The following is a 55,001-nucleotide window of genomic DNA, read 5'->3' as shown; positions in this document are numbered from 1 at the left end:
GGTCGGGTGCGAGCCCGACCACCAGGCCGGCCGCGGCCAGGCACAGGACGGCGGGCAGCAGCAGGGCGCGCACGACGCCGACCTCGACGGCGAGGGTGGGCATCGTCGCGGCGGCGACGGCCACGCCCAAGGGCTGCGCGGTCTGGCGGACCCCCATCGCCAGCCCGCGCTGCTCGCGGGGGAACCAGCCCATGACGAGCCGGCCGCTCGCCGCGTTGACGCTGGCGCCGCCGACGCCGGCCACCGCGAGGACGGCGGCCAGCGGGCCGAGTCCCGGGTCGGCGAGGACCCCGACCGTGGTGACCGCTCCCGCCAGTGCCAAGCCCGACGTCATGACGACGCGCTCGCCGTGGCGGTCGGCGAGGGCGCCCCACGCCACGAGGGCGACGAGCAGCCCGGCCACCGGGGCCGACACCAGCGCACCGGCGCGGGCGAGGGACAGACCGTACTGGTCGCGCAGCGCCGGGACGAGGAACGGCACGCCGTAGACGAGCGAGCTGGCCGCGGTCTGGGCCAGCACGCCGACGGCGAGCACCCGCCAACGCGTGCGGCTCGTCGTCACGGCGTCTCGCTCCTCAGGACCGGCATCTCGTCACCTGGACGTTACGCCGTCGGGCGGTCGGCGGTGGGCGCCGGTCGCCGGCTGAGACGCGCGTCACCGGTCGCCTGTCGGGCGCCGCGACTAGGCTGGTGCCACAACCCCTCGAGGAGGTCGGCATGCCCGGTCAGGAGCAGCAGCGTCCGCAGCGTCGCGAGGACGAGCCGGACGACGCGCCCGCACCCGTGCCCACCGGGGCCGCCACCAAGGAGGGCCTGGACGACGACATCGACTCGGTGCTGGACGAGATCGACGACGTCCTCGAGTCCAACGCCGAGGACTTCGTGCGCAGCTTCGTACAGAAGGGGGGCCAATGAATGGCCCCGGGCGGGCAGCCGACGTCTGACGAGAACAAGGTCTGCCCCCGTTGCGGACTGTCCCGACCTCTCTCGGCCTTCGGGTCCAACCGGTCCCGACCAGACGGGCTCGCCCAGTACTGCCGGACGTGCTTCCGCGAGATCGGCATGGAGAGCTATCGACGACGGCGGGCGGCGCGCGGGCTGCCGGTGCGGGAGCGGCGTACCGGGCCGCCGGGCACCGCGTGGTGCCCGGACTGCGAGGCGTTCCGGGACGTTGCCGACTTCCCGCGCAACCGGTCGACGTCGTCGGGGTACGCGGCCTACTGCAAGCCGCACCAGTACGAACGCACGCGTCAGTCCCGAGACCGGGCGGGCGGCAGCCGCGGCTACCACCTCAAGCGGCGGTACGGGTTGACCGCCGAGGACGTCGAGTCCATGCGCGCCGAGCAGCGCGGGCTGTGCGCCATCTGCCGGCGCGTGCTCGGGCCCGGCGCGCACGTCGACCACGACCACCGCACCGGTGCCGTGCGCGGCCTGCTGTGCTTCACCTGCAACGTCGGGCTCGGGAACTTCAAGGACGACCCCGGCCGGCTCGAGCAGGCCGCCCGGTACCTGCGCGAGGTCCGGTTGCCAGAGCTGGTGTTCGAGGTCTCGCCCGAGGCCTGGCAGCGCCCGTTCTGCCAGGTAGGGTCGCGACCGTGAGCCCCGCCCTGGACGATCCCTCCGGACGGCTGCCCCGCGCGTTCCTCGCGTCCGGGTCGTCGTCCTTCGCCGACTTCCTGCAGGCCCAGGCGCCCGCACTGCTGCCGGGCGGCCGAGCGCTGCCCCCGGGCACCGTCCCCGACGCCCCCCACGGCACCACGATCGTCACTGTCGAGTTCGAGGGCGGCGTCGTCATGGGCGGCGACCGCCGGGCGACGATGGGCAGCATGATCGCCAACCGCGAGATCGAGAAGGTCTTCGCCGCCGACGAGTACTCCTGCGTCGGCATCGCGGGCAGCGCGGGGCTGGCGATCGAGCTGGTCAAGCTCTTCCAGGTCGAGCTCGAGCACTACGAGAAGATCGAGGGCACGCTGCTGTCCCTGGAGGGCAAGGCCAACCGGCTGGCCACCATGCTGCGCGGCAACCTCGGGCTGGCCATCCAGGGGCTCGCGGTCGTCCCGCTGTTCGCCGGGTACGACGTCGACGACGCCGTGGGCCGCATCTACAGCTACGACGTCACCGGGGGCTGCTACCTCGAGCACCACCACCACTCGGTGGGCTCGGGATCGCTGTTCGCGCGCGGCGCCCTGAAGAAGCTGTGGCGACCCGGCCTCGACGCCGACCAGGCGGTCTCGATGGCCGTCGAGGCGCTGTTCGACGCCGCCGACGACGACTCCGCCACCGGCGGGCCCGACCTCAACCGCCGCATCTGGCCCGTCGTCGGCGTGGTCGACTCCGAGGGCTACCGCCGAATCGACGACGACACGCTGGCCGCCGTCGTGGCCGCGGTCGTCGAGAGCCGACGGGGCGACCCGGGCGGCGCGCTGCGCCGCTCGTCCGGCGACACCGCGGGGGAGGGGAGCCAGTCGTGAGCATGCCGTTCTACGTCTCGCCCGAGCAGCTGATGAAGGACCGCGCCGACTACGCGCGCAAGGGCATCGCGCGCGGCCGCTCGGCCGTGGTGCTCGGCTACGAGGGCGGCATCGCCTTCGTCGCCGAGAACACCTCGCGCGCCCTGCACAAGGTCAGCGAGATCTACGACCGCGTCGCCTTCGCCGCCGTCGGGAAGTACAACGAGTTCGAGAACCTGCGCGTGGCCGGCGTCCGGTACGCCGACCTGCGCGGCTACTCCTACGACCGCAGCGACGTCACCGCGCGCGGCCTGGCCAACGCCTACGCCCAGACGCTCGGCACGGTGTTCACCCAGGAGTCCAAGCCCTACGAGGTCGAGATCGTCGTCGCCGAGGTCGGCCGCGTGCCCGACGACGACCAGATCTACCGGATCACCTACGACGGGTCGGTGGCCGACGAACGGGGATTCGTCGCGATGGGCGGCCAGCCCGAGGCCATCACCACGGCGCTCGAGGAGCGCTGGCGGCCCGACCTCTCTCTCGGCGAGGCGCTCGGACTGGCCGTCGAGCTGCTCGGCCAGGACCCGGCCGGCGGCGACGCGCGCACCCTCGGCCCAGACCTGCTGGAGGTCGCGGTGCTCGACCGGCACCGCGAGCGGCGGCTGTTCCGGCGGCTGTCGGGCACGCTGCTCGAGCGGCTGCTGAGCCCCAGCGACCCGACCAGCGACGTGCCGCACGAGGACGACCGCCGGCCCGGCAGCCACGAGCTGCTCACCGGCGACACCCCGGGCACCGACACCCCCGGCCCGGCCGAGCCGCAGGACTAGGCGGCGTCGAGCAGCGCCTGCTCCTCCGCGGGCGACAGGCCGGCCGAGCGCGGTGACCGGTCGAGCCCGAGCTCGCGCTCCCAGCGCAGCGCGTCACCGACCAGGTCGGCGAGCGGCCGGCTGGTCAGTCCTGCGGCGTGCGCCTCTGACGCGTCGCGCGCGCTGAACCCGCGCCAGCCGGGGTCGACGATCCACAGCGGCAGCGAGCGCGGCCCCATGTACTCCTCGACGCCCTGCTCGAGCAGCCACGACGACGGCACCAGCTCGACCGGCCCGTCGTACCCCGACGCCACCCGGCTGGCCTCGAGCACCTGCGAGAGCGGACGCCGGTCCCCGGCCGCGTTGAACGTGCCGACCAGCCCGTCGGACCCGCCCTGCACCAGCCACCGGGCGAGGTCCTGGACGTCGACGGTCTGGGTCGGCAGGTCCGGCTCGTCCGGCACGAGCACCGCGCGCGAGCCCGCCCACGCGGGGTGCCCCTCGGCCGCGGCGGCGAACCGGGCCGCCCAGTAGCCGAACCGGTCGCTGGGGTCGCCGTACCCGGCGATCAGGCCCGAGCGGGCCACGAGCAGACGGTCGGCGACGACGTCCTGGCAGGCCAGCTCGCAGGCCACCTTGGCCTCGCCGTACTGCTCGCGCCCGGCCTCGTCGCCCTCGTGCGCCGGCAGCAGCGGCGCGCTCTCGTCGGCCTCGGGCGTGGAGTGGTCGGCGTACACCGAGCAGGACGAGACGTAGGTCCAGTGCGCCGCCCGTTCGCCCAGGGCCGCCAGCGCCGAGCGCACGTACCCGGGCTGCCACGACACGTCGACGACGGCGTCCCAGTCGCGCTCGCGGACCGCGTCGTAGGCCCCGGGGGCGCCGCGGTCGGCGGTCACCAGCTCGACGCCGTCGGCCGGCGCGCCCGACGTCCCGCGCGCCAGGCACGTCACCTCGACCCCTCGCGCCAGGGCCTGCCGCGCCACCTCACGACCGAGCCACGCCGTCCCGCCGAGCACCAGGAGGTTCGTCATGGCGGTCAGCAGACCAGTCGTCGTCCGGGCCTGTCACGCGTGGTTCGCCCGCAGCGCAACGGTTCAGCCGTCGGCGGACGCCGGCCGACTCCCACGTCGGCGCCGCGTCCCGGCGCCCGCCCCCGGGCCGACGTAGGGTGGTGGCAGCACCTCGAGCAGGCAGGAGCGTCATGGACCGTCGGATCTTCGGGATCGAGAACGAGTACGGCGTCACGTGCTCGTTCGAGGGCCAGCGCCGGTTGAGCCCCGACGAGGTGGCCCGCTACCTGTTCCGCCGCGTCGTGTCGTGGGGCCGGTCCAGCAACGTCTTCCTGCGCAACGGCGCCCGCCTCTACCTGGACGTCGGCTCGCACCCCGAGTACGCGACGCCCGAGTGCGACGACCTGCGCCAGGCCGTGGTGCACGACAAGGCGGGCGAGCGGATCCTCGAGGGCCTGGTCGCCGACGCCCAGCACCGGCTGCACGACGAGGGGATCTCGGGCGAGGTCTACCTGTTCAAGAACAACACCGACTCGGCGGGCAACTCCTACGGCTGCCACGAGAACTTCCTGGTCTCGCGGCACGGCGACTTCCAGCGGCTCTCCGACGTCCTGATCCCGTTCCTGGTGACCCGGCAGATCATCTGCGGCGCCGGCAAGGTGCTGCAGACGCCGCGCGGGGCGGTCTACTGCGTCAGCCAGCGCGCCGACCACATCTGGGAGGGCGTCTCGAGCGCCACCACCCGCTCGCGCCCGATCATCAACACGCGGGACGAGCCGCACGCGGACGCCGAGCACCACCGCCGCCTGCACGTGATCGTCGGCGACTCCAACATGAGCGAGACCACGACCCTGCTCAAGCTCGGCTCCGCCGACGTCGTGCTGCAGATGATCGAGGCCGGCGTGGTCATGCGCGACCTCACCCTCGAGAACCCGATCCGCGCCATCCGCGAGATCAGCCACGACATGACCGGACGACGCAAGGTGCGGCTGGCCAACGGGCGCGAGCTGTCGGCGCTCGAGATCCAGACCGAGTACCTCGACCGGGCGCAGGACTTCGTCGACCGCCGCGGTGCCACGACGCCGGCGCACAAGACCGTGCTCGACCTGTGGCGGCGCACCCTCACGGCGGTCGACACCGGAGACCTGTCGCTCGTCGACCGCGAGATCGACTGGGTGATCAAGCACCGGCTGATCGAGCGGTACCGCGCCAAGCACGGCCTCGAGCTCTCGCACCCGCGGGTGGCGCAGCTCGACCTCGCCTACCACGACATCCACCGCCGCCGCGGGCTGTACTACCTGCTCGAGCGGGCCGGCCAGGTCGACCGGGTGGCCGGTGACGTCGAGATCTTCGAGGCCAAGTCGGTGCCGCCGCAGACCACCAGGGCCAAGCTGCGCGGCGACTTCGTGCGGCGGGCCCAGGAGCAGCGCCGCGACTTCACGGTCGACTGGGTGCACCTCAAGCTCAACGACCAGGCCCAGCGCACGGTGCTGTGCAAGGACCCCTTCGCCAGCGTCGACGAGCGGGTCGAGCGGCTCATCGCCAGCATGTGAGCGACCCCGCGGGGTCGGGGGCGTCCAGGAACGCGGGTTAGGGTGACCCGTCCCCACCTCGACCCGAAGGACGTCTGAAGTGCGTGCAGTCCTGCCCCGTCTCGCGGCCGCCCTCGTGCTGCCGGTCCTGCTGGTCGCCGGGTGCGCCAGCGCCGACCCGAAGCCGAGCTCGTCGACGTCCAAGGTCGACGGCGCCCCCGCCGCGCTGAAGTCGGTGAAGGTCACCGGCGACGCGGGCAAGAAGCCCACCGTCACGCTGGGCCAGACCCCGACCGTCCTCGCCCGCACGGGCACGGTCGTCGTCAAGGCCGGCGACGGCGCCACGATCACCCAGGGCCAGCGGGTCGCGGTCGACTACGTGCTCGTCAACGCCAAGGACGGCAAGGAGGCCGACACCTCCTACGGCCGCCAGCCGGCGAACTTCCTGGCCGACCCGACCAAGCTGATGCCCGGCCTGGCCAACAGCCTCATCGGCCAGAAGATCGGCAGCCGCGTGCTGGCCGGCGTCGCCCCGCGCGACGGCTTCGGCGAGCAGGGCAACACCGAGCTCGGCTTCGGCAAGGACGACGCGCTGATCTTCGTCCTCGACATCAAGTCGGCGTCGACCCCGCTGAAGAAGGCGACCGGCGACGCCGTGGCTCCCAAGGCCGGCCTGCCCACCGTCAAGGACAACGGCGACGCCGCCCCCACCATCACGGTGCCGAAGACCGCCGCGCCGAAGACGACCGTCGTTCAGCCGCTCATCAAGGGCAAGGGCGCCGCGGTCAAGGCCGGCCAGACCATCTCGGCCGCGTACGTCGGCGAGATCTACGCCACCGGCAAGGTCTTCGACTCCTCGTACCAGACCGGTGCGCTGCTCGAGCGCCCCGTCGGCGCCGGCCAGCTGATCAAGGGCTTCGACAAGGGCCTGGTCGGCCAGACCGTCGGCAGCCGCGTGCTGCTCGTCGTCCCGCCGGCCGACGGCTACGGCAAGGCCGGCAACAGCCAGGCCGGCATCAAGGGCACCGACACGCTCGTCTTCGTCGTCGACATCCTCGACGCCTACTGACCGACGGGCTCGCACCACCACGCACCCCGACCACCCTCCCAGGAGGCCCGCATGGCGTTCGACCGCAGCAAGCCCGAGATCGACTTCCCCGGTGACACCCCGCCCGCCGAGCTGGTGGTCGAGGACCAGATCGAGGGCGACGGCGCCGAGGCCACCGCGGGCAGCACGGTGCTCGCGCACTACGTCGGCGTCGCGCACTCGACCGGCGAGGAGTTCGACGCCTCCTGGAACCGCGGCGAGCCGCTGCGCTTCCGGCTCGGCGTCGGCCAGGTCATCCAGGGCTGGGACCAGGGCCTGCAGGGCATGAAGGTCGGCGGACGGCGCAAGATCGTCATCCCGCCGCACCTGGGCTACGGCGACCGTGGCGCCGGCGGTGCCATCAAGGGCGGCGAGACGCTGATCTTCGTCGTCGACCTGGTCGACGTCAGCTGACGAGCAGGCGGCCGGCGTGCACGCCGGCCGCCGCGGCGGCGACGAAGGCCGCCTCGTCCTCGGCCAGGCCGCGACCCATCGTGCTCAGCCGCACCGGGCAGCCGCGCAGCGCGTCGACGAGGCCGTCGACGGACACCTCCACCAGCCGGTGGCGCCCGGCCGGCTCGGTGATCGTCCCCGCCTGCTCGCGCACGCGGGCGCCCAGGTCGCCGTCCAGCAGCGGCATGACGACGTCCGCGGGCGAGAGCGCCACGCGTCCGTAGGCGGTCAGGCTGTGGTGCGAGACGCCGAGGTGCCGCTCGCGCGGGTCGGCCTGCGAGACCCGCAAGCTGGCGACGGCGCGCCCGCCGAGCACCGCCGCGGCGTTGACGGCCTCGCCCGCGCTGACGCCCGAGAAGCCCCACCGGGTGCCCGTGCCGAGGTTCCCCGGTCCTTGCGCGACGACCACGACGTCCGCCCCGAGCACCAGCCGCGCGGCGAGCAGCCCGGTGTGGACGGTGACGGCCTCGAGGTCGCCGCCGAACGCCTGGCCGACCGTGACGCACCCCGCGAGCCAGCCCGCCGTCCGCAGCTCGTCGACGGTGCGAGAGAACCACGCGGGCAGCGCCCCGCCGTCCGTCATGACGTACGCGACCCGTGCGTCCGGCCGCACCGTGCGCACGCCGGCCACGACGGCGGGCAGCGCGGAGTGCAGGTCGGCCACGACGACCGGCGTCCCCGCCAGGTCGTCGGCCTCGCGCAGCAGCTCGTGGTGCGGCGACCCCTGCTCGTCGACGCCGAGCACCATGGCCTGCAGCGGGGTGTACCGCGCCTTCACCAGGTGCCCGTCGCCCGGCTGCGGCGCGGGCAGCCGGTCCGGGAGGGCGGCCACGAGCGCGAAGCCACCCGTGCCGAGCCCCCGCTCGAGCGCGCCGGTGGTGAGCAGCACCCGGTCGCCCGCCGCCGGCTCGCCCACCAGGGCGGGGAAGGCCAGTGCGCGCACCGGCGTTGCGCCCTCGACGAGCACCTGCAGCTCGACCGTGCCGGACCAGCGGCGCACCACCTCGGCGACGGTCCCGGAGCGCCACGCGACCCGGGCCGAGGTGCCGCCGGCGGCGGGTCGGTCGATCGGCTGCTCGGTCGGCGCGTCGCTCACGTGCCGAGGGTAGCCAGGCGGACGACGTCCGGTAGGTTCCGCACCGGGGAGGAGAGGTCATGTCCAGCGCGAAGACCGAGCGGCTGCTCAACCTGGTGATCTGCCTGCTGAGCACCCGCCGTCCGCTCACGAAGGCCCAGATCCGCCAGGCCGTGCCGCAGTACGCCGAGAACACCTCGACCGAGGCCTTCGAGCGGATGTTCGAGCGCGACAAGGACGAGCTGCGCGAGCTCGGGATCCCGCTGGTCACCAGCAACGAGGACGCGCTGTTCGAGGACGAGGTCGGCTACCGCGTCGACCGCGACGCCTACGCCCTGCCGCAGGTGGTCTTCGAGCCGGACGAGCTGGCGGTGCTCGGCCTGGCCTCACGGGTGTGGCAGCAGGCCAGCCTGGCCGGCCCCGCCACCCGCGCTCTGACCAAGCTCACCGCCCTCGGCGCCCCGCAGGACGACGGCTCGCTGATCGGCCTCGAACCGCGGATCCGCACCGCCGAGCCGGCGTTCGACCCGCTGTGGGCCGCCGTGCGCGACCGCGTGCCCGTGCAGTTCACCTACCGCACGGCCGGCACCGGCGAGGTCGCCGTCCGGCACGTCGAGCCCTGGGGCGTCACCAGCCGCAAGGGCCGCTGGTACCTCACCGGCCACGACCGCGACCGCGGGGCCGCACGCGTCTACCGGCTCTCGCGCGTCGAGGGCGACGTCGTGCGGATCGGCCGGCCGGGGGAGTACGAGGTGCCCGCCGACCACGTCCCGCGCGTCATGGTGGGTGAGAGCGTGCCCGACCGGCCGGCCGAGGTCGCGACGTTGCGCGCCCGCACCGGCGCGGCGCACTCGCTGCGCCGCCGGGCGACGGCCGTGAGGCCGGACGGCGAGGGCTGGGACCTGCTGGACGTCGAGTTCGGGGACGTCGAGGTGCTGGCCGAGGAGCTGGTCGGCCTGGGCGCCGCCGTGGTCGCGCGGTCGCCGCACGGGCTGCGCGAGAGCGTGGTGCGCCGGCTGACCGCGGTCGCCGACGATGCGGTGGTGGTCCGGTGAGCGAGAGCGCGACCGAGCGGCTGTCGCGGCTGCTCGCCATGGTGCCGTGGCTGCTGTCGCACCAGGGCGTGCCGCTGGCCGACGCCGCCACCGAGTTCGGCGTCGACGAGCGCCAGCTGGTCAAGGACCTCGAGCTGCTCTTCGTCTGCGGGCTTCCCGGGCACCTGCCCGACGACCTGATCGAGGCCGACTGGGAGGACGGGTTCGTCTACGTCGGCAACGCCGACGCGATCTCGCGCCCGCTGCGGCTGGGCGTCGACGAGGCGCTGGCGCTGATCGTCGGGCTGCGCACGCTCCTCGACGTCCCGGGACTGGGCGACCGCGACGCCGTCAGCCGCGCGCTGGCCAAGCTCGAGGCGGCGTCCGGCACGGCGGGGGAGCCGGCCGGGTCGGTGCAGGTCTCGCTGGGCCGGATCTTCGACCCGGCCGTGCTCGAGACCGTCGAGGACGCGCTGCGCCGCCGGCGCCGGCTGCACCTGTCCTACCTCGTGCCGCACCGCGACGAGACCACCGAGCGGGACGTCGACTCGATGCGCGTGCTGCACGTCGACGGCCTCTGGTACCTCGAGGGCTGGTGCCACCGCGCCGAGGGCGTTCGCCTGTTCCGGCTCGACCGGGTCGTCGGCGCCACGGTGCTCGACGTCGACGGCACCCCGCCGGCGACCGCGCAGGGCCGCGACCTCGGCGGCGAGCTGTTCGAGCCCGGGCCCGACGACCACGTCGTCACGCTCGACCTGCGCCCCGCCGCCCGCTGGGTCGTCGACTACTACCCGGTCGAGGACGTCGTCGAGGACGGCACCGGCGGGCTGCGGGTCACGGTGCGCACGGGCGACCTCGCCTGGCTGCGCCAGCTCGTGCTGCGCCTGGGCGGCACCGGCCGCGTCGTCGACCCGCCCGGCCTGGCGGACGACGTCCGGGCGGCCGCGCGCGAGGCCCTCGCGGGGTACGCCGCAGACGGCGGTTAAGTTCGCGCCGGTCGCTGCCGATCCAGGTGGGGAAGGCATCGCAGGGAACGCATCCAGCCCCTGCGGCGCACCGGTCCGAGGCCTCGCGAGAGGGCTCGATCCCCGTCGAAGGAGGCGGTGAACCATGGCGACGATCAAGGCGTCCTGCCCGTGCTGCGGGGACGTGGAGCTCACCGCGGCCCAGGTCCGGCTCGTGGTGTGCACCGTGGCCGACTGGTCCTACTACTCCTTCACGTGCGACCAGTGCAGCGACGAGGTCCGCAAGCCCGCGGGTGCCGAGGTCGTCAGCCTGCTGCGCACCGGCGGCGTCAAGGTCGAGCGCTGGACCGTCCCGGCCGAGGCCCTCGAGGAGCACGACGGCCCGGCCATCGCCTACGACGACGTCCTGGACTTCGCGCTCTGGCTCGAGCAGGCCGAGAACCCGGTGGCCGCGCTCACCGCGCTGCGCCCCGGCGTCCGCACCCGCGCCTGACCCGCCCGACCTCTCGACCCGCCCCGCCGCGCTGCACCCCGTAGGGTGCGACCTGTGTGGTGGTGGATCCTCGTCTGGGCGCTCCTGCTCGTGGGAGCAGCGATGGCGCTCGCCCTCGTCGGCTGGCACGTGGTCAAGAAGGGCATCGCCCTCGGCCGCCAGCTCGGCACGAGCGCCGAGCAGGTCTCCCGGCTGCTCGAGCCGATCCAGGCCCCGTACCGCCCGGCCGCGTCCGTGCTGTCCGACCCCTCGACGCTGCCCGACACCGCTGGGCCGTCCCGGTCGCGTCCCGGCGCGGGCGTCGGACGACGGCGCCGGTGACGCGTAGACTGGCGGGCAACCGCTACCCGGAGGGCACACCAGCATGAGGAACCTGTTCGAGCACCCGCTGTTCATCGTCATCCTGCTCGTGCTCGTGGCCGTCCTCTTCGGCGGCAAGCGCCTGCCCGAGGCAGCGCGCGGGCTGGGCCGCTCGATGCGCATCTTCAAGTCCGAGATCAAGCAGATGCAGGACGACGACGACACCTCCGAGCGCGCCTCCACCGAGCGCCCGGCGCCGGTCGAGGGCCGGGTCGTCGACCAGCCCAAGGACGTCCCCGGTCCGGCCGCGGCCTCGGAGCAGCGCGACACGCGCGCCTAGCAGCGCCCCTCGATGAGCACCGGCGACCTCCCCGCCGCCGCACCGACCGAGCGTCGCGGACGACGCGACCCCGAGGGACGCATGTCCCTGCGAGAGCACCTGGTCGAGCTGCGCCGCCGCGTCGTGCGCAGCGCGCTGGCCGTCGTGGTCGGCGGCGTCGTGGGCTGGTTCTTGTCCGAGCGGTTCTACGAGGCGCTGCTGAAGCCGATCACCGACAGCGCCGCGGCCAACGGCGTGCCGACGACGATCAACTACGCCGACCCGTTCTCGGCGTTCAACCAGCGGCTGCAGGTGGCCGTGATCATCGGCGTGGTGATCGCCTCGCCGGTGTGGCTGTACCAGTTCTGGGCGTTCATCACCCCGGGCCTGACCCGCAAGGAGCGGCGCTACTCGTTCGGCTTCGTCGGTGCCGCGCTGCCGCTCTTCCTCGGCGGCGGCACGCTGGCCTGGTTCGTCCTGCCCAAGGCGCTGGAGTTCCTCAACTCTTTCGTCCCCGAGGGCGGCTCGAACTTCATCACGGCGAACCTGTACTTCTCGTTCGTCACCCGCATCGTGCTGGCCTTCGGGATCGCCTTCGTCATCCCCGTCGTCCTGGTGGCGCTCAACATGGCCCACCTGCTCTCGGGCCGCACCATGCTGCGCCAGTGGCGGATCACGGTCTTCGTCTGCTTCCTGTTCGCCGCCGTCGCCACGCCGACGCCCGAGGTCACCTCGATGCTGCTGCTCGCGGGCTCGATGTGCCTGCTGTTCGCGATCGCCATCGGGATCTGCCTGCTGCTCGACCGCCGGCGCGCGCGCTCGAGCACCGAGCCCGACTACGCGGCCCTGGACGACGACCAGGCCAGCGAGCTGTGACCGCGAAGCGCTAGCGTCCACCCCCGTGAGCAGCACTCCAGGCACCGGCCCGCGCCGGGTCGCGATCGCCGTCAACCCCAGCGCCGGCAAGGGCCGCGCCGCCGCGCTCGGCGTCGCCACCGGCGAGCGGCTGGTGCAGGCCGGCTACGACGTCCTCGACGTGACCAGCGAGACGGCCCGCGAGGCCGCCGACCGCGCGACGTCCGCGGTCGCCAGCGGCATCGACGCGCTGGTCGTGGTCGGCGGCGACGGCATGGTCAACATCGGCGTCAACGCGTGCGCCGGCACGGGCACGCCGCTCGGCGTCGTGGCGGCCGGCACGGGCAACGACATCGCCGCCTCGCTCGGCCTGCCGGTGCGCGACATCCCGGCCGCCGTCGACGTCATCACCGCCGGCACCGTTCGACGCATCGACGCCGTCCGCCGCGTCGACTGGACCGGCGAGGGCCCGCAGTGGTTCGCGGGCGTCCTTTGCGGCGGGTTCGACGCCGTGGTCAACGAGCGGGCGAACGGCTGGGCCTGGCCGCGCGGCAAGATGCGCTACAACCTCGCGATCGCGCGCGAGCTGCCCGTCTTCAAGCCGCTGAAGTACGAGCTCGAGCTGGACGGCGAGTCCTGGGTCACCGAGGCGATGCTCGTCGCGCTGGGCAACGGCACGCGGTACGGCGGTGGCATGCACATCACGCCCGACGCGCGCTACGACGACGGGCTGCTCGACGTCCTGGTGGTCGGCCCGATGTCGGTGCCCCGGCTGCTCACCGTCTTCCCCAAGGTGTTCAGCGGGGCGCACATCACGCACCCGGCCGTGACGGTCAAGCGGGCTCGCCGGGTGCGGCTGCAGACCGACGACATCGTCGCCTACGCCGACGGCGAGCGGTTCGGCCCGCTGCCGCTCGAGGTCGAGGTCGTGCCGAGCAGCCTGAGCGTGCTCGTCCCCGCCGACGTAGCCTGAGCCCGTGCCCAGCCCCGCCGAGCAGTACGCGGCTGCCCGCCGCCGCCAGGCCGACGACCGCAGCGAGCTGGGCGGCTTCCGCGACCGGCTGGGGTTCCAGCTCGACGACTTCCAGGTGCGGGCGTGCCGGGCGCTCGAGGCCGGTCGCGGCGTGCTGGTGGCTGCTCCCACCGGCGCCGGCAAGACCGTCGTGGGCGAGTTCGCGGTGCACCTCGCCCTGGCCGCGGGACGCAAGGCCTTCTACACCACGCCGATCAAGGCGCTGTCGAACCAGAAGTACGCCGAGCTCGTCGCGGTGCACGGCAGCGACCGCGTCGGGCTGCTGACCGGCGACACCACGGTCAACGGCGAGGCGGACGTCGTCGTCATGACGACCGAGGTGCTGCGCAACATGCTCTACGCGCGCTCCTCGACGCTGGCCGGCCTCGGGTTCGTGGTCATGGACGAGGTGCACTACCTGGCCGACCGGTTCCGCGGGGCGGTGTGGGAGGAGGTCATCATCCACCTGCCGGACGACGTCCGGCTCGTGTCGCTGTCGGCCACCGTGAGCAACGCCGAGGAGTTCGGCGCCTGGCTCGACACCGTGCGGGGCGACACCGAGGTGGTCGTCGAGGAGCATCGCCCGGTGCCGCTGTACCAGCACGTCCTCGTCGGGCACCGGATGCACGACCTGTTCGTCGACGGCGGCGGCGGTGACAGCAAGGTCAACCCCGACCTGCTGCAGCTGGCGCGCGACGAGCAGCGCCGCGAGCGCAGCGACCCGCGCGGGCGCGGCGGGCGCGGCCGGTCGTCGTCCCGGCACGCCCCCCGCGGTCGCGGCCCGGCGCACGGCGTGCCCCGGCGGGCGGACGTCGTCGAGCAGCTCGACCGGGCCGGCCTGCTGCCGGCGATCACCTTCATCTTCAGCCGCGCCGGCTGCGACGCGGCCGTGCAGCAGTGCCTGGCGGCCGGCGTCCGGCTCACGACGCCCGAGGAGGGCGACCGGATCCGGGCGTTCGCCGAGGAGCACACGCGCGACATCGGCCCGGCCGACCTCGACGTCCTGGGCTACTGGGAGTGGCTGGACGGGCTGACCCGCGGGGTGGCGGCCCACCACGCGGGGCTGCTGCCGAGCTTCAAGGAGGTCGTCGAGCAGCTGTTCGCCGCCGGCCTGGTGCGCTGCGTGTTCGCCACCGAGACCCTGGCGCTGGGCATCAACATGCCGGCGCGCACCGTCGTCCTGGAGAAGCTGGTCAAGTGGAACGGCGAGACGCACGCCGACGTCACGCCGGGGGAGTTCACCCAGCTGACCGGCCGGGCCGGACGGCGCGGCATCGACGTCGAGGGGCACGCGGTCGTGCTGTGGCACCCGGGTCTCGACCCGCGCTCGGTGGCCGGCCTCGCCTCGACCCGCACCTACCCGCTGCGCTCGAGCTTCAGCCCGACGTACAACATGGCCGTCAACCTCGTCGCGCAGGTCGGCCGCGAGCGGGCGCGCGAGGTGCTCGAGACGTCGTTCGCGCAGTTCCAGGCCGACCGCGCCGTCGTGGGGCTGGCCAAGCAGGTGCGCACCCACGAGGAAGCCTTGGACGGCTACGCCGAGGCGATGACCTGCCACCTCGGCGAGTTCTCCGAGTACGCCGCGCTGCGCCGCGCCATCTCCGACCGCGAGGCCGAGCTGTCGCGCGCCCGGCAGAGCGGGCGCCGGGCCGAGACCGTGCAGAGCCTGGAGCGGGTGCGTATCGGCGACGTGCTGCGGGTGCCGGGCGGACGCCGCGCCGGCTACGTCGTGGTCGTGGAGCCCGACCGCGCGATCGGCCTCGACGGCCCCAAGCCGCACGTGCTCGGCGAGGACCGCCAGGTGCGCCGGCTCACCCTCGCCGACCTCACCGGCCCGGTCGACCACGTCACGAACGTCCGGCTGCCCAAGAACTTCAACGCGCGCAACCCGCAGTCGCGCCGCGACCTCGCCTCGACCCTGCGCCAGGCGGTCCCGCACGACCCGCCCGGACGTCGGCGCCGCGGGGGAGCGGGCGGCGACCCCGGCGACGACCAGCGGCTGGTCGAGCTGCGCCGGCAGATGCGCGCCCACCCCTGCCACGCGTGCCCCGAGCGCGAGGACCACGCCCGGTGGGGCGAGCGCTGGACCAGGCTGCGGCGCGAGACCGACGGGCTGGTGAAGCGGATCGACAGCCGCACCAGCTCGGTCGCCCGCACCTTCGACCGGGTGTGCGGCGTGCTGGCCGAGCTCGGCTACCTCGACGAGCGGTCGCGGGTCACCGCGGCGGGCGAGCGGCTGCGCCGGCTGTACTCCGAGCACGACCTGCTGGTGGCCGAGTGCTTGCGCTCGGGCGCGTGGCAGGGCCTGGACGGCGCCGGGCTGGCGGCCGTGCTCTCGGCGCTGGTGCACGAGACCCGGCGAGACGACGGCGGGCTCGCGCACCTGCCGGGCGGACCGGTCGGCCGCGCGCTCGACGCGACGGCGCGCGAGTGGGCGCGGCTCGAGGCGGTCGAGCGCGACCACCGGCTGGCGACCCTGCGCGAGCCCGACCCCGGCCTGGCCTCGGCCATGCGCCGCTGGGCCGGCGGGCAGGCCCTCGACACCGTGCTGCGCGACAGCGACCTCGCCGCCGGCGACTTCGTGCGCCGCTGCAAGCAGCTGGTCGACCTGCTGGGCCAGGTGCTCGGCGCGACCGAGGACGTCGACGTCCGCCGGGCCGCGCGCCAGGCCGTCGACGGCGTGCTGCGCGGCGTCGTCGGCCACTCGATCCCCGGCTGACCGTCGTTCCGCACCGCACCAGGAACATGCGCAACGGCGGGGCGACGCGCCCGACCGTGCTCGGCGAGAGAGCCGAGTCGCCGTCGTGCCCGTTCGTGGGCACCCCGCGGCGAGCAGGTCAGGTGCCGGTCCAGCCCGTGGCGTGCAGGACGCGCTCGACGCTGCTCTCGACGCCCCAGGTGCGGGCCAGGGTCAGCAGCGCCTCGGGGTCGGCGGGCTCGCTCGGCAGGCGGTCGTCGACGTCCGCGATCGGGATGTCGCGCACCACGTCGACGACGGTCCCGGCGACCGCGAGGTAGTCGGCCGCACCGCGCAGCTTGGTGGCGCTGCCGCCCAGGACGTCGGTGTCGTCGTCCGCGAGCGCCTTCAGCAGGCCGTCGTAGTCGCCGGCGCGGTTCATCAGGGCGGCGGCGGTCTTCTCGCCGATGCCGGGGACGCCGGGCAGGCCGTCGCTGGGGTCGCCGCGCAGGGCCGCCATGCCGGCGTACTGGCGGCCGCCGCGGATGCCGTACTTCTCATGCAGGCGGGCCTCGTCGACGACGTCGAGGTTCCGCACGCCGCCCTTGGCGGTGTAGAGGACCCGGACGGCGCGGTCGTCGTCGACGAGCTGGAACAGGTCGCGGTCGCCGGTGACGACGTCCACGGCCCGGCCCGCGGACGCCGCGCGCTCGGCGAGGGTGCCGATGACGTCGTCGGCCTCGAAGCCGGCGTGCCCGACACGGGCGATGCCGAGCGCGGCGAGCAGGTCGACGATGACCGGGACCTGGGGCAGCAGCAGGTCGGGCGCCTCCTCGACGTCGACCTGGCCGGCCGGGCGCGGCGCGGCCACGCGGTGCGCCTTGTACGACGGGATCGCGTCGACGCGGAACTGCGGGCGCCAGTCGTCGTCCCAGCAGGCCACCAGGTGCGTGGGCTGCTGGCCGGTGACCAGCGTGGCGATCATGTCGAGGAACCCGCGCACGGCGTTGACGGGGGTGCCGTCCGGCGCGGTGATCGAGTCCGGGACGCCGTAGAAGGCGCGGAAGTAGAGGGACGCGGAGTCCAGGAGCATGAGCCGGTCGCGAGCCATGGCGGTCATGCTCGCACGTCGCGCGCGGTAGATTTGGTCGGACGTCCTAGTACCTGGCAGCGACGAGGCTGCACCGAGCACCCCGGAGACCCGCGTGACCGCCGTCGAGCGAGACCTGCCCACCGACGAGGCGCACGACCTGCTCGCGCTGGTGCGCGAGATCGCGGACGAGCGGCTCGCCCCGCAGGTCGACGACCACGAGGAGAAGGGCACCTTCCCGCGCGAGGTCTTCCGCGAGCTGGGCCAGGCCGGTCTGCTCTCGCTGCCCTACGACGAGCAGCACGGCGGCGGCGGGCAGCCGTACGCCGTCTACCTGCAGGTGCTGGAGGAGCTGTCGGCGGCGTGGGGCGCGGTCGGCCTCGGCGCCAGCGTGCACACGCTGTCGTGCTACCCGCTCGCGCAGTTCGGCACCGACGAGCAGCGCGACCGCTGGCTGCCCGGCATGCTCTCGGGCGACCAGCTCGGGGCCTACTGCCTGTCCGAGCCGACGTCCGGGTCGGACGCCGCGGCGCTGCGCACCAAGGCGGTGAAGACCGACGACGGCTCGGCCTACGAGGTCACGGGCACCAAGGCGTGGATCACCCACGGCGGCGTCGCGGACTTCTACGACCTCATGGTGCGCACCAGCGACGACGGCCCGCGCGGCATCTCGTGCCTGCTCGCGGACGCCGCCACGCCGGGCCTGTCGGCCGCACCGCCCGAGCGCAAGATGGGCTACCGGTCGTCGCAGACCGCGCAGGTGCTGCTGGACGGCGCGCACGTGGACGCCGACCGGCTGGTCGGGACCGAGGGCCAGGGCTTCACCATCGCGCTCTCGGCGCTGGACTCGGGCCGGCTGGGCATCGCGGCGTGCGCCGTGGGCATCGCGCAGGCGGCCTTCGAGGCCGCGACCGCCTACGCCAAGGAGCGCCAGCAGTTCGGCCAGCGCATCATCGACTTCCAGGGCTTGTCGTTCATGCTCGCCGACATGGCGACGCAGATCAGCGCCGCCCGCGAGCTGTACCTCGCGGCCGCGCGCCGCCGCGACGCGGGCCAGCCGTTCTCGGTGCAGGCCGCGATGGCCAAGCTGTTCGCCACGGACACCTGCATGAAGGTGACGACGGACGCCGTCCAGGTGCTCGGCGGAGCCGGCTACGTGCGCGACTTCCCGGTCGAGCGCTGGTTCCGCGAGGCCAAGGTGCTGCAGATCGTCGAGGGCACCAACCAGGTGCAGCGCCTGGTCATCGGGCGGCACCTGGCCAAGCACTGACCCGCTACGCTCCCGCCGTGGAGGACACGGATCGCGAGATCGTCCGGCTGCTGTCGGGAGACGGCCGGATGAGCTACACCGACCTGGCCCGGGCGACCGGCCTGTCGACGTCGGCCGTGCACCAGCGGGTGCGCCGGCTCGAGCAGCGCGGCGTCATCACGGGGTACGCGGTGCAGCTGTCGCCGGACGCGATCGGGCTGCCGCTGACGGCGTTCATCTCGGTGACCCCGCTGGACCCGGCGGCGCCGGACGACGCGCCGGACAAGCTCGCGGACCTGCCCGAGATCGAGGCCTGCCACTCGGTCGCGGGGGAGGAGTCCTACATCCTGAAGGTGCGGGTCGCCTCGCCGGGCGACCTGGAGGACCTGCTGGCCCGCATCCGCGCGGCCGCGCACGTGCGCACGCGCACGACCGTCGTCCTGTCGACGCCGTACGAGGCCCGGCCCCCCGCCGTCTAGGGGCAGGGGGCCGGGTCCGCGTCGAGCTCGGGGCCCGCGCTCAGGCGTGGACGGCGTGGCTGGCGACGTCCTCGGCCTGGGCGGCCGCGGCGGTGCGGCTGGCCTCGGCCTGGGCGACGGCCTCGGCGTGCGCGGAGTCGCTGTCGCCGTGCTCGCGCCACCACGCCTGGCCGGCCTCGGGCAGCGTGTAGATCGGGTCGTAGTAGACGTACTCGCGGCTGAGCGCCTCGACGTCCTCGGACTCGATCGACGTGCGGTAGTTCTTCGTCCAGTACGAGATGCCGCGGTCGGTGTCGTAGGTGTGCACCTGGTGCACCCAGCGCTTGCCGACGAAGGGCACGTCGCACACGATGCGCGGCGTCGCGAAGCCCGGCAGGTAGCCCATCATCGAGTGCTGCAGGTGCTGCGCCTCGGCCAGCGACATCCGCCAGTGCTCGCTGAACGGGATCATGTCGCACATGTAGAAGTAGTACGGCGTGATGCTGGCCTCGTCCTGCAGGGCGAAGCACAGGTCGAGCAGCTGGGACGTCGTGTCGTTGACCCCGCGCATCAGCACGCCCTGGTTGCGGACGTCGCGGACGCCGGCCTGCAGCATCGCGCGCGAGGCCGCCGCGACCGCCGGGGTGACCGACTGCGCGTTGTTGACGTGGGTGTGGATCGCCAGGCTGACGCCGCGCTCGCGGGCGGTGGTGGCCACGCGCCCGACGCCCTCGACGACGTCCTCGGCCAGCCAGTGCTGCGGCAGGCCCATCAGCGCCTTGGTGGCGAGCCGGATGTCGCGGATGTTGTCGATCTCGAGCAGGCGCACCAGGAAGGCCTCGAGGTTCTTCCACGGCATGTTGGCGACGTCGCCGCCGCTGACGACCACGTCGCGCACGGACGGCGTGCGGCGCAGGTAGTCGATCATCGCGTCGTAGCGGTCGACCGGCTTGAGGTCGAACTTCAGCTTCGGGACGACGGGCGTGGAGTTGCCGACGAGGTCCATGCGGGTGCAGTGCCCGCAGTACTGCGGGCAGGTCGGCAGCAGCTCGGCCAGGACCTTGGTGGGGTAGCGGTGGGTCAGACCCTCGGCCACCCACATGTCGTGCTCGTGCAGCGAGTCGCGCGTGGCGAAGGGGTGGCTCGGCCAGTCGGTGCGGCGGTCGCTGAACACGGGCAGCATGTAGCGGCGCACCGGGTCGGCGTAGAACGCCTCGGTGAACGCCGCGCCGGCGGCGGGCATCACGCCGTCGTCGAACACGCCGGTGGCGGGCACCATGGTGTTGAGCATCTGCGGCGGCACCAGCATCGACATCGTCGCCCGCTCGGCCTGGTCGTGCTCGAGGTCGGCGTAGAACCGGTCCTCCAGCAGGTCGCCCATGACGCCGCGCAGCTGGCGCACGTTCTTGACGCAGTTGGTGCGCTGCCACTGGGCGCTGGCCCACTGCTCGGCCGTGACGTCGCGCCAGCCCGCGAAACGGGTCCAGTCCGGCTCGACGAGCTCGCGGCGGCGGTAGGCGTAGGGCTGCTCGATCTTCTCGCTCACACCTGGCACGATACGGGAAGATGTCCCGCGACACGAACATCTTGCCGTAACTTCGTCCGCACGATCCGTCGTCCAGAGGAGAACCAGCGTGTCCCAGGCCACCCCCGGCACCCCGGCGTCGCCCGTCGGGCTGCACCGCGTGCTCGAGCCGGCCGGCGTCCTGCCTCAGGCCGCGCGGCGCCTCGACGCCCGCCGCGAGCTGTGGCCGGACGAGGTGCGGATCAGCGTCGAGACGCTGAACCTGGACGCGGCCTCCTACCGCCAGCTCGAGGGCGCGCACACCGGCGCCGACGGCGTGGTCGACGGCGCGGGCGTGCGCGAGGAGGTGCTGTCGATCGTCGCCGAGCGCGGCAAGATGCAGAACCCGGTGACCGGCTCGGGCGGCATGCTCATCGGCACCGTCGACGAGGTCGGCCCGGACAGCCCGCTGGGCCTGGCCGTCGGCGACCGCGTCGCCACGCTCGTGTCGCTCTCGCTCACCCCGCTGCACCTGGACGACGGCCTGGCCCGCTGGGACGGCCTGGGCGAGCAGGTGCCGGCGAGCGGGTACGCCGTGCTGTTCGGCCGGTCCATCGCGGCGCGGCTGCCGGACGACCTCGACCCGGCGCTGTCGCTGATGGTCATGGACGTCTGCGGCGCGCCCGCCCTGGTGGCCCGCGTGGTCGGCCAGTACGTCGAGCGCGGTCTCGCCCCGACCGTCGCGGTCGTCGGGGGAGCGGGCAAGTCGGGCTCCCTGGCCCTGGCCGCCGCCCGCGACGCCGGCGCCGCGGCCAGCGTGGGCGTCGTGCCGCCGGAGGCCGCGCGCGAGCGGCTGCTCGCGGCGGGCGTGGCCGACCACGTGGCGCTGGCCGACGCGCGCGACCCGGTGGCGCTGAGCACCGCCGTGGTGCAGGCGCTCGGCCGGTCCGCCGACGTCACGGTGGTCTGCGTCGACGTCCCGGGCTGCGAGCACGGCGCCGTGCTGGCCACGGCCGAGGGCGGCACCGTCGTCTTCTTCTCGATGGCCACGTCGTTCAGCGCGGCGGCGCTCGGCGCCGAGGGCCTGGCCGCCGACGTGACGATGCTGGTCGGCAACGGCTACGTGCCGGGCCACGCGGCCTACGCCCTGGACCTCCTGCGCCGCGACGCCGGCGTGCGGGCGCTGTTCGACCAGCGCCTGCAGGCCGAGCGCGGCTGAGCGGCGGACACTGGACCCCGTGACCACTCCCTCCCCGGACCCCGACCGCGCCCGCACCGTGCTGCTGCGCGGCGGCGACGTCTACACGCCGGCCGACCCGTTCGCCACGGCGATGCTGGTCGTCGGCGGCACCGTCGCGTGGGTCGGCTCGGACGACGCGGCCGCCGGTCACGCCGGGTCGGCCGACGAGGTCGTCGACCTCGGCGGCGCGCTGGTGACCCCGGCCTTCGTCGACGCGCACGCGCACGTCACCGAGACCGGCCTGGCGCTCGCCGGCCTCGACCTGCACGACGCGACGTCGCTGGCCGACGTCCTGCGCCGGGTCGAGGACGCAGCCCGGCGCGGCGGCGGGCGCCCCGTGCTGGGCACGGGCTGGGACGAGCGCGGCTGGCCCGAGGGCCGCGCCCCGACCCGCGCCGAGCTCGACCGCGCGGCGTACGGCGGCTCGGTCTACCTGGCCCGGGTCGACGTCCACTCGGCCGTGGTGTCGAGCAGCCTCGCGGCCACCGCGGGCCTGCGCGACCTCGACGGCTGGGACGACGACGGGCGGGTCGAGCGGGCCGCCCACCACGCGGCGCGCGACGCCACCCGGGCCGGGCTGGACTCCGGCGCCCGGCGCGAGCTCCAGCGCACCGCGCTGCAGGCCGCCGCGGCGGCGGGGGTCGGCTCGCTGCACGAGATGTCGGCGCCGCACATCGGCACCGACGAGGACCTGCGCGCCCTGGTGCAGCTGGCCGCCGAGGGCGACCTGCCCCAGGTGCTCGCCTACCGCGGCGAGCTGGTCGGCTCCGAGGACGACGCCCGCCGCGTGCTCGAGCGGCTCGACCTGCCCGACGGCGCGCTGCGCGGCCTGGCCGGTGACCTGTGCGCCGACGGCTCGATCGGCTCGCGCACCGCCAGCCTGCGCGCCCCGTACACCGACCGGCCCGACCACCGCGGCCACGCCTACCTCGACGTCGAGCAGGTGCGCGACCACCTCGTGGCCTGCACGCGGGCCGGCCTGCAGGGCGGGTTCCACGTCATCGGCGACGCGGCGCTGGACGTCGTCGTCGCCGGGCTGCGGGCCGCCGCCGACGTCGTGGGGGAGCCTGCCCTGCGCCGTGCCCGGCACCGGCTCGAGCACGTCGAGATGCCGGACGACGACGCGGTGGCCACGCTGCAGCAGCTGGGCGTGCACGCCAGCGTGCAGCCGGCGTTCGACGCGTGGTGGGGCGGCGCGGACGGCCTCTACCGCGAGCGCCTCGGCACCGAGCGAGCCGCCCGGATGAACCCGTTTGCGGCGATGGCCGCGGCCGGGGTGCCCCTGGCGCTCGGCTCGGACTCGCCGGTCACGCCGTTCGACCCCTGGGGCGCGGTGCGCGCCTGCGCCTTCCACCACGAGCCGCAGCAGCGCACGAGCGCGCGGGCCGCGTTCCTCGCGCACACCCGGGGTGCGTGGCGGGCCGCCGGCCACGACGAACGCGGCGTCCTGGCTCCCGGCAGCGACGCGACGTACGCCGTGTGGCGCGCCGGCGAGCTCGTCGTCCAGGCACCGGACGACCGGATCCAGGCCTGGAGCACCGACCCGCGCTCGGGCACGCAGGGCCTGCCCGACCTGACCCCCGGCCACGACCTGCCGCAGTGCCTGCGCACGGTCGTGCTCGGCCGCACCGTGCACGACCTCGAAGGAGCCCTCTCGTGAGCACCCGTCCCGTCCTCGAGCTCGACCCGCAGGTGGTGCGCACCGCGCGCCGGCTGGCCAAGAAGGCCGGTGCCCCCGTGGTGAAGCTCGCGCGCACGCACACGACGGTGTCGGTCGAGCGCGCCCTGCTGCGCCTGACCGGGCTGGCGGGCGCGGACGCCGAGCGGGTGCCCTGGGTCAACCACCTCGTCGACGCGGTGCGGGCCGACGTCGGCCTCGAGCACGGCGTGGCCCTGCCGGTGTGGGACGCGCTGCTGCACGACCAGGCGCCCGACCTGCTCACCCTGGCCCAGAAGGCCAGCACCGGCGCCGTGAGCTTCCGGCTGCCCGAGGGCCGCGACGCCACCCGCGCGTCCACGGCGGCCCGGCGGGCGGCCGGTGCCGGCGTCCGGGCGATCGACAAGCGGCGGGTCGAGCGCGACCGGCTGATCAAGCGCCTGGGCGACGCGCCGCGGCGCCCGTGGATCTACCTGATCGTGGCCACCGGCGACATCTACGAGGACATCCCGCAGGCCCAGGCGGCGGCGCGCGAGGGCGCCGACATCATCGCGGTCATCCGCTCGACCGGGCAGAGCCTGCTCGACTACGTGCCCGAGGGCGCGACGCGCGAGGGCTACGCCGGCACCTACGCCACTCAGGAGAACTTCCGGCTGATGCGCGCCGCGCTCGACGACGTCGGCAAGGAGCTCGGCCGCTACGTGCGCCTGACCAACTACGCGTCCGGTCTGTGCATGCCCGAGATCGCGACCCTGGCCGGGCTCGAGCGCCTCGACATGATGCTCAACGACTCGATGTACGGGATCCTCTTCCGCGACATCAACCCGATCCGCACGTTCGTCGACCAGCGCTTCAGCCGCCAGGTGCACGCGCGCGCCGGCATCATCATCAACACCGGCGAGGACAACTACCTCACCACCGCCGACGCCGTCGAGGCCGCGCACACGGTGACGGTCAGCCAGCTGATGAACGAGTACTTCGCCAAGGAGGCCGGGCTCGAGGACTGGCAGCTCGGCCTCGGCCACGCCTTCGAGATCAACCCCGAGGTGCCCGAGTCCTTCCGCCTCGAGCTAGCCCACGCGCTGCTGGCCCGCACGCTGTTCCCGGACGCACCGCTCAAGTGGATGCCGCCGACCAAGCACATGACCGGCGACGTCTTCCGCGGCTACCTGCTGGACGGGTTCTTCAACCTGGTGGGCTCGATGACCGGCCAGGGCATCCTGCTCGTCGGCATGATGACCGAGGCCGTGGTGACGCCCTTCCTGTCCGACCGCGACCTCGCGCTGCAGAACGTGCGGTACGTCATGGACGCCGCGGGCGGGCTCACCGAGGACTTCCACCCGCCGCGCGACGGCTTCATCCAGACCCGCGCCCGCCAGGTGCTGTCCGAGGCCGTCGACCTGCTCGACCGGATCGTCGACGACACCATGCTCGAGGCCATCGCCGACGGCACCTTCGGCCTGATGAAGCGCCCGGCCGACGCCGGCAAGGGCCTGGACGGCGTGGCCCGGCGAGCGCCCGGCTACCTGAACCCCGCGATCGACCTGCTCGAGGAAGGCGCCACCCGATGAACGACGTGCAACGGCTCGAGCCGAAGGTCGTGCGCCCCTACGGCGACACGACGGGGGACGGCATGGTGCAGGTCTCCTTCACCCTGCCGCTGCCTCACGACAAGCGGGCCGAGGGCGCCGCCCTGCAGCTCGCCGCGAAGATGGGCCTGGAGCCGGCGCTGCTGGTGCACGCGAAGGCGATGGGACCGGACTTCACGTTCTTCGTCGTCTACGGGTCGGTCACCCACCTGGTCGACCTGGCGAAGGTCCACGTCGTCGAGCGCGAGTACCCGCTGCTCCCGGCCAAGGAGGTCAACGCCGCGATCAAGTCCCGGCTGCGTCGCCGGTTGGTCGTCGTCGGCGCCTGCATCGGCACCGACGCGCACACCGTCGGCATCGACGCGATCCTCAACATCAAGGGGTTCGCGGGCGAGAAGGGTCTGGAGTACTACCGCGAGATCACTGTCGTGAACCTCGGCGCCCAGGTGCTGGTCCCCGAGCTGGTCGAGCGGGCCCGGGCCGAGAAGGCGGACGCCGTCCTGGTCTCCCAGGTCGTCACCCAGCGTGACGCGCACCTGCACAACACGGCGGAAATGTCGGCGGCGTTCCGCGAGGCCTACCCGGCCGGCCAGCGGCCGCTGCTCGTCGTCGGCGGCCCGCGGTTCGACGAGCTCGCGGCCGAGCGTCTCGGCGTCGACCGGGTCTTCGGCAAGGGCACCACGCCCGGCGAGGTGGCGTCCTACCTCGTGCACGCCCTGATCCCGCCGCGCGAGAGGAAGACCGCATGACCAGCCAGGCCAGCGCCGCCCCCGTCGACCACACCGGGCTCGTCGTCGTCCACCGCCGGTACGTGCCGTACTCGCACGCGCACTACGCCGGGAACCTGGTCGACGGCGCCTACTCGCTGGCCGCGTTCGGCGACGTCGCCACCGAGCTGTGCATCCGCACCGACGGCGACGAGGGGCTGTTCGCGTCGTACTCCGACGTGCAGTTCCGGGCGCCGGTGCGCGCCGGCGACGTCCTCGAGATCGAGGCGCGGGTCGTGCGCACCGGGCGGCGCAGCCGCGAGATCGCCTTCGAGGTGCGCGTCGTGTGCCGCGGCCGCAGCGACCTGGGGGAGTCGGCGGCCGAGGTCCTCGACCCGCCGCTGGTCGCCACGACCGCCACCGGCACCGTCGTCGTCCCGCCGAGCGGCGAGCGGTGACCGCGACGACGTGAGCGCGCTCTCGGCGTGTCGTGGCACGACACGCCGAGAGCCGCGAGAAATCGCGGTGAACGTGGGGTGGCCGCCCAAAGCCGTTGACCTGCAACGATCCTGAGTTCTCGCAGGTCATCGGCCGGTTGACACCGACGCGCTGACGAGTAAGTTTCCTCACCGTCGTCCACCGCGGCGACGCAGCAGCAGAAGAGCCGGCGACCCCCTCTCGGGGTCGCGACCAGGAGGGGGATTCACCCGGGGCCAGAGACGGCACGCACCGCTCTCGACCAGCCAGGCTCCGACGGCCGGACCCCTCCACCAGTCCGGGGTGGACGCGGACGGGCCCGCCAGCGCTCAGTAGACAACACCGATCGACCTCGCACCCAGCGGGGAGACGGTGGCACCAACGGCGCGGCGGGCCCGACCCATGTCCGGACGCCGCCGGCCAACCCCCGGCCGGTCCCGCACCGCCGCGTCGAGCGCCCGCCCGGCCAGGTAGCGTGTGCTGGTGGAGACCGGACGTCGCGCGCCCGTGCCGCTCGTCGTGGCGCTGCCGCAGGCCGTCGTGGCCGGGCTGGCGACCCGCATGGCCTTCCCCGACCCGGGCTGGTGGCCCCTCGCCGTCGTCGGCCTCGCGCTCTGGCTCGTCGCGCTCGTCGGCCGCAGCCGCCGCGCCGGTGCGCTGCTCGGCCTGGTCTACGGGCTGGCCTTCTTCGTCCCGCTCCTGCACTGGAGCGGCATCTACGTCGGGGCCCTGCCGTGGCTCGCGCTCTCGACCCTGCAGGCGGCCTACCTGGCGCTGCTCGGCGTGGCGCTGGTGGGCGTCCTGCCGCGAGCCGGGTGGTCGCTGCGGCGGTCACTGAGCGCGACCGTCGTCGTCGCCGGGCTGTGGACGGCGCAGGAGGCCCTGCGCGACCGCACGCCCTTCGGCGGCTTCCCGTGGGGGCGGCTGGCGTTCGCCGTCACCGACGCGCCCTACCTGCACCTCGCGGCCCTGGGAGGAGCGCCGCTCGTGACCTTCGCCGTGGCCTGGACCGCCGCCGCCCTGGCCTGGGCTGCCGTCGTCCTGCTCGCCGGCGGGCGGCTGCGCCCGTCGCGCCCAGCGGCCCTGGCCGTGGCGGCCGGCGTCGTCGTCGTGGGCGGCGCGGGCGGGCTGCTCGTGCCGCTGCCGACGTCCGGGCGCACGGTGCAGGTCGCCGGCGTGCAGGGCGACGTGCCCGAGCCCGGGCTGGACTTCAACGCCGAGCGCCGGGCGGTGCTCGACAACCACGCGCGCGGCACGACCGACCTGGCCCGGCGCGTCGACGCCGGCACCGCACCGCGCCCGGACGTCGTGGTCTGGCCCGAGAACTCCAGCGACATCGACCCGTACCAGCAGGCCGACGCGCACGCGGTGATCGACGACGCGGTCGACCAGATCGGCGTCCCGACCCTGGTCGGCGCGGTGCTGCAGCGCCCGGCCGGCAAGCTCACCAACGCCTCGATCGTGTGGCGGCCCGGCCCCGGCCCCGGCGAGCTGTACGCCAAGCGCCACCCGGTGCCGTTCGGCGAGTACATCCCGTACCGCTCGTTCTTCCGCCGGATCAGCACCCAGGTCGACCTGGTGCAGCGCGACTTCGTGGCCGGCCACCGAGCCGGCGTGCTCGACCTGGGCCCGACGCGCGCCGGGGTCGCGATCTGCTTCGAGGTCGCCTACGACGACCTGGTGCGCGACACCGTGCGCGGCGGCGCCGACCTGCTGGTGGTGCAGACCAACAACGCGACCTTCGGCTACTCCGACGAGGCCGTGCAGCAGCTGGCGATGTCGCGGCTGCGCGCGGTCGAGCACGGCCGGTCGGTGGCGCACGTGTCGACCGTCGGCGTCAGCGCGCTCATCACGCCGGACGGCCGGGAGGTGACGCGCAGCGCGCTGTTCACCCCCGCCGTGCTGCAGGCCGCGCTGCCGCTGCGCACCGCCACGACGGTGGCCGACCGGCTCGGCGGCTGGGCCGAGCTGGCGCTGGTGGTGCTGGGTCTGCTGGGCGCGGTCGCGCTCGCGGTGCCGGGCCGTCGCCGGCCCGGCGAGCCGACGTCCGACGAGCGGTTAGGCTCATCCACCGCAGCCGCGCCCGACGCCGGGACGGCACGCAGTCCGGCGGTCGAGAAGGCGGAGGCAGGGTGAGCGAGTCCCACGCGGACCGGGTGCTGGTGGTCGTGCCCACCTACGAGGAGCGCGACAACCTCGAGACGGTCGTGGGACGGCTGCGTCGGGCCGTCCCGGACGCCGACGTGCTCGTCGCCGACGACAACTCCCCGGACGGCACCGGCCAGATCGCCGACGCGCTCGCCGCGGCCGACGACCACGTGCACGTCCTGCACCGTGCGGGCAAGCAGGGTCTCGGCGCGGCGTACCTCGCCGGCTTCACCTGGGGGCTGGACCGCGGCTACGACGTGCTGGTCGAGATGGACGCCGACGGCTCGCACCAGCCCGAGCAGCTGCCGCTGCTGCTGGCCGCGCTGGCCGACGCCGACCTGGTCCTCGGCTCGCGATGGGTCCCCGGCGGTCAGGTCGTCAACTGGCCGCTGAGCCGCAAGCTCATCTCGCGCGGCGGCACGACCTACGCCCGGCTCGCGCTCGGCGTCCCGATCCGCGACGTCACCGGCGGGTACCGCGCCTTCCGCGCCAGCGCGCTGCGCGCGCTCGACCTGCAGGACGTCGCCTCGCAGGGCTACTGCTTCCAGATCGACCTCGCCTGGCGCGCCGTGCAGCGCGGGCTGCGGGTCGTCGAGGTGCCGATCACCTTCGTCGAGCGCGAGCGCGGCGAGAGCAAGATGAGCGGCGCGATCGTGCGCGAGTCGCTGGTGCGCGTCAGCGCGTGGGGGCTCGCGCACCGGGCGCGGCAGGTGTCCGGGGCGCTGGGACGGGCGCGCTCGCGCTCGGCGAGCGCTGGGTCGTGAGCGCCCGGACGACGGGTGGCCGGCCCCGCGGGCGGCGGCTGCTCGCCGTCCTCGTGGTGCTGCTGCTGGTGGTGCCGACGCTCGAGATCGCGGTGATCGTGGCGGTCGGGCGGGCGATCGGGGGCTGGCCCACGCTGGGCCTGCTGCTCGTCGAGTCGGCGCTGGGCGCCTGGCTCGTGCGGCGCGAGGGCTCGCGCGCGTGGGCGGCGCTGGTGCAGGCGCTGCAGACCGGCCGGATGCCCGCGCGCGAGCTGAGCGACGCCGCGCTGGTGCTGGTGGGCGGCACCCTGCTGCTGGCGCCGGGGTTCCTGACCGACGTCGCGGGGTTCGCGTGCGTGCTGCCGGTCAGCCGGCCGCTCGCGCGCCGGGCGCTGGCCGGCCTGGTCGAGCGACGGCTGCTGCGCGCAGCCGGTCCGGGTGCGCGGTGGCCGGGGTCGCCGTCCGGCCCGGTGGTGCCGGGGACGGTCGTGGACGACGAGCCACCCCGGCCCGGGGACGACGGAGCCGGCCGCACCAGCTAGGGGACTGGTGCGACCGGCTCGCGGTCGGGCTGCTGGCCGGAGGGGGGACCAGCCGCAGCCGCACCGGGCTGCGCGCTCCGGGGGGAGCTAGGCGCTGCGCCGGTGGCGCGTGGGGCGCTGCGCGGCGCGCAGCAGCGCGAGACGCTCGTCCAGCAGCACCTCGAGGTCGGCGATCGAGCGCCGCTCGAGCAGCATGTCCCAGTGCGTGCGGGCGGGCTTGGTGGGCTTGGCCTCGGGGCGCTCGGAGTCGACCAGCAGCGCCTCGGAGCCGCAGCGGCACTCCCACAGCGCCGGCACCTCGGCCTCGACGGAGAACGGGATGCGGATCACGTGACCCTTGGGGCAGTGGTACTCGGCGACCGTGCGGGCGGCGGGCTCGACGCCCTCGTCGCTCTCCAGGCTCGACGCGCCGAGACGCGTGCCGCGCAGGCTCTTGTCACTCATGGGGGACCCTCCTCGGACGGGTCGGTGGTGTCCCGTCACCTACCAGAACGCGCCAGGGGCCCGGAGGTGTTCCACCTGGGGTGTGGAGATGCCGTGAAGGCGCTCACACCGCCGCATCTGCGCAGGTCAGGGCCTCGCCGGGCCCGTCCTCACAGGACCGCGGGCTCGACGTTGCCGGCGTCGCGGACGCCCTGGCGCACGTCGACCGTGCGCAGCAGGACGCCGCCGAGCACGAAGAACACGATCAGCGCGAGGATCGCCGGCCGGTAGGAGTCGGTGATCTGGTGCACGAGACCGAACAGCAGCGTCCCGAACCAGCTCGTGCCGCGCTCGCAGGCCTGGTAGAGGCTGAAGTACTCGGCCTCGCGACCGCGCGGCACCAGCTGGCTGTACAGCGAGCGCGAGAGCGCCTGGCTGCCGCCGAGCACCACGCCGATGAGGACGGCGAGCGCGAGCCACAGCGGGAACTGGCCCCGCGGCAGGAAGAAGCCGATGGCGACGACCAGCGCCCACATGACCAGGCTGGACAGGACCACGTCGCGCGCGCCGTAGCGCGCGGCGGCCCGGCCGAAGATCAGCGCGCCGCCGAACGCCACGATCTGCACCAGCAGGATCGTGAGGATGAGCTGGTTGGTGTCGAAGCCGAGCTGCTCGGCGCCGTACACGCTCGAGACGCCGATGACGGTCTGGATGCCGTCGTTGAAGAACAGGTAGGCGAGCAGGAAGCGCAGCGTGTGGGGGAAGCCGCGCAGGTGCCGGAAGGTGTTCGCCAGCTGGCCGAACGCCTCGCGCACCACCGACCCCTGCACGGGGGCCACGTTCACCGGCGCGCGGTCGCGCAGGCCGAGGTAGGGGATCAGCGTGAACACGCCCCACCAGACGCCCGCGGTCAGCAGGCTCCAGCGCACGGCCTCGCCCTTGGTCAGGCCGAACGTGTCGTGCAGCGTGACGAGGGCCAGGTTGATGGCGAGCAGGACGAAGCCGCCGAGGTAGCCCAGGGCCCAGCCGCGGCTGGAGACCCGGTCGCGCTCGTCGGGCGTCGCGATCTGGCACAGGATCGCGTCGTAGACGACCAGCGAGGCGCCCAGGCACAGGCTCGCGACCATCAGCAGGACGACGCCGAGCTGCCAGCCGCTGCCCTGCACGAACCACATGGCCGACGCGGCCAGGGCGCCGACCCACGCGAAGCCGGCCAGGATCTTGCGCTGGTGCGGCGACCGGTCGGCGACCGCACCGACCACCGGCAGCACGAGCGCCGACAGGATGGTGGCGAAGGTGACGGCGTAGAAGACCAGGGATCCCGGGCTGATCGGGATCCCGAGCACCGACAGGTCGGTGGAGCAGGTGGCGTCGGAGTCCTGCCCCGGGCAGGCCGCGGCCTTGGCGATCGTCGTCAGGTACGGCGCGAACAGCACCGTCGCCGTCGTCGTCACGTAGGCCGAGTTGGCCCAGTCGTAGAAGTACCAGGCGCGCTGCTCGCGGTGCCGCTCCGCCGGGTCGATCGAGCGCGCGGTCGCGCCGTCGTCACCAGGCACGGTGTCGGCGTGGGTCACGGGGCCCTCCCAGGGCGGGGGCGCCGGTGTGCGGCGCGTGGGTGCTGGCGCCGATCATGCCGTGCGGGCGGACCGCTCGCGCAGCACTTCGCGCAGCGTGTCCGACCGGTCGGTGATCAGCCCGTCGACGCCGAGGTCGAGCAGGCGGTGCATCTCGGGCGCCTCGTTGACCGTCCACACGTGCACCTGCAGGCCCAGCCGGTGGGCGACGGCCAAGGAGTGGGCCGTCACCACGCGCAGCGGTCCGGCGCCCGCGGGCACCTGGAACGCCACGGCCTGCGGGTCGCGGGGCCGGGCCAGCCGGTCGCCGAGCCGCCCGGGCAGCAGGCTGGCGCACCGCCAGCGGCTGACCCCGCGCCGGCCGGGCGAGGAGGCGACTCGAGGGCCCAGCAGCCGGTGGACGGCCGCCGAGCGGCGGTCGTCGAACGCCGTGATGCAGACCCGCTCGACCGCCCCGGCGCGCCGGACGACGTCGGCGAGCGGCGTGACCGCCGGCCAGTCCTTCACGTCGACGTTCACCCGCAGGTCCGGCCAGGCGTCGAGCAGGTCGGCCAGCCGCGGCACGACCTCGGACCCACCCACCCGGATCGAGCGCAGCTCGGCCCAGGTGAGGTCGGCGATCGCCCCGCGCCCGTCGCTCACGCGGTCGAGGACGCTGTCGTGGAAGGCGACGACGACGCCGTCGCGGGTGGCGTGGACGTCGGTCTCGACGTGGGTCATGCCCAGGTCCACCGCCGCGGCGAACGCGGTCATGGTGTTCTCCAGGCCGTCCAGCGAGAAGCCGCGGTGCGCCATCGCGAGCGGCCCGTCGACGTCCAGGAAGGGGTGCAGCGGACGGGTCACGCTCAGCCCGCGAACTCCCAGTGCCACGGCTCGGGGCGCGACCCGGCCGGCCCGGCCCAGGCCGGGTGGAACCAGCCGAGCAGCGGCGCGTGCGCGAGCATCCACGCGTGCTGCTCGGTGCCGAAGGACTGGACGCCGCCGCACAGGTCGACCGCGACGCCCCACCCGTGGTTGCTGGTGCCGGGCTTGGCGGCGAGCGCCGGCTTGGCGGCGTACACCGCCACCTGCGCGGCCAGCGAGCGGTAGGAGTCGGTGAGGCACAGCGGCGTGCCGAACTGCGCGGCGTACTGGTGCGAGAGCCGGGTGAGGGCTGCCGCGGCGTCGGCGCGCAGCAGCGCGGTCGGCGCCCCCCAGACCGGGCAGAGCGCCGCGGTCGGGATGGTGCCGTTGGGGTAGCCGGCGGTCGGCAGGCCGCGGCAGCCGGACGCCGGCGCGTGGCCGGCCGCCTTCACCACGGCCTCGGCGGCCGCGAGGTTGGCCTGCTGCTGGGCGCTGAGCCTGCCGGTGCCGACGAGGTGGGCCTGCTGGAGCTCGAGCTGGGCGGTGGCCAGCTGTGCCTGCTGCTGCAGCGAGCGCAGCCGGGTGAGCGCGGCGGTGGCCCGGGCGCGTGCGGCCTGCGCCCGGGCGGCGGCCAGGGCGGCCTGCTGGGTGGCCTGCGCCTGCACCTGCACCGAGTCCTGCAGGCGCTGCACGGCGCGGCCGCCGGCGACGCCGATCTCCTGCAGCACCGACAGGTCGTGCGCGACGGCCCCGGTGCTGTCGCCCTCGAGCGCGACCAACCAGCCCTCGTAGGTGGCCATCGGGCCGCCGACCGCGTAGGTGTCGCGGGCCCACTGGCCGAGGGCGTCGCGCTGGACGGTGAGGTCGCCCTGCAGGCGGGAGAGCAGGTCGAGGTTGGCCTGGCGCACCCGCTGCGCGTCGGCCTCGGTGGCCCGGGCCTGACCGAGGTCGTCCAGCGCGGTCGAGATCTGCGCCCCGACGGCCTGCAGCTGCTCGAGCGCGGCCTGCAGCCCGGCCGCCGTGGCCCGGCGCTGCGCGGACAGCGCGGCGGCCTGGGCCAGCTGCTCGGCGACCTGCTCGGGGGTGAGCGGGTCCTCGTCGTGCGGCTTCTCCGGCGGCGGGGCGACCGTGGTCGTCCCGGTCTGGGTGCTGGTCGCGGTCCCGGTGCGGGTCGGCGTCGCGGTGGTCGAACCGCTCGGCCCCGTGGTGGTGCTGGGCGACGCGGTCGAGGTAGGCGACCCGGTCGGGCTGGGTGACGCGGTGCCGCTCGGCGGCTCGGTGGGCGTTGTGGTGCCCGCCGGCGTGACCGGCGTCGACGGCGCGGTGGTGCTGGCCAGGGCGCCGGTGGCGGGACCCATCGCGAGCGCGCACGTCGTCATGACGACGACGGCGGCCTGGACGGCCCGGCGCTGGCGCTTCACGGTGGTGCTCCCCTGGGGCGGTGCGTGGCACGTCAAACCTAACCCTGCGGACGTCGCGGGGCAGCAGAGTTGGGGTGACAGGTTGGTGACGTGCGACCCTGCTCGTGACGGATGGGGCGCATGGGGCGCACGAGAGCAGATCGGGGCGAGATGACGGACGTCGGCGAGCGCGGTCCCAGCACCGCGGCGGTGTTCGACCGGGCGCAGGAGTCGTGGAGGGCGTGGCAGGAGTCGCCGTGGGGCCGGTTGCGCTACGCCCTCGTGGCGCGGCTGCTCGACCGGCACCTGCCGGCGCCGGCCGCGGCGGGCGAGCCGCCGGTGGTGGTGCTCGACGTGGGCGGGGGCGACGGCGCGGACAGCGTGCGGCTGGCTGGTCCCGGGCGCGCTGTGGTGGTGGCCGACGCGTCGTCGGCCATGCTCGAGCGGGCGGTGGGCCGCGTGCACGAGGCCGGGGTCGACGTCCGGACGACGGCGGCCGACCTGGCGGTCCTGGCCGACGACGCCGTCGTGCGCGAGGAGGCGCCGGACGGGGCGGACGTCGTGCTCTGCCACCACGTCCTGCAGTACTGCGACGACCTGGACACCGCCGTCGGCCAGGTGCTGGCGGTGGCGCGGCCCGGCGCGCTGGTGTCGGTGATGGTGTCGAACCCGGTGGTGCACGTGCTGGCCGCGGCCGTGCGCGACCTCGACCCGGAGGCGGCGCTCGCACTGCTCGACGCCGAGACCAAGCGCACCGCGACCTTCGACCACGCGATGCGCCGGATCACCTGGCAGGACGGCGTCGCCGCGCTCGAGCGCGCGGGGTGCACGGTCGAGGCACGCTACGGCGTCCTGTGCGTCAACCACCTAGTCGTCGACGACGAGCGCAAGCACGACCCGCAGTTCGCCGCCGCCCTCGGCCGGCTCGAGCTGGAGCTGGCCGACCGCGACCCCTATCGCGACGTCGCCGCGATGTGGCTGGTCGTGGCGCGACGGTGACCGAGGGCGACGTGCCCGGCGCGGTGGTCGAGCCGCTGCGCCACCACACCGGCAACGGCGTGACGGGCGGCGTCGACCGGCTCACCTGGCCGGACGGCAGCCGGCTGGTGCGCAAGCGCCTGCTGCCACCCGGCGCGCGGACCTCGCGGCCCGGGTGGGCGGCCGGCGCGGAACCGCAGCACTGGAACTCCTGGCGCCGCGAGGAACTCGCCCTGACCTCGCCCGACCTGGCCGCCGCCCTCGTCGGCACCGGGCTGCGCACCGCCGGGCTGGTGCAGGTCGAGCCCGGCGCCGACGGCTCGACCACCCTGTGGCTGCGCGACGAGCCGGGCCGCACCGCCGGGGCCCTCGACCTCGACGACCACCGGCGCGTCGCCCACGGCCTCGGCCGGTGGCAGGGCGGCTGGACGACGTCCGGGGCGCCGCTGCCCGGCTGGACCTCGCGCGGGTTCCTGCGCGCGTACCCCGCCGCGCACGACGTGCGGTGGGACCTGCTCGAAGACGACACGGCCTGGGACGCGCCGCTGGTGCGGGCCCACCTGCCGCGCGGGCTGCGGGCGGGCTGGCAGCGGCTGGTCGCCCACCGCGAGCGGCTGACCGCGCTGGTCGAGGGCTGCCCGCGCACCTGGTGCCACCTCGACGCCTGGCCGGCCAACGTCGTCGTGCCGCCCGCCGAGGCCCGCCACCCGGACGTCGTGCTGCTGGACCTCGCCTTCACCGGTGACGGCGCGCTGGGCGAGGACGTCGGCAACTGGGTGCCCGACACCTTCCTCGACCTGCTGCAGCCCGTCGACCGGCTGGACGACGTCGAGCGCGTCGCGCAGGCGGCGTACCTCGAGGGCCTGGCCGCCGCCGGCTGGACCGGTGACGAGCGGCTGGTCCGGCTCGCCGTCACGGCGTCCGCGGTCAAGTACGCCTGGCTGCTGCCGCTGGTGCTCGAGCGCGCCCACGACGCCGAGCACCGTGCGTACGGCGAGGTCGTCGACGCCGAGCAGCTGCACGCGGCCCGCGGCGTCGTCCTCGACCGGCTGGTGTCCTGGGCCGACGAGGCCCCCGCGCTCGCCACGGCACTCGGTCGCTAGGGTCCGGCCGTGCCCACCCCGTCGCTCCCGGTCGACCCCGACCTGCCGGAGCCCCGGTCCCGCCACCTGGCCGGTCGCCCGCGGCGCTCGGACGCGCTGCTGGTGGTCGCGCTCGGCGGGGCCCTGGGCTGCCTGGCCCGCTGGGGCCTGACCCGCGCCCTGCCGGTGGCGCCCGACGTCCCGTGGGCGACCCTCACCGCCAACCTCGTCGGCTGCCTGGCCCTCGGCGCCCTGATGGTCGTGGTGGTCGAACGCCGTCGCGGCCACCCGCTGCTGCGGCCGTTCCTCGGCGTCGGCGTGCTCGGCGGCTTCACGACCTTCTCGACGTACGCCCTCGACGCCCGCGCGCTCGTCGCGGACGACCGCGCCCTGCTCGCGCTCGGCTACGTCGCCGGCTCGCTGGTCGGCGGCCTGCTCGCGACGGTCGTCGGCCTCCGGCTGGCCCGGGCGGTGACCCGCCGATGACCGCCCTGCTGGTGATGCTCGGAGGCCTGGTCGGCGCGCCGCTGCGCTACGTCGTCGACCAGGTGCTCACCGCCCGGCGTCCGGGCCTGTTCCCGCTCGGCACCTTCGCGGTCAACACGACCGGGTCGCTGGTGCTCGGTGTCGTGGCCGGCGCGGTCTCCGCCGGCGCGCCGACCTGGCTGGCGACCCTCGTCGGCACCGGGTTCTGCGGCGCGCTCACGACGTTCTCGACCTTCTCGTTCGAGACCGTCCGGCTGGCCGAGGAGGGCGACTGGACGACGGCGCTCGCCAACGCCGCCGGCAGCCTGCTGCTCGGGCTGGCGGCGTGCGCGGGCGGGTTCGCGCTCGCCGCCGCCCTGGGCTGAGGACGGGCCTCAGGCCTCGGTCAGCGTCGTCGGCGCGCCGTGCACCGACGGGATGGTGCCGAGCTTGCCGGCCTGGAAGTCCTCGAAGGCCTGCACGACCTCGGCGCGGGTGTTCATGACGAACGGTCCGGCCCAGGCCACCGGCTCGCGGATCGGCCGGCCGCCGAGCACCAGGACGTCGAGGTCGGGCTCGGCCAGCGGCTGGCTGGTCGCGGCGTCGACCTGCAGGTGGTCGCCCGGGCCGAGCACCACGAGCTGGCCCTTGCGGACCGGACGACGGCCGCTGCCGACCGTGCCCTGGCCGGCCAGCACGTACACCAGCGCGTTGAAGTCCGGCCGCCACGGCAGCTCCAGGCGAGCACCGGGCGAGACGCTGGCGTGGACGAACGCGATGGGCGTGTGGGTCGTGCCCGGACCGCGGTGCCCCGCGACGTCGCCGGCGATGACGCGGACCAGCGCCCCGCCGTCCGGCGTCGTGAGCAGGCCGGCGTCACCGCCGCGCAGGTCCTGGTAGCGCGGGTCGGCCCACTTGTCGGCGCGGGGGAGGTTGACCCACAGCTGGACCCCGTGGAACAGGCCGCCGCTGACGACGAGCTCCTCGGGCGGCGACTCGATGTGCAGCAGGCCCGAGCCTGCCGTCATCCACTGCGTGTCGCCGTTGGTGATCCGGCCGCCGCCGCCGTGGGAGTCCTGGTGGTCGAAGGTCCCGTCGATGATGTAGGTGACGGTCTCGAAGCCGCGGTGCGGGTGCCAGGGAGTGCCCTTGGGCTCGCCCGGCGCGTACTCGACCTCGCCCATCTGGTCCATGTGGATGAAGGGGTCGAGCTCGGTCAGGTCGACGCCGGCGAAGGCCCGGCGCACCGGGAAGCCCTCGCCCTCGAAACCGCTGGGGGCGCTGGTGACGCTCTTGACCGGGCGCTCGGTGCTGATCGCGCGGTCGACGGGGTCGATGCGGGTCAGGACGGTGAGGTCGGGGACGGTGATCGCGGGCACGGTGGCCTCCTGACGAAGTATTTGCGTGTTCAACTATCGCAGACCAGAACGCCGTCGACAAGCACGTCTGTTCCCGCGGGGGAGGGAGCGGTCAGGTCGGTGGCAGCACGCGCTTGAAGCCCTCGTGCGGGGCCTCGCAGCGGACGTCGTCCGCCACCGCCGCGCGGAACACGACGTCCGGACCGGCCGGGTGGTCTGCGCGGTCGCTCACGCGAGCAGCTCGAGCAGAGCGCTGGCGTAGGCGCACTCGACGTCTACGTGGCGCACGGCGCTGCGGCCACCGACCTCGACCGTCACCTCGGCGCCCTCGCCGTCGACCGCGAGCTGGGCGAACCGCGCGCCGAGCAGGGCGCGCAGCTGGTCCTCGCGCGGCAGCCACAGGACGTCGTCGACCTCGACGCTGTCCATGGCCCACTCGGTGGTGCCGTTGAAGCCGATGACCTGGCGGTCGACGAGCTCCTGAACCTCGACGGTCATGTCGCTGATGACGAAGACGTCGCCGTCCATGTCGCGGTCGGCGACGACGAACCGGTCGCCGGACGACGGCGTCCAGCGCACCCCGACGTCGCGCAGCCGCCGCGCGAGCTCCACCGTGATCACGCCCCCATCGTGCCCCGAGGCGCTCAGTCGTGCCGCGCGGTCCACTCCAGGAGCCGGTCGACGGGCCAGGTGGTGACGACCCGGTCGGCCGGCACGCCGCAGGCGACGGCTCGGGCCACGCCGTACGGGCGCCAGTCGAGCTGGCCCGGGGCGTGCGCGTCGGTGTCGATGCTGAACAGGCACCCGGTCTCGACCGCCAGGCGCAGCAGCTCCTTCGGCGGGTCGAGCCGCTCGGGCCGGGAGTTGATCTCGACCGCGACGCCGAACTGCCGGCAGGCCTCGAAGACGATCTCGGCGTCGAACTCCGACGGCGGGCGCGGTTTGCCGGTGCGCGTGTTCTTGGTGACGTAGCGGCCGGTGCAGTGCCCCAGGACGTCGGTGTGCCGGTTCGCGATCGCGGCCACCATGCGCCGGGTCATGGCCTGCTTCTCCATCCGCAGCTTGGAGTGCACCGAGGCCACCACGACGTCGAGACGACCCAGCACCTCGTCGTCCTGGTCGAGCGCCCCGTCGTCCAGGACGTCGACCTCGATGCCCGACAGGAACCGGAACGGCGCGAGCTCGGCGCCGACGCTCTCGACGATCTCGAGCTGCTTCTCCAGCCGCGCGGTCGTCAGGCCGTTGGCCACGGTGAGGCGTGGGGAGTGGTCGGTGAGGGCGAGGTACTCGTGGCCCATCTCGGCCGCGGTGCGCGCCATCTCCTCGATCGGGCTGCCGCCGTCGCTCCAGTCCGAGTGGCTGTGCAGGTCGCCCTTGAGCTGGGCCATCAGCGCCAGCCCGGCCTCGTCGAGCTCGACCAGGTCGGACGGCTTGTCGCGCAGGCCCTCCAGGTAGGACGGCACGCGGCCGTCGAGCGCCTCGCCGATGACGGTGGCGGTGCGGTCGCCGATGCCGCCCAGCTCGGTGAGCGTGCCGGACCGGTGCCGCTGGGCCAGCTCGTCGGCGTCGGTGCGGGCCACGACGCCCGCCGCGGTGCGGAACGCCTGCACGCGGTACGTCGACTCCAGCGCCCGCTCGAGCCGGAAGGCGATCTCGCGCAGCGCTTCCAGAGGATCCATCGCCCCATCATGGCCCAGCCCCCCGACGTCCGTGTGGCACGATCGCTGACGTGACCGGGGCTCCGACGATGCAGCACCTGCGCGACCTCGCGCTGCTGCGCCGCGTGCGCGACCGCATGGACCGCGAGTTCGCTCAGCCGCTGGACGTCGAGGCGCTGGCCCGCGGGGTGAACATGTCGAGCGGTCACCTGAGCCGGCAGTTCCGGCTCGCCTACGGCGAGTCGCCTTACAGCTACCTCATGACGCGGCGGATCGAGCGGGCCATGGCGCTGCTGCGGGTCGGGGAGCTGAGCGTCACCGACGTCTGCTTCGCCGTCGGCTGCCAGTCGCTCGGGACCTTCAGCACCCGCTTCACCGAGCTGGTCGGGATGTCGCCCAGCGCTTACCGGCGCGCCGAGGCCGCGAAGGACGCCGGGCTCCCCGCGTGCGTGGAGAAGCAGGTCTCGCGACCGGTCAGGAATCGAGAAGCAGCCGCCCCCGAGCCCCACCTAGCCTGAGCGCCATGGACCTCACCATCCACTCCACGTTCATCGCCCACGACGACCCCGAGGCCTCGTTGGCGTTCTACCGCGACCTGCTCGGCTTCGAGGTCCGCCTCGACGTCGGCCAGGGCACGATGCGCTGGATCACGGTCGGCCCGCCCGGCCAGCCCGACACCAGCATCGTGCTCAACCCGCCGTCCGCGAACCCCGGTCTGACGGACGACGAGCGCCGCACCATCGCCGAGATGATGGCCAAGGGCACCTTCGGCGTCCTGCTGCTGGCGACCAAGGACCTCGACGCGACCTTCGAGCGCCTGCAGTCCGGGGACGCCGAGATCGTGCAGGAGCCCACCGAGCAGCCCTACGGCGTGCGCGACTGCGCGTTGCGCGACCCCGCGGGGAACATGGTCCGGATCCAGGAGCTGCGCTGAGCCCCCAGAAGAAGACCCCGAAGAGCGCGCCCGACAGCCACGAGCAGATCCGGGTCGTCGGGGCGCGCGTCAACAACCTCAAGGACGTCAGCGTCTCGATCCCGAAGCGCCGGCTGACCGCGTTCACCGGCGTCTCGGGCTCGGGCAAGAGCTCGCTCGTTTTCGGCACCGTGGCCGCCGAGTCGCAGCGGCTGATCAACGAGACGTACAGCGCGTTCGTGCAGGGCTTCATGCCCACGCTCGCGCGCCCGGACGTCGACGTCCTCGAGGGCCTGACGACGGCCATCATCGTCGACCAGGAGCGCATGGGCAGCGACCCGCGCTCGACCGTCGGCACCGCCACCGACGCCAACGCGATGCTGCGGATCCTGTTCTCCCGCTTGGGAACTCCGCACATCGGCTCGCCGCAGGCCTTCTCGTTCAACGTCGCCTCGATCAGCGGTGCCGGCGCCGTCACGGTCGAGAAGGGCGGGCGCACGACCAAGGAGCGGCGCAGCTTCAGCGTGCTCGGCGGGATGTGCCCGCGCTGCGAGGGGCGCGGCTCGGTGAACGACGTCGACCTGTCGGTGCTGCTCGACGAGGAGAAGTCGCTCGACGACGGCGCGATCACGGTGCCGGGCATCAGCATGGAGGGCTGGTACGGCCGCATCTACCGCGGCAGCGGCTACTTCGACCCGGCCAAGCCGGTGAAGAAGTACACCAAGCGCGAGCGCGAGGACCTGCTCTACCGCGAAGCCACCAAGATCAAGGTCGACGGCATCAACCTGACGTACCAGGGCCTCCTGCCGCAGATCAAGAAGTCGTTCCTGTCCAAGGACGTCGACGCGCTGCAGCCCCACATCCGCGCGTTCGTCGAGCGCGCCGTCACGTTCAGCACGTGCCCGGACTGCCACGGCACCCGACTCACCGAGCAGGCGCGCTCGTCGACGATCGGCGGCGTCAACATCGCCGAGGTCTGCGCGATGCAGATCAGCGACCTCGCCGGCTGGGTGCGCGGGCTCGACGAGCCGTCGGTCGCGCCGCTGCTGGAGTCGCTGGGCGACACCCTCGACTCGTTCGTCGAGATCGGTCTCGGCTACCTGTCCCTGGACCGGCCCGCCGGGACGCTCTCGGGCGGCGAGGCGCAGCGCACCAAGATGATCCGGCACCTCGGGTCGTCGCTCACCGACGTCACCTACGTCTTCGACGAGCCCACGATCGGCCTGCACCCGCACGACATCGAGCGGATGAACCAGCTGCTCCTCCAGCTGCGCGACAAGGGGAACACCGTGCTCGTGGTCGAGCACAAGCCCGAGACGATCGCCATCGCCGACCACGTCGTCGACCTCGGGCCGCTGGCGGGCAGCGGCGGGGGAGAGGTGGTCTACGAGGGCACCGTCGAGGGGTTGCGGGGGAGCGGCACGACCACCGGCCGGCACCTGGACGACCGGGCTGCGCTCAAGCCCGAGGTGCGCACGCCCACCGGCACCCTGGCGATCCGCGGCGCCAGCACGCACAACCTGAAGGACGTCGACGTCGACGTCCCGCTCGGGGTCCTCGTGGTCGTCACCGGCGTCGCCGGGTCGGGCAAGAGCTCGCTGGTGCACGGATCGCTGGCCGGGCGCGACGGCGTGGTCACCGTCGACCAGTCGGCGATCCGCGGCTCGCGCCGCAGCAACCCCGCCACCTACACCGGGCTGCTCGAGCCGATCCGCAAGGCGTTCGCCAAGGCCAACGGCGTCAAGCCGGCGCTGTTCAGCGCGAACTCCGAGGGCGCCTGCCCGAACTGCAACGGCGCGGGCGTGGTCTACACCGACCTCGGGATGATGGCGGGCGTCGCAGCACCCTGCGAGGTCTGCGAGGGCAAGCGGTTCATGGCCGAGGTGCTCGAGTACCGGTTGGGGGACAAGGACATCAGCGAGGTCCTCGCGATGTCGGTCACCGAGGCCGAGGCCTTCTTCGCCGAGGGCGAGGCGAAGGTGCCCGCGGCGCACGCGGTGCTCGAGCGGCTCACCGCCGTCGGGCTCGGGTACCTCACCATCGGCCAGCCGCTGACGACCTTGTCCGGCGGCGAGCGGCAGCGGATCAAGCTCGCGACGCAGATGGCGGGCAAGGGGGAGATCTACGTCCTGGACGAGCCGACCACCGGCCTGCACCTGGCCGACGTCGAGCAGCTGCTCGGCCTGCTCGACCGGCTCGTCGAGTCCGGGACGTCGGTCGTCGTCATCGAGCACCACCAGGCCGTCATGGCGCACGCGGACTGGGTGGTCGACCTCGGCCCGGGTGCCGGGCACGACGGCGGGCAGGTGGTCTTCGAGGGCACGCCGGCCGAGCTGGTCGCGCAGCGCTCGACGCTGACCGGGCAGCACCTGGCCGCCTACGTCGGGGCGACGTGAGCGGTCGGGTGGTGCTCGTCCGCCACGCCGAGGCCGACGGCGCGGACGAGAGCACCGACCCGGGGCTGAGCCCGCGGGGCGAGCAGCAGGTCCAGGCCCTGGCGGCCGCGCTGACCGGCCACGACGTCCGGCGCGTGCAGCACGGGCCGAAGCGGCGCACCACCCGCACCGGTGAGCTGCTGGCCCGGTCGCTCGGCGTGCCGGCCGAGACCTGCGACTTGCTCGACGACCGCACCGCGGTGCCGTCGTCCGCACGCCGGGGCGAGTACCCGCCCGCCCGCCTCGGCTGGCTGGACGCCGTGCCCGCCGACGAGCGCGACGTCGACGGCGGCCAGCTCGAGCAGGCCTGGCAGGACGTCGTCGTCCCGGCGTCGCGCCAGGACGGCACCGTCGTGCTGGTGACGCACGCGTTCGTCGGCGCGTGGCTGGTCGCGCGCGCTCTCGACGCGCCGCAGGCGTCGTGGCTGCGGCTGCCGGTCGACAACGCCACGCTCACGGTGCTCGGGCAGGACCGGGACGGGGGCTGGGTCGTGGAGTGCGTGAACCGCCCGACGTAACGCCGATAATCTACATTATGTCATTCTAGAATTCCAGAGGGCCGAGAGCGGCTCGGCGAGGGCTCTCCCCTGGTCACGACCGGCCTGCGCCACCGGTGCCCGCACCGAGACGTCCATCGCGTCCTCGCCGAACGCCTGCCGAGCGGCGGCGTCCGGGAACACCGTCTCGACCCGGCTGCCGGCCTGCCGCAGTGCCTCGACCTGGGACGCCAGGTGATGACCCCACGTCTCGGGCGTGCGCGCCCGTCCGCCGAACGGCGACAGCACCAGCACCCGGTCGTGCCCGGTCGCCAGGTCCGCGTTGTCGGCGTTCGTGCGGTAGCCGCCGTCCAGCAGCGACCGGCCGCCCGCCGGGAACGGGTAGGCGCTCGCGGTGCTGGCCGCGACGGCGTCGGCCAGGTCGACCCCGCTGTCGCGGTCGAGCACGACCGGCTCCCCCGTCCGGGCGTCGATCGCGGTGATCCACAGCCGAGGGCCCGGCCAGGCCTGCTGCGGCAGACGCGCGGCGCAGACGGCGCGCCAGCGCTCGGGCCACCCGGGCGGCACCTCCAGCGCCAGCGCGGCCTGCCCCAGCCGTCGTCGCAGGTCGGCCTGGTCGGAGGCCTGCGCGATGACCGCCGCCGTGCGGGCCTGGTGGTCCGTCCCCCGGCCGGCGCCGGCCCGACCACCGCGGGGACCACCCCCTCCGGCTGGTACCGGCACCAGCACCTCGGCCAGCAGCGCGGCGGGGTCGGCGCTGGTCAGCTGCGCGGCGGCGGTCGCGCCGGCCGACGTCCCGACCACGAGGTCGGCGTCGGTCACGTCGAGGCCGCCCTCGAGCAGGCCGGCGACGACGCCGATCAGCCAGGCGTTGCCGGCCGAGCCTCCGCCGCCGAGGACGAGAGCGCGAGAAGGGTTGTGCTGCAAGGGATCTGACATGTCGGGCTCCAAGCTGACGCGCCGAGCGCGCCTCCGGGGCTCCGCGTCAGCAGGACGACGAGCCGGAGGGAGCGCCCGGTGTGGACGGTGCGGGCACGGGGCTCACCTCCTCAGGTCGTCGACGTACCGGGGGCAGCCTAGCGCGGCCGTGTCGCGTTGAGCCGGGCTGCCTGGCGCACCAGGTGGTCGCGCTCGGCGACGTGAGTCGCCACGCGGGCGGCGTCGGCGTACAGCTGGGCCGCGCTCGACAGGTCGCCAGACCGCTCGCGCAGGTGCGCCTCGACCGCGGCCCGGCGCGGCACCGCCGGGTCGACCAGGGCCAGCGCCGCCAGGCCGGCCTGCGGGCCGTCGGCCTCCCCCACCGCGACGGCCCGGTTCAGGCGCACGACCGGGTTGTCGTTCAGCCGCACCAGCTCGTCGTACCACTCGACGACCTGCACCCAGTCGGTCTCGGCCGCGGTGGGCGCGTCGGCGTGCAGCGCGGCGATCGCGGCCTGGGCCTGGTACTCGCCGAGCTGGTCGCGCGCGAGGGCGGACTGCAGCACCTCGACGCCGCGCTGCACCGCCGCGGTGTCCCAGAGCGAGCGGTCCTGCTCGGCCAGCGGCACCAACGCCCCGCCCGCCGTCGTCCGCGCCGCCCGTCGCGCGTGCGTCAGCAGCATCAGGGCGAGCAGGCCGGCTGCCTCCGGGTCGTCGGTTCCCCGCGTGACCTGCTCGGCCAGCCGGATCGCCTCCTCGGCCAGGTCGACCGCGCCGGTGTAGCCCTCGTTGAACACCAGGTACAGCACCCGCAGCACGGTCGACAGGTCCCCCGGCTGGTCCAGCCGCACGCCGGCCACGGTGCGCTTGGCCCGGCTGATCCGCTGCGCCATCGTGGCCTCGGGCACCAGGTAGGCCTGGGCGATCTGCCGCGTCGTCAGCCCGCCCACCGCGCGCAGCGTGAGCGCCACGGCCGACGCGGGCGTCAGCAACGCGTGCGCGCACAAGAAGCAGAGCCACAAGGTGTCGTCGCCCGTGCTGCCGGCCGGCCCGGGCTCCGGCTCGGCCGCCACCCGGGTCTCGCGGGCCTGGCGCGCGGCGTCCGACCGCACGTGGTCGAGGAACCGGCGCCAGGCGACGGTCACCAGCCACGCCTTCGGGTCGTCCGGCGGGTCGTCCGGCCACGTGCCGAGCGCCTTCATGAGCGCCTCCTGGACGGCGTCCTCGGCCGTCGCGAAGTCGGCTCCGCGACGGACGAGGACGCCGGTGACCTCGGGGATGAGCGCTCGCAGGAGCCGCTCGTCCACGCTCGTCACTCCGCGGCGGGGGCCGGCAGGTCGTCCAGGAAGGGCCGCAGCTCGAGCCACTCGTGGATCGGCTCGCCACCGGGACCGGGCGCCGCCGAGAGCTCGCCCGCGAGCTCGACCGCCCGCTCGTAGGACTCCACGTCGACGACCATCCAGCCGGCGATGAGGTCCTTGGTCTCGGCGAACGGCCCGTCGGTGACCGGCGGGCGCCCCTCGCCGTCCGACCGGACGAACGTGCCCTCCTGCGACAGGGCCTGCCCGTCGACGTACTCCCCCGTGCCCTCCAGCCGGGTCGCGAAGTCGCGCATGTACTGCAGGTGCGCCTCGACGTCGTCCGGTGACCAGCGGTCCATCGGCGGCAGGTCGGTGACCGGGGTGGGTCCACCGCGGTAGTGCTTCAGCAGCAGGTACTTCGCCATCTCTGCTCTCTCCTTCGTCCGGCCCGGCCCTCGTGGCCGCGCTCGTCCCAGGGACGGTGCTGGCCACCCGTTCTCGACATGGTGCCGCGAAGAAGTTCCCACGCCCGCGACCGAGCCGCCGTCGGGCGGTCCCGGCGACGCATACCTACGGTCGGGTGCATGGCGCTGCGCAAGGGGACCCGGGTCAGCTGGAACACCCCGCAAGGACGGACGCAGGGGACGGTGGTCGAACGCCGCACGAGCGACTTCACGTTCGACAGCCAGCACTTCACCGCGTCGGACGACGAGCCCGCCTTCGTCGTCGAGTCCGAGAAGACCGGCGCCCGCGCGGCCCACCAAGGCAGTGCGCTGCGCGAGCTGAGCAGCTAGTCCGCCGCCCGTCGAGCACGCCACTCGTCCGCGAGCAGGGCGTAGACGAAGAGGTCTCCCCACTCGCCCTTGAACCGCTCCAGCTGGTGGAAGTGGGCCTCCCGGCGCATGCCCAAGCGCGCGAGCAGCGCGGCCGACGCGGTGTTGCGGGGATCGCACTGGCCCACCATTCGGTGCAGTCCCAGCCACTCGAAAGCCAGCTGCAGCAAGGCTTCTGCTGCCTCGGTGCCGTACCCGTGCCCCTGCTGCTCGCGAGCGAGGATGAAGCCCAGCTCCCCCTGCTGGTGCTCGACCGAGTGCAGCATCATCGTCAGCTCGCCCACGAACGCGCCGTCGTCCAACCGCTCGACGGCGATGCGCAGCACCTGCCCGTCGGCGTCCATCGGCGGCGAGGCCAGACGCTCGGCCAGGCCCGCCGCGACCTGCTCGCGGGTCCGCGGCTCGTAGGGGACGTACCGCACCAGGTCGGGGTCGGACTGGATCCGCAGCTGGTCCTCGAGATCGCGCGGCTCGAACAGCCGCAGCCGCAGGCGCTCGGTGGTCACCGGGAGCACCTCGTGCAGGCGGGGCGCCTGCTGGTCGGCGCTCACGCCGCTCCCCCGACCTCGTCCAGCGAGAACCACGCGACGGACGACGAGACGAGGCTGCCGAGCCAGACCCGGCCGCCCTGCTCGCGCACGCCGGTCGACATGCGGAAGCCCGAGACCTTGCCCTGGACGTCGTGCACGAGCCGGCCGTCCTCGCCGAACGCCATGACCCAGGCCATGTCGTCCGGGCCGGGCTGCAGCGCCTGCGGCACCCGCCACAGCGCCCGGCGCCAGCGAGGGTCTGCGGCGTGCAGCCGGTCGAGCAGCGGGTTGCGCCGGCCGGCCATCGCGACCCAGACCAGACCGTCGGTGCCGCTCGAGATGTTGTCGGGGAAGCCCGGCAGGTCGACGAAGCGGGTGCGCCGCCCCGGCGTCGGCCCGGTGAGGTCGACCCGCTCGAGGGTGTAGCCGCTGGTCTGGGCCACCGCCACCCACGAGCCGTCGGCTGCGAGCGCGACGCCGTTGGCGAACTCGAGACCCTCGGCCACGACGTCCAGGGCGCCGTCCGGCGTGCGCCGCAGCAGCCGGCCGTCCTCGCGGTGCTCGAGCACCGCGCCGCGCCAGGTGGCCACGCCGAAGGTGCGGGAGGAGTCGGTGAAGTAGACCGTGCCGTCGTCCGCCACGGCCGCGTTGTTGCAGAACGCGAAGGGCTCGCCGGCGAACGAGCTCGCGAGCACCTCGACCGCGCCGGTGCTGGCGTCGAGCGCCAGCAGGCCGCGGGCGCCGTCGCACACCAGCACCCGGCCGTCGGGCAGCCACTCCAGACCCAGCGGCCGTCCTCCCGTGCGCCCGACCTCGCTCACCTCGCCGGCCGGGGTGACCCGCACGACGCGCCCGTCGACCAGCCCGGTCAGCACGTCGCCGTCCGGCGTGCACAGCACGTCCTCGGGCCCGGCCGCGGGCAGCGGCAGCACGCGGACGGCGGGCAGGGGCGTCCGGCTGGTGGCGGCACGGGCGCGCTCGTCGCGCGGCGGGGGCGACCACACGACCGGGCGGACGGCGGGCTTCGGCGGGCGCATCACGCGGGCAGCCTGCCACAGGGCGTCCGGGCGCCCGGGCGTGCGGTGCGGCAGGATCGGACGGGTGGACCACTCCCCTGGCGCGTCCTGATGGGCCGGCTGCTGCTCGTGCGGCACGGCGAGACCGAGTGGGCCCGTGACGGCCGGCACACGGGCCTGACCGACGTGCCGCTGACCGCGGCCGGCGAGGCCCAGGCCCGCGCCCTGGCGCCCGCCTTCGTCGACGCCCTCCCGAGGCACGTGGTCACCAGCCCGCTGGGTCGGGCCCGGCGGACAGCCGAGCTGGCCGGGCTCTCGACGCCGGCCTCCCCCGCCGCCGTCGACCCCGACCTGGTCGAGTGGGACTACGGCGGCTACGAGGGGCTGACCACACCGCAGATCCGCGAGCGCACCGGGCACCCGTGGACGGTGTTCGCCGACGGCGTCGTGCCCGGCTCGACGCCGGGCGAGACGCTCGAGCAGGTCGCCGCGCGCACGCGGCGGGTGCTGGAACGCGTGCGACCGTTGTTGACGGAGAGTGACGTGGTGCTGGTGGGGCACGGGCACTGCCTGCGCGTGCTGGCCAGCTGCTGGCTCGGCGAGCAACCCGAGCTCGGCGCCCACCTGCTGCTCGACCCGGGCACGGTCTGCGTCCTCGACGAGCAGCACGACGTCCCGGCGATCCGCAGCTGGAACGCGCCGCCGCCGACAGGGTGAAGCCTCGGGGGGCGGGGTGAAATCGTTGGGGACGAACGCCTACAGTGTTCGCAACCCGTCCGCCCCCGAGCCGCCGTGGAGCCGACCTGTGAGCGTGCTGGACCGTCTCACCGCCTCGCCAGGCGTCTACTGGGGCGAGGGCCACGGGCCGGGTGGCGGCCGCTTCGTGGCGCGGGTGGCCCTGCAGCGCCAGGAGGACGCCTCCCTCACGCTCGACTACGAAGCGTGGTCGGCGCAGGGCGGGCTGCAGCACGCGGAGTCGGCCCGGCTGGCGCGCACCGACGCCGGCGTGACGTTGGCGGCAACGTCCAACGGCGGCGACGACACCATGGTCTTCCGCGAGGGCGACCCGGGCGTCTTCGGCAGCGTCGGCCCGCAGCGGGTCGGCCTGGTCATCACCACCGACGAGCACCGGCTGACCTTCTCCTGGTGGTGGACCGGGCGCGACGGCGAGCTGCGCGAGCAGTCCCGCGCCGTCGTCGCCCCGATGCGCCAGATCGTCCCCGCTCCCCCGGTGCCGGGCGCCGAGCCGGTGGACGAGCCCGCGCCGGACGTCGAGGAGGCCCAGACCGAGGACGTCGCGGAGGTCGTCGAGGCCGACCCCGCCGAGCCGGCCGTCGACCCGGTCGCCGAGGACGAGCCGCTGGCCACCGACGTCGACGACTCCGACGGCGACGACGGCGACGACGACGAGGTCCCGGCGGACGCGCCCGAGCTCGAGCCGCCCGCCGCGACCGAGGGGGCGCCAGCCACCGGGGACGCCGTGCCCGTGCCGTGGCCCGGCATCCTGGTGCTGCACGGCCCGAGCACCGGGATCGTGGCGCAGCGGCTCGCCGCCCGCCTGACCCGCGCCGCCGTCGTCCGCACCGACCTGTTCGACCGCGCGGTGCGCGGCACCGCGGGCAAGCCGGATCCCCAGCTGCGCCAGCGCATCGCGCTGTCGGTGGTGCAGGGCTATGCAGCCACCGGCCACCCGGTGATCCTGCACGGGCAGAGCACGCGCAGCGAGCACGAGGCCCTGGTGGCGGCCATCTCGGGCAGCGGCCTGTCGCCGGTCACCCTCGTCGACGTCGAGGACGGCGAGGACTACGGCGAGGTCGCGCGCCGCCTGATCGACCAGGACTAGCTCAGCGCGGTCGGCCCCGTCCGGGCGGCGCGATCACCTTGAGGTCGCGGCGGCGCGGCACCTCGACCACGGCGGGGACGCCCGCCACCTCGGCCGCCGGCGTCGGCTCGGGGTCCGGCACCCGTCGCGCGTCCTCGCCGGCGTCGCCGAACAACGCGTGCGCGCTGGCCGAGCCGGGGCTGAACCGCGGGCCGTAGCGGACGCCGTCCAGCCCGGCCGCGTCGAACGCGCGCGCCCAGCGGCTCGGCACGTCGTACGGGGTCATCGACTCGAGCTCGCGCGTCACGCCGTGCTCGGCCGCCGCGGCCACCCGCAGGTTGGCCCACCGCAGCTCGCGCGGGTCGCCGGGCACGCCGACCGCCAGCCGCGAGACCACGACGCCGTCCAGCGTGGACGACGGCACCGCGGCGCGTGACGACAGCACCGGCCCGAGCCGCTCGCGCACCGCGGCTGCGGCGGACGACGCGAGGTAGCACGTGCCGCGCGGCGCGCTCAGGTCGAACCGCCCGCCACCGCTGCTGAACCACCACGGGCCGCGCCGGGCCAGGTGGGCGCGGTGCAGCACGGTCGACGCCGGGGTGCGGTGCTCGGGGAAGCCGGTCAGGTCGTCCGGCGGGCCGTGCTGGGCCGGGACGTCGCGAGCCGGCGTCACGCCGCCCACGCCGCGACGTCGGCCTCGGCCTGCCGGACGACGCGGGCCACCGCCGCCGCCGACGCGCGGTGCACGACGAGGTGGTCGACCGCGCTGTCGCCGTCGAACACCGGGCTCGACGTGGTGAGCCAGACGGCCGCCGTCCACCCGTCGACCGCGTGCCGCGCGAACACCGCGACGGCGTCCAGGATGCCGGGGCGCACCGCGCCGTCGCGCGCGAACTGGAACGCCGGGTAGACCAGGTGGCCGTCGGCGGTGCGGCAGGCGAGCAGGGTGCCGCGCCGGACGCGGTCGGCCAGCGCCTGGCGGCTGACGCCCCACCACCCGGACAGCCCGGCGGTGTCGTAGAAGGGGCCGAGCTCGACGTCCAACGGGTGGGCGGCGCGCGGCAGCGTCGCGGCCATGCGCTCGGCCAGCTCGGCCGGGTCGCCGAGGTCGCTCGGGTCTCCCCCGCGCCGTTCGACCTCGACCAGCCGGGCCACGACGGCCTCGTCGACGGCCTCGACCAGCCGGCGCCGGAACGCCTCGCGCGCGTCGCGCCCCGTGGTGCCGCCGTGGTCGGTGCCCGCCTGCCGTACCCGTGCCATCGCGCTGCCCTCCGGTCGCCGAAGCCCCCGACCGTGCGTCAAGGGCGTCAAGGGCGACCCGTCCTGCACGAGTGTAGCCCCACCGGCCGACACCCCGTCAGGACGACGGCGCCGTGCGCTCTCCCGGCACCAGCCAGGTGTGCACGGGCTCGTTGCCGTGCATGCCGTCGGCGTACAGCCGCAGCATCTCGCGGACGGCCGCGAGGCGGTCCAGGCCCCGCTCCTCGAGCGCTCGCACGGTGGCCACCTGCCACTCCGCGCCGTTGCGCCCCGTCTTGCACCGGGCCTCGATGACGCCGAGGTAGCGGTCACGCACCTGCGGCGAGACCTCCCAGCGCGACAGCCCCTCGTGGGCCAGCGGCAGCAGGTGGCGCAGCACGAGCTCCTCGGCCGGCATCTCGCCGAAGCCGGGCCAGTAGACGGTGGCGTCCATGCCCCGGCGGGCGCACTCGGTGAAGTTGGCCTCGGCCGTCGCGAAGCTCATCTTGGTCCAGACCGGGCGGTCCTCCTCGGCCAGCATCCGCATGGCGCCGTAGTAGAACGCCGAGTTGGCCAGGACGTCGACGACGGTCGGCCCGGCCGGCAGCACGCGGTTCTCGACCCGCAGGTGCGGGCGCCCGTCGACGATGTCGTACACGGGCCGGTTCCAGCGGTAGACCGTGCCGTTGTGCAGGCGCAGCTCCTGCATGCGGGGCGCCTGGCCGCTGTCGAGGACGGCCACCGGGTCCTCGTCGGTGACCTCCGGCAGCAGGGCCGGGAAGTAGCGCACGTTCTCCTCGAACAGGTCGAAGATCGAGGTGATCCAGCGCTCGCCGAAGAAGACCCGCGGGCGCACGCCCTGGTTCTTCAGCTCGACCGCCCGGGTGTCGGTGGCCTGGAGGAACAGCTCGGTGCGGGTCTCGGCCCACAGGTTCTTGCCGAACAGGTACGGCGAGTTGGCGCCCACGGCGAGCTGGGGACCGAGCAGGGACTGGGCAGCGTTCCAGTGCGCGGCGAAGTCCTGCGGGCTCACCTGCAGGTGCAGCTGCACCGAGGTGCACGCGGACTCCGGCGCGATCGTGTCGGCGTAGGCCGTGACGCGCTCGGGCGTCGAGGGCGAGGCGATGTCGATCAGCAGGTCCTCGCCCCGCGCCGAGAACACCGACTCGTTCAGCGCGGCGTAGCGGGCGTTGGCGCTCATCCACTCGGTGTGGAAGTCCTCGGGCATCAGCGTGGGCAGGATGCCGATCATCACGATGTGCGCGCCGGCCCGCCGGGCCTTCTCCTCGGCGGCGTTCAGGCTGGCCCGCAGGAGGTCCTCGAGCTCGAGCGCCGAGTCGCCCGGCAACGGCCGCGGGCTGACGTTGAGCTCGATGTTGAACTGGCCGAGCTCGGTCTGGTAGTCGGGGTCGGCGATGGACTCCAGCACCGCGGCGTTCTTCATCGCGGGCGCGAAGTCGGCGTCGACCAGGTTGAGCTCGATCTCGAGCCCGGTCAGCGGTCGCTCGAACTCGAAGCTGTGCTCGGACAGCATGCGCTCGAAGACGTCCAGGCACTGGCGCACCTTCTCGCGGTAGCGCTGCCGCTGCTCGCGCGTGTAGCCGACACCGGCGACCTCGTCACCCATGACGGCACCCAACCATGATCACCGGGCGGCGGCTACCCGCGACGAGGCTTCAGGGTCCACAGGACGTCCATGGCGCCGGTCTCGGCGTCGTCCGTGCGCAGCGCCACCGCCACCGCGAACTCCGGACGACGGCCCTCGGCCAGCTCGGCGCGGACCTCGGCCACCGGCCGGCTCATCGTCGCGACGGCGCGCACCTCGCCCTGCGCGAGCTTGAGGTAGCGGATCTCGGCGCTGACGGCCAGCGGCGTCGCTCGGTCGAGCAGGTCCGCGAACCCGGCCAGCACCACCGCGCCGCTGGCGCTCTCCCCCAGCGTGAACATCGCGCCGGCGTGCGGGCCGCCGACGTGGTTGCGCTGCGCGTCGACGTCCGGCAGGCGCGCCTCCGCGACGAGCACGCCGTCGTCCTCCCGGACGTCGGTGACCTCGATCCCGAGGGTGCGGACGAACGGCACGGACGCCGGCAGCCCGGCGGCGACGGCCTGCGGGTCCAGGCCACTGGTGAGGGTCATGCCGGCCAAGTTACTGACCGGTAACCGCGTTGTCCACCGGCGCCCGCGTGGCTCCCGCCGGTTGTCCGACCCCCGACCTACAGTCGCGGTGTGCGCCTGCTCCACACCTCCGACTGGCACCTCGGCCGCAGCTTCCACGGCGTCGGGATGCTCGAGCACCAGGCGGTCGTCCTCGACCACCTGGTCGAGGTCGTGCGCTCCGAGCAGGTCGACGCCGTCGTCGTCGCGGGCGACGTCTACGACCGGGCGCTGCCGTCGGTCGACACCGTCCGGCTGCTCGACGACGTCCTGGCCCGGCTGGTCGACACCGGGGCCCAGGTGCTGCTCACCAGCGGCAACCACGACTCCGCCGACCGGCTCGGCTTCGGCGGGCGCGTGCTCGAGCGCGGGGGCGTGCACCTGCGCACCCGGGTGGCCGACCTCGACCGGCCGGTGCTGCTCGACGACGCCGGCGGCCCGGTTGCGCTCTACGGCCTGCCCTTCCTCGAGCCCACCCTGGTCGCCGACGCGCTCGGCTCGGGGCGCTCGCACGCCGCGGTGCTCGGCGCCGCGGTGGCCCGGGTGCGGGCCGACCTCGCGGGCCGACCCGGCACCCGGTCGGTCCTCGCCGCGCACGCGTTCGTGGTGGGCGGCGAGCCCAGCGACTCCGAGCGCGACATCAGCGTCGGCGGCGTCGGCTCGGTGCCGGCCAGCACCTTCGACGACGTCGGGTACGTCGCCCTCGGCCACCTGCACGGCCGCCAGCAGGTCGGCGAGCAGGTGCGCTACAGCGGCTCGCCGCTGGCCTACTCCTTCAGCGAGGTGCACCAGCGCAAGGGGTCCTGGCTGGTCGACCTCGCCGCCGACGGCACCTCGCGGGTCGAGGCGGTCGAGGCCCCGGTGCCGCGCCCGCTCGCCGTCCTGCGCGGCACGCTCGAGGAGCTGCTGGCCGACTCCCGGCACGCCGCGCACGAGCAGTCCTGGTGCCAGGTGACGCTCACCGACGCGACCCGCCCGCGCGCGGCCATGGAGCGGGTGCGCGAGCGGTTCCCGCACACGCTCGCCCTGCTGCTCGACCCGCAAGGCGCTCCGGCCGACCAGCGCACCTACGGCCAGCGCGTGCGCGGCCACGAGCCGCTGGACGTCTGCTGCGGGTTCCTCGAGCACGTGCGCGGAGGTGACGTCGTCGGCCCGGGTGACCGCGCGCTGCTGCGCGACGCGCTCGAGGGCGCCCGCGTCGCGGCCGACGCCGACCCGCTCGCCGGGCTCGCACCGGCCAGCCGCCGCGGGCGGGGCGCGGCATGAGGCTGCACCGCCTGCGCGTCGAGGCCTTCGGGCCGTTCGCCGCCCCGGCCGAGGTCGACTTCGACGCGCTCACCGACTCCGGGCTCTTCCTGCTGCACGGTGCCACCGGTGCCGGCAAGACCAGCCTGCTCGACGCCGTCTGCTTCGCGCTGTACGGCCAGGTGCCCGGCGCCCGCGCGACGGGTCGGGCCCGGCTGCGCAGCGACCACGCGGCCACCGGCGTCGCGCCGCGCGTCGTGCTCGAGCTCACCGTGGCCGGGCGCCGGCTCGAGGTCACGCGGTCGCCGGAGTGGTCGCGGCCCAAGAAGCGCGGTGAGGGCACCACCCGCGAGCCCGCGCGCACCGACGTCCGCGAGCTCGTCGACGGCACCTGGCAGGTGCTGGTCGGCCGCCGCAGCGACGAGGCCGGGCTGCTGCTGCGCGACCTGCTCGGCATGGGGCTCGAGCAGTTCACCAAGGTCGTGCTGCTGCCGCAGGGCGAGTTCGCGGCGTTCCTGCGGGCCGGCGCCGAGCAGCGGGCCGAGCTGCTCGGGCGGCTCTTCGCGATCGAGCGCTACACCGGCGCCGAGACGTGGTTGCGCGACGAGCGCCAGCGGTTGGCCCGCGAGGTCGCCGAGGCCGACACCGCCCGCGACGCGCTGGTGGCGCGCGCGCACGAGGTCAGCCAGCTCATCGCGGGCGCCCCGCTCGCCGCCGAGGACGAGATGGCGCTCGCCGACCCGCCAGGGCCCGAGGTCGTCGAGGCGCTCGCGGCCACGGCGGTGACGGCCCGCGACCTGGCTGCGGCCTCGGCGGCAGCCCGCGGCGCCGAGGACGTCGCGGCG

The 55,001-nt window shown here is 74.5% G+C and carries 59 protein-coding genes (1 of these 59 running past the window's edge); 38 read left to right on the top strand and 21 right to left on the bottom strand.

Translation table 11 applies throughout. The features are described from left to right. Positions 1-562, bottom strand: partial view of an MFS transporter gene (locus ACYVJ4_RS03780; protein ID WP_460458773.1) — the start only. Its footprint begins 653 nt before the window's first position; only the first 562 of its 1,215 coding nucleotides appear in the window; its start codon is at positions 560-562; the stop codon falls past the left edge of the window. 155 nt (positions 563-717) lie between these two features. Between ACYVJ4_RS03780 and ACYVJ4_RS03775 the strand changes: the two genes are divergently transcribed. The 4 genes from ACYVJ4_RS03775 (at position 718) to prcA (ending at position 3,277) form a co-directional block, all read left to right on the top strand. Next, entirely contained in the window at positions 718-915 is a 198-nt protein-coding gene (locus ACYVJ4_RS03775) for a ubiquitin-like protein Pup (protein ID WP_460458772.1), read from the top strand. Between the two features lie 147 nt (positions 916-1,062). Further along, positions 1,063-1,599: an endonuclease VII domain-containing protein gene (locus tag ACYVJ4_RS03770; protein WP_460458771.1), complete on the top strand. Its 537-nt coding sequence runs from the start codon at positions 1,063-1,065 to the stop codon at positions 1,597-1,599. Next, positions 1,596-2,471: a proteasome subunit beta gene (prcB, locus tag ACYVJ4_RS03765; RefSeq protein WP_460458770.1), complete on the top strand. Its 876-nt coding sequence runs from the start codon at positions 1,596-1,598 to the stop codon at positions 2,469-2,471. Before ACYVJ4_RS03770 ends, prcB begins: the two co-directional genes overlap by 4 nt. Beyond that, a complete protein-coding gene (prcA, locus tag ACYVJ4_RS03760; protein WP_460458769.1) occupies positions 2,468-3,277 on the top strand; it encodes a proteasome subunit alpha in 810 nt (269 codons plus the stop codon). Before prcB ends, prcA begins: the two co-directional genes overlap by 4 nt. On the opposite strand, the gene ACYVJ4_RS03755 is transcribed toward prcA, so the two are convergent. After that, complete coding sequence (locus tag ACYVJ4_RS03755) at positions 3,274-4,287, bottom strand: NAD-dependent epimerase/dehydratase family protein (RefSeq protein WP_460458768.1); 1,014 nt, start codon at positions 4,285-4,287, stop codon at positions 3,274-3,276. The two genes, prcA and ACYVJ4_RS03755, sit on opposite strands and share 4 nt — an antisense overlap. Positions 4,288-4,457: 170 nt before the next feature. On the opposite strand from ACYVJ4_RS03755, the gene pafA reads away from it, so the two are divergent. The 3 genes from pafA (at position 4,458) to ACYVJ4_RS03740 (ending at position 7,299) form a co-directional block, all read left to right on the top strand. Further along, positions 4,458-5,819: a Pup--protein ligase gene (gene pafA / locus ACYVJ4_RS03750; protein WP_460458767.1), complete on the top strand. Its 1,362-nt coding sequence runs from the start codon at positions 4,458-4,460 to the stop codon at positions 5,817-5,819. A gap of 79 nt (positions 5,820-5,898) precedes the next feature. Next, on the top strand, positions 5,899-6,867 hold the full coding sequence (locus ACYVJ4_RS03745; RefSeq protein ID WP_460458766.1) for an FKBP-type peptidyl-prolyl cis-trans isomerase: 969 nt from the start codon (positions 5,899-5,901) through the stop codon (positions 6,865-6,867). A gap of 51 nt (positions 6,868-6,918) precedes the next feature. Further along, positions 6,919-7,299 carry an FKBP-type peptidyl-prolyl cis-trans isomerase gene (locus ACYVJ4_RS03740; RefSeq protein ID WP_460458765.1) on the top strand — a complete coding sequence of 127 codons (381 nt, stop codon included), beginning with the start codon at positions 6,919-6,921 and terminating at the stop codon, positions 7,297-7,299. Here ACYVJ4_RS03740 and ACYVJ4_RS03735 read toward each other — a convergent pair. Then, entirely contained in the window at positions 7,292-8,341 is a 1,050-nt protein-coding gene (locus ACYVJ4_RS03735) for a DUF3866 family protein (protein WP_460458810.1), read from the bottom strand. The genes ACYVJ4_RS03740 and ACYVJ4_RS03735 overlap by 8 nt on opposite strands. Before the next feature lie 152 nt (positions 8,342-8,493). Here ACYVJ4_RS03735 and ACYVJ4_RS03730 point away from each other — a divergent pair, with 152 nt between their 5' ends. From ACYVJ4_RS03730 to ACYVJ4_RS03695, 8 genes are all read left to right on the top strand, one after another. Further along, positions 8,494-9,468, top strand: a complete 975-nt coding sequence (locus ACYVJ4_RS03730) for a helix-turn-helix transcriptional regulator (RefSeq protein WP_460458764.1) — start codon at positions 8,494-8,496, stop codon at positions 9,466-9,468. After that, positions 9,465-10,433 carry a helix-turn-helix transcriptional regulator gene (locus ACYVJ4_RS03725; protein WP_460458763.1) on the top strand — a complete coding sequence of 323 codons (969 nt, stop codon included), beginning with the start codon at positions 9,465-9,467 and terminating at the stop codon, positions 10,431-10,433. The genes ACYVJ4_RS03730 and ACYVJ4_RS03725 overlap by 4 nt, the downstream gene beginning before the upstream one ends. Positions 10,434-10,557: 124 nt before the next feature. After that, positions 10,558-10,905 carry a hypothetical protein gene (locus tag ACYVJ4_RS03720; protein ID WP_460458762.1) on the top strand — a complete coding sequence of 116 codons (348 nt, stop codon included), beginning with the start codon at positions 10,558-10,560 and terminating at the stop codon, positions 10,903-10,905. A gap of 54 nt (positions 10,906-10,959) precedes the next feature. Then, a complete protein-coding gene (locus ACYVJ4_RS03715) occupies positions 10,960-11,226 on the top strand; it encodes a hypothetical protein (RefSeq protein WP_460458761.1) in 267 nt (88 codons plus the stop codon). Between the two features lie 43 nt (positions 11,227-11,269). After that, positions 11,270-11,545 (top strand): Sec-independent protein translocase subunit TatA, encoded by a 276-nt coding sequence (tatA, locus tag ACYVJ4_RS03710; protein ID WP_460458760.1) that lies wholly within the window; start codon positions 11,270-11,272, stop codon positions 11,543-11,545. Between the two features lie 12 nt (positions 11,546-11,557). After that, positions 11,558-12,400 (top strand): twin-arginine translocase subunit TatC, encoded by an 843-nt coding sequence (gene tatC / locus ACYVJ4_RS03705; protein WP_460458759.1) that lies wholly within the window; start codon positions 11,558-11,560, stop codon positions 12,398-12,400. 25 nt (positions 12,401-12,425) lie between these two features. Beyond that, a complete protein-coding gene (locus ACYVJ4_RS03700) occupies positions 12,426-13,352 on the top strand; it encodes a diacylglycerol/lipid kinase family protein (RefSeq protein ID WP_460458758.1) in 927 nt (308 codons plus the stop codon). Positions 13,353-13,356: 4 nt separating this feature from the next. Beyond that, a complete protein-coding gene (locus ACYVJ4_RS03695) occupies positions 13,357-16,110 on the top strand; it encodes a DEAD/DEAH box helicase (RefSeq protein ID WP_460458757.1) in 2,754 nt (917 codons plus the stop codon). Positions 16,111-16,228: 118 nt separating this feature from the next. On the opposite strand, the gene ACYVJ4_RS03690 is transcribed toward ACYVJ4_RS03695, so the two are convergent. After that, positions 16,229-17,179: a 5'-3' exonuclease gene (locus tag ACYVJ4_RS03690; RefSeq protein WP_460458756.1), complete on the bottom strand. Its 951-nt coding sequence runs from the start codon at positions 17,177-17,179 to the stop codon at positions 16,229-16,231. Positions 17,180-17,273: 94 nt separating this feature from the next. Between ACYVJ4_RS03690 and ACYVJ4_RS03685 the strand changes: the two genes are divergently transcribed. Both ACYVJ4_RS03685 and ACYVJ4_RS03680 read left to right on the top strand, forming a co-directional pair. Continuing rightward, on the top strand, positions 17,274-18,428 hold the full coding sequence (locus ACYVJ4_RS03685) for an acyl-CoA dehydrogenase family protein (RefSeq protein WP_460458755.1): 1,155 nt from the start codon (positions 17,274-17,276) through the stop codon (positions 18,426-18,428). A 17-nt stretch (positions 18,429-18,445) separates the two neighbouring features. Further along, positions 18,446-18,886: an Lrp/AsnC family transcriptional regulator gene (locus ACYVJ4_RS03680; protein ID WP_460458754.1), complete on the top strand. Its 441-nt coding sequence runs from the start codon at positions 18,446-18,448 to the stop codon at positions 18,884-18,886. 40 nt (positions 18,887-18,926) lie between these two features. Here ACYVJ4_RS03680 and ACYVJ4_RS03675 read toward each other — a convergent pair whose 3' ends face one another. Further along, entirely contained in the window at positions 18,927-20,411 is a 1,485-nt protein-coding gene (locus tag ACYVJ4_RS03675) for a KamA family radical SAM protein (protein ID WP_460458753.1), read from the bottom strand. Positions 20,412-20,499: 88 nt separating this feature from the next. Between ACYVJ4_RS03675 and kdd the strand changes: the two genes are divergently transcribed. The 8 genes from kdd to ACYVJ4_RS03635 all read left to right on the top strand — a co-directional run bounded on the left by kdd (position 20,500) and on the right by ACYVJ4_RS03635 (position 29,472). After that, complete coding sequence (gene kdd, locus ACYVJ4_RS03670) at positions 20,500-21,588, top strand: L-erythro-3,5-diaminohexanoate dehydrogenase (RefSeq protein ID WP_460458752.1); 1,089 nt, start codon at positions 20,500-20,502, stop codon at positions 21,586-21,588. Between the two features lie 19 nt (positions 21,589-21,607). After that, positions 21,608-23,269 carry an amidohydrolase gene (locus ACYVJ4_RS03665; RefSeq protein ID WP_460458751.1) on the top strand — a complete coding sequence of 554 codons (1,662 nt, stop codon included), beginning with the start codon at positions 21,608-21,610 and terminating at the stop codon, positions 23,267-23,269. After that, positions 23,266-24,837: a lysine 5,6-aminomutase subunit alpha gene (gene kamD / locus ACYVJ4_RS03660; protein WP_460458750.1), complete on the top strand. Its 1,572-nt coding sequence runs from the start codon at positions 23,266-23,268 to the stop codon at positions 24,835-24,837. Before ACYVJ4_RS03665 ends, kamD begins: the two co-directional genes overlap by 4 nt. Then, on the top strand, positions 24,834-25,604 hold the full coding sequence (gene kamE, locus ACYVJ4_RS03655) for a lysine 5,6-aminomutase subunit beta (protein ID WP_460458749.1): 771 nt from the start codon (positions 24,834-24,836) through the stop codon (positions 25,602-25,604). The genes kamD and kamE overlap by 4 nt, the downstream gene beginning before the upstream one ends. Then, complete coding sequence (gene kal, locus ACYVJ4_RS03650) at positions 25,601-26,020, top strand: 3-aminobutyryl-CoA ammonia lyase (RefSeq protein WP_460458748.1); 420 nt, start codon at positions 25,601-25,603, stop codon at positions 26,018-26,020. The genes kamE and kal overlap by 4 nt, the downstream gene beginning before the upstream one ends. A 502-nt stretch (positions 26,021-26,522) precedes the next feature. Beyond that, positions 26,523-28,175 carry an apolipoprotein N-acyltransferase gene (gene lnt / locus ACYVJ4_RS03645; RefSeq protein WP_460458747.1) on the top strand — a complete coding sequence of 551 codons (1,653 nt, stop codon included), beginning with the start codon at positions 26,523-26,525 and terminating at the stop codon, positions 28,173-28,175. Continuing rightward, positions 28,172-28,951, top strand: a complete 780-nt coding sequence (locus tag ACYVJ4_RS03640) for a polyprenol monophosphomannose synthase (RefSeq protein ID WP_460458746.1) — start codon at positions 28,172-28,174, stop codon at positions 28,949-28,951. Before lnt ends, ACYVJ4_RS03640 begins: the two co-directional genes overlap by 4 nt. Then, positions 28,948-29,472: an FxsA family protein gene (locus ACYVJ4_RS03635; RefSeq protein WP_460458745.1), complete on the top strand. Its 525-nt coding sequence runs from the start codon at positions 28,948-28,950 to the stop codon at positions 29,470-29,472. Before ACYVJ4_RS03640 ends, ACYVJ4_RS03635 begins: the two co-directional genes overlap by 4 nt. Positions 29,473-29,559: 87 nt before the next feature. On the opposite strand, the gene ACYVJ4_RS03630 is transcribed toward ACYVJ4_RS03635, so the two are convergent. The 4 genes from ACYVJ4_RS03630 to ACYVJ4_RS03615 form a co-directional block, all read right to left on the bottom strand. Further along, the gene (locus ACYVJ4_RS03630; protein ID WP_460458744.1) at positions 29,560-29,916 is read right to left on the bottom strand and encodes an RNA polymerase-binding protein RbpA; all 357 of its coding nucleotides are present in this window, start codon (positions 29,914-29,916) and stop codon (positions 29,560-29,562) included. A gap of 149 nt (positions 29,917-30,065) precedes the next feature. Further along, complete coding sequence (locus ACYVJ4_RS03625; RefSeq protein WP_460458743.1) at positions 30,066-31,469, bottom strand: MFS transporter; 1,404 nt, start codon at positions 31,467-31,469, stop codon at positions 30,066-30,068. 54 nt (positions 31,470-31,523) lie between these two features. Next, positions 31,524-32,264 (bottom strand): glycerophosphodiester phosphodiesterase, encoded by a 741-nt coding sequence (locus ACYVJ4_RS03620; protein ID WP_460458809.1) that lies wholly within the window; start codon positions 32,262-32,264, stop codon positions 31,524-31,526. 50 nt (positions 32,265-32,314) lie between these two features. After that, a complete protein-coding gene (locus tag ACYVJ4_RS03615) occupies positions 32,315-33,733 on the bottom strand; it encodes a M15 family metallopeptidase (protein ID WP_460458742.1) in 1,419 nt (472 codons plus the stop codon). A 150-nt stretch (positions 33,734-33,883) separates the two neighbouring features. Between ACYVJ4_RS03615 and ACYVJ4_RS03610 the strand changes: the two genes are divergently transcribed. Genes ACYVJ4_RS03610 through crcB (ACYVJ4_RS03595) form a run of 4 tightly spaced genes read left to right on the top strand, consistent with a single transcriptional unit; the run spans position 33,884 to position 36,623 of the window. Continuing rightward, positions 33,884-34,711 (top strand): class I SAM-dependent methyltransferase, encoded by an 828-nt coding sequence (locus tag ACYVJ4_RS03610; RefSeq protein ID WP_460458741.1) that lies wholly within the window; start codon positions 33,884-33,886, stop codon positions 34,709-34,711. Continuing rightward, complete coding sequence (locus tag ACYVJ4_RS03605; RefSeq protein WP_460458740.1) at positions 34,708-35,793, top strand: aminoglycoside phosphotransferase; 1,086 nt, start codon at positions 34,708-34,710, stop codon at positions 35,791-35,793. Before ACYVJ4_RS03610 ends, ACYVJ4_RS03605 begins: the two co-directional genes overlap by 4 nt. Positions 35,794-35,802: 9 nt before the next feature. Next, positions 35,803-36,258, top strand: a complete 456-nt coding sequence (crcB, locus tag ACYVJ4_RS03600) for a fluoride efflux transporter CrcB (RefSeq protein WP_460458739.1) — start codon at positions 35,803-35,805, stop codon at positions 36,256-36,258. Continuing rightward, on the top strand, positions 36,255-36,623 hold the full coding sequence (gene crcB, locus ACYVJ4_RS03595) for a fluoride efflux transporter CrcB (protein WP_460458738.1): 369 nt from the start codon (positions 36,255-36,257) through the stop codon (positions 36,621-36,623). Before crcB (ACYVJ4_RS03600) ends, crcB (ACYVJ4_RS03595) begins: the two co-directional genes overlap by 4 nt. 9 nt (positions 36,624-36,632) lie before the next feature. On the opposite strand, the gene ACYVJ4_RS03590 is transcribed toward crcB (ACYVJ4_RS03595), so the two are convergent. From ACYVJ4_RS03590 to ACYVJ4_RS03580, 3 genes are all read right to left on the bottom strand, one after another. Continuing rightward, positions 36,633-37,616, bottom strand: coding sequence for a pirin family protein (locus tag ACYVJ4_RS03590; protein ID WP_460458737.1), 984 nt, complete (start codon positions 37,614-37,616; stop codon positions 36,633-36,635). Between the two features lie 207 nt (positions 37,617-37,823). Next, positions 37,824-38,216 (bottom strand): pilus assembly protein CpaE, encoded by a 393-nt coding sequence (locus ACYVJ4_RS03585; protein ID WP_460458736.1) that lies wholly within the window; start codon positions 38,214-38,216, stop codon positions 37,824-37,826. A gap of 23 nt (positions 38,217-38,239) precedes the next feature. Beyond that, positions 38,240-39,274, bottom strand: a complete 1,035-nt coding sequence (locus ACYVJ4_RS03580) for a PHP domain-containing protein (RefSeq protein WP_460458735.1) — start codon at positions 39,272-39,274, stop codon at positions 38,240-38,242. Positions 39,275-39,342: 68 nt separating this feature from the next. Between ACYVJ4_RS03580 and ACYVJ4_RS03575 the strand changes: the two genes are divergently transcribed. The 4 genes from ACYVJ4_RS03575 to ACYVJ4_RS03560 are packed head-to-tail and all read left to right on the top strand — an operon-like array spanning position 39,343 to position 43,119. Beyond that, a complete protein-coding gene (locus ACYVJ4_RS03575; protein ID WP_460458808.1) occupies positions 39,343-39,771 on the top strand; it encodes a helix-turn-helix transcriptional regulator in 429 nt (142 codons plus the stop codon). A gap of 5 nt (positions 39,772-39,776) precedes the next feature. Beyond that, a complete protein-coding gene (locus ACYVJ4_RS03570) occupies positions 39,777-40,187 on the top strand; it encodes a VOC family protein (protein WP_460458734.1) in 411 nt (136 codons plus the stop codon). Next, a complete protein-coding gene (locus ACYVJ4_RS03565; RefSeq protein ID WP_460458807.1) occupies positions 40,184-42,562 on the top strand; it encodes an ATP-binding cassette domain-containing protein in 2,379 nt (792 codons plus the stop codon). Before ACYVJ4_RS03570 ends, ACYVJ4_RS03565 begins: the two co-directional genes overlap by 4 nt. Further along, positions 42,559-43,119 (top strand): histidine phosphatase family protein, encoded by a 561-nt coding sequence (locus ACYVJ4_RS03560; RefSeq protein ID WP_460458733.1) that lies wholly within the window; start codon positions 42,559-42,561, stop codon positions 43,117-43,119. The genes ACYVJ4_RS03565 and ACYVJ4_RS03560 overlap by 4 nt, the downstream gene beginning before the upstream one ends. Before the next feature lie 15 nt (positions 43,120-43,134). Here ACYVJ4_RS03560 and ACYVJ4_RS03555 read toward each other — a convergent pair whose 3' ends face one another. From ACYVJ4_RS03555 to ACYVJ4_RS03545, 3 genes are all read right to left on the bottom strand, one after another. Further along, entirely contained in the window at positions 43,135-44,037 is a 903-nt protein-coding gene (locus ACYVJ4_RS03555; RefSeq protein ID WP_460458732.1) for a patatin-like phospholipase family protein, read from the bottom strand. A 137-nt stretch (positions 44,038-44,174) separates the two neighbouring features. Further along, on the bottom strand, positions 44,175-45,323 hold the full coding sequence (locus ACYVJ4_RS03550) for an RNA polymerase sigma factor (protein ID WP_460458731.1): 1,149 nt from the start codon (positions 45,321-45,323) through the stop codon (positions 44,175-44,177). Between the two features lie 5 nt (positions 45,324-45,328). Next, on the bottom strand, positions 45,329-45,742 hold the full coding sequence (locus ACYVJ4_RS03545; protein ID WP_460458730.1) for a YciI family protein: 414 nt from the start codon (positions 45,740-45,742) through the stop codon (positions 45,329-45,331). 159 nt (positions 45,743-45,901) lie between these two features. On the opposite strand from ACYVJ4_RS03545, the gene ACYVJ4_RS03540 reads away from it, so the two are divergent. Then, positions 45,902-46,111 (top strand): hypervirulence associated TUDOR domain-containing protein, encoded by a 210-nt coding sequence (locus ACYVJ4_RS03540; protein WP_460458729.1) that lies wholly within the window; start codon positions 45,902-45,904, stop codon positions 46,109-46,111. Here the strand turns inward: ACYVJ4_RS03540 and ACYVJ4_RS03535 are convergent. After that, positions 46,108-46,701 carry a GNAT family N-acetyltransferase gene (locus tag ACYVJ4_RS03535; RefSeq protein ID WP_460458728.1) on the bottom strand — a complete coding sequence of 198 codons (594 nt, stop codon included), beginning with the start codon at positions 46,699-46,701 and terminating at the stop codon, positions 46,108-46,110. The two genes, ACYVJ4_RS03540 and ACYVJ4_RS03535, sit on opposite strands and share 4 nt — an antisense overlap. Next, on the bottom strand, positions 46,698-47,717 hold the full coding sequence (locus ACYVJ4_RS03530) for an SMP-30/gluconolactonase/LRE family protein (RefSeq protein WP_460458806.1): 1,020 nt from the start codon (positions 47,715-47,717) through the stop codon (positions 46,698-46,700). The genes ACYVJ4_RS03535 and ACYVJ4_RS03530 overlap by 4 nt, the downstream gene beginning before the upstream one ends. Positions 47,718-47,807: 90 nt before the next feature. On the opposite strand from ACYVJ4_RS03530, the gene ACYVJ4_RS03525 reads away from it, so the two are divergent. Together ACYVJ4_RS03525 and ACYVJ4_RS03520 are read left to right on the top strand one after the other, a co-directional pair. Then, a complete protein-coding gene (locus tag ACYVJ4_RS03525; protein ID WP_460458727.1) occupies positions 47,808-48,413 on the top strand; it encodes a histidine phosphatase family protein in 606 nt (201 codons plus the stop codon). 88 nt (positions 48,414-48,501) lie between these two features. Beyond that, positions 48,502-49,539, top strand: a complete 1,038-nt coding sequence (locus tag ACYVJ4_RS03520; protein WP_460458726.1) for a hypothetical protein — start codon at positions 48,502-48,504, stop codon at positions 49,537-49,539. Position 49,540: 1 nt separating this feature from the next. Here the strand turns inward: ACYVJ4_RS03520 and ACYVJ4_RS03515 are convergent, their stop codons facing one another. The 4 genes from ACYVJ4_RS03515 to ACYVJ4_RS03500 form a co-directional block, all read right to left on the bottom strand. Then, on the bottom strand, positions 49,541-50,191 hold the full coding sequence (locus ACYVJ4_RS03515) for an RES domain-containing protein (RefSeq protein WP_460458725.1): 651 nt from the start codon (positions 50,189-50,191) through the stop codon (positions 49,541-49,543). Beyond that, positions 50,188-50,778 (bottom strand): hypothetical protein, encoded by a 591-nt coding sequence (locus ACYVJ4_RS03510; RefSeq protein WP_460458724.1) that lies wholly within the window; start codon positions 50,776-50,778, stop codon positions 50,188-50,190. Before ACYVJ4_RS03510 ends, ACYVJ4_RS03515 begins: the two co-directional genes overlap by 4 nt. Positions 50,779-50,875: 97 nt before the next feature. Continuing rightward, positions 50,876-52,384, bottom strand: coding sequence for a glutamate-cysteine ligase family protein (locus ACYVJ4_RS03505; protein WP_460458723.1), 1,509 nt, complete (start codon positions 52,382-52,384; stop codon positions 50,876-50,878). Between the two features lie 32 nt (positions 52,385-52,416). After that, the gene (locus ACYVJ4_RS03500; RefSeq protein WP_460458722.1) at positions 52,417-52,893 is read right to left on the bottom strand and encodes a DUF4442 domain-containing protein; all 477 of its coding nucleotides are present in this window, start codon (positions 52,891-52,893) and stop codon (positions 52,417-52,419) included. 90 nt (positions 52,894-52,983) lie between these two features. Here ACYVJ4_RS03500 and ACYVJ4_RS03495 point away from each other — a divergent pair, with 90 nt between their 5' ends. Both ACYVJ4_RS03495 and ACYVJ4_RS03490 read left to right on the top strand, forming a co-directional pair. Continuing rightward, positions 52,984-54,177 carry an exonuclease SbcCD subunit D gene (locus ACYVJ4_RS03495; RefSeq protein WP_460458721.1) on the top strand — a complete coding sequence of 398 codons (1,194 nt, stop codon included), beginning with the start codon at positions 52,984-52,986 and terminating at the stop codon, positions 54,175-54,177. After that, on the top strand, positions 54,174-55,001 hold an 828-nt coding region (locus tag ACYVJ4_RS03490), incomplete at its 3' end, for an AAA family ATPase (protein ID WP_460458720.1). The genes ACYVJ4_RS03495 and ACYVJ4_RS03490, both read left to right, overlap by 4 nt.

This window comes from Angustibacter peucedani (assembly GCF_054779595.1).
The sequence above is the reverse complement of the archived record's forward strand: the minus strand, read 5'-3'. Positions and strand labels throughout refer to the sequence as shown.

What these genes read in the sequence shown, in the direction of transcription:
- ACYVJ4_RS03775 (WP_460458772.1), top strand. Translation starts at nt 718, where the DNA reads ATGCCCGGTCAGGAGCAGCAGCGTCCGCAGCGTCGCGAGGACGAGCCG.
- ACYVJ4_RS03770 (WP_460458771.1), top strand. Translation starts at nt 1,063, where the DNA reads ATGGAGAGCTATCGACGACGGCGGGCGGCGCGCGGGCTGCCGGTGCGG.
- ACYVJ4_RS03755 (WP_460458768.1), bottom strand. Translation starts at nt 4,287, where the DNA reads ATGACGAACCTCCTGGTGCTCGGCGGGACGGCGTGGCTCGGTCGTGAG.
- pafA (WP_460458767.1), top strand. Translation starts at nt 4,458, where the DNA reads ATGGACCGTCGGATCTTCGGGATCGAGAACGAGTACGGCGTCACGTGC.
- ACYVJ4_RS03740 (WP_460458765.1), top strand. Translation starts at nt 6,919, where the DNA reads ATGGCGTTCGACCGCAGCAAGCCCGAGATCGACTTCCCCGGTGACACC.
- ACYVJ4_RS03730 (WP_460458764.1), top strand. Translation starts at nt 8,494, where the DNA reads ATGTCCAGCGCGAAGACCGAGCGGCTGCTCAACCTGGTGATCTGCCTG.
- ACYVJ4_RS03720 (WP_460458762.1), top strand. Translation starts at nt 10,558, where the DNA reads ATGGCGACGATCAAGGCGTCCTGCCCGTGCTGCGGGGACGTGGAGCTC.
- tatA (WP_460458760.1), top strand. Translation starts at nt 11,270, where the DNA reads ATGAGGAACCTGTTCGAGCACCCGCTGTTCATCGTCATCCTGCTCGTG.
- tatC (WP_460458759.1), top strand. Translation starts at nt 11,558, where the DNA reads ATGAGCACCGGCGACCTCCCCGCCGCCGCACCGACCGAGCGTCGCGGA.
- ACYVJ4_RS03690 (WP_460458756.1), bottom strand. Translation starts at nt 17,179, where the DNA reads ATGGCTCGCGACCGGCTCATGCTCCTGGACTCCGCGTCCCTCTACTTC.
- kamE (WP_460458749.1), top strand. Translation starts at nt 24,834, where the DNA reads ATGAACGACGTGCAACGGCTCGAGCCGAAGGTCGTGCGCCCCTACGGC.
- kal (WP_460458748.1), top strand. Translation starts at nt 25,601, where the DNA reads ATGACCAGCCAGGCCAGCGCCGCCCCCGTCGACCACACCGGGCTCGTC.
- ACYVJ4_RS03630 (WP_460458744.1), bottom strand. Translation starts at nt 29,916, where the DNA reads ATGAGTGACAAGAGCCTGCGCGGCACGCGTCTCGGCGCGTCGAGCCTG.
- ACYVJ4_RS03620 (WP_460458809.1), bottom strand. Translation starts at nt 32,264, where the DNA reads ATGGCGCACCGCGGCTTCTCGCTGGACGGCCTGGAGAACACCATGACC.
- ACYVJ4_RS03610 (WP_460458741.1), top strand. Translation starts at nt 33,884, where the DNA reads ATGACGGACGTCGGCGAGCGCGGTCCCAGCACCGCGGCGGTGTTCGAC.
- crcB (WP_460458738.1), top strand. Translation starts at nt 36,255, where the DNA reads ATGACCGCCCTGCTGGTGATGCTCGGAGGCCTGGTCGGCGCGCCGCTG.
- ACYVJ4_RS03580 (WP_460458735.1), bottom strand. Translation starts at nt 39,274, where the DNA reads ATGGATCCTCTGGAAGCGCTGCGCGAGATCGCCTTCCGGCTCGAGCGG.
- ACYVJ4_RS03575 (WP_460458808.1), top strand. Translation starts at nt 39,343, where the DNA reads ATGCAGCACCTGCGCGACCTCGCGCTGCTGCGCCGCGTGCGCGACCGC.
- ACYVJ4_RS03570 (WP_460458734.1), top strand. Translation starts at nt 39,777, where the DNA reads ATGGACCTCACCATCCACTCCACGTTCATCGCCCACGACGACCCCGAG.
- ACYVJ4_RS03555 (WP_460458732.1), bottom strand. Translation starts at nt 44,037, where the DNA reads ATGTCAGATCCCTTGCAGCACAACCCTTCTCGCGCTCTCGTCCTCGGC.
- ACYVJ4_RS03545 (WP_460458730.1), bottom strand. Translation starts at nt 45,742, where the DNA reads ATGGCGAAGTACCTGCTGCTGAAGCACTACCGCGGTGGACCCACCCCG.
- ACYVJ4_RS03540 (WP_460458729.1), top strand. Translation starts at nt 45,902, where the DNA reads ATGGCGCTGCGCAAGGGGACCCGGGTCAGCTGGAACACCCCGCAAGGA.
- ACYVJ4_RS03530 (WP_460458806.1), bottom strand. Translation starts at nt 47,717, where the DNA reads ATGCGCCCGCCGAAGCCCGCCGTCCGCCCGGTCGTGTGGTCGCCCCCG.
- ACYVJ4_RS03525 (WP_460458727.1), top strand. Translation starts at nt 47,808, where the DNA reads ATGGGCCGGCTGCTGCTCGTGCGGCACGGCGAGACCGAGTGGGCCCGT.
- ACYVJ4_RS03510 (WP_460458724.1), bottom strand. Translation starts at nt 50,778, where the DNA reads ATGGCACGGGTACGGCAGGCGGGCACCGACCACGGCGGCACCACGGGG.
- ACYVJ4_RS03505 (WP_460458723.1), bottom strand. Translation starts at nt 52,384, where the DNA reads ATGGGTGACGAGGTCGCCGGTGTCGGCTACACGCGCGAGCAGCGGCAG.
- ACYVJ4_RS03500 (WP_460458722.1), bottom strand. Translation starts at nt 52,893, where the DNA reads ATGACCCTCACCAGTGGCCTGGACCCGCAGGCCGTCGCCGCCGGGCTG.